Genomic DNA, 56,170 nt, shown 5'->3' on the forward strand with positions numbered 1-56,170 from the left:
TGATGCCGATGAGCATCGTGTTCACCTGCGTGAACGGGTCGGTCGTGGCGTCGAGCACGTAGATGACGCCGTCGACGTCTTCTCGGAGCCAGTGCATCGCCTCCGCGACCCCCTCGGTCGCTTCCCGCGACCGGCGGACCGCGTCCTCCTTGTCGATATCGTGCTCGAGGAACTCCTCGTAGTCGACCTTCGTCGCCACGCCCGGCGTGTCGACGATGTCGATGCTGACGGAGTTGCCATTGCGCTTGATCTCGACGTTCTCCTTGCGGCGCGCCCGACGGGTCTCGTGGGGCACGTGGCTCTCCGGTCCGACGGCGTCGCCGGTCCAGTCGCGGGCAATTCGGTTCGCGAGCGTCGTCTTGCCGGCGTTCGGCGGGCCGTAGATGCCGATCCGCTTCGGCTCCGACCCGGCGAACAGGCCGGATATGCTTGACCTGAGCTCTGTGAGTATTCCCATCCTTTCCTCCGTCGGCCCGTTTCGGGTGGAAGTCGAGCCGCTCTGACCGTATCACCCGCCCGTATCTACTTAACATTGTGTCAGACACATCTCCGACGACAGACAGGTCGTATGTCGTTCTCGGCGGGTCGCGTCGGTCGTCAAGGGAAGCGACGGGGAGCGAGTCGGCGGGCCGGCCCCGGCGGACGGCGGACCGGTTGGCCGAACCCCCACCCCTTCGTTTCAGGTGGAACCTTTGAGGAGGCGGACAGACGGACACAACCGGGGCGAGCGGTGGAACCGCCGAGACGCGCCGCGAGCAGAACGCTGTCGGACGTATGACCCATACACCGACGACGACAACCCCACGACAACCGTTTGTCTCTACTACGGGTTTAGTTGCACGTAATGTATAATAAAGATACCGCTATGCTAGAGGACCGTTGAGTCGTTCCGGCCCCTACCCCGCGTTCGACGCTCGTTCCACCCGAAACAAAGGGGTGGGGGTGTTCGGGGGTGGCGACGCCGCGGCTCGCGAGCCCATCGGCGCGCTTACCACAATTTTTAATACCCGTTGTCACCTGCAGTTCGTCTGCATCACTTGGAACCGCCGACCACACTGAAACCACCGACAACGACCGTCTCTGGCGGTCTCGCGGGGGTAGAGACCGGTGCGCTCCGGCGTTCCACTCGAAACAGAGGGGTTGACTACTAGCGCAATGACCGACGACGACACCGCCGACCGAGCCGAGGATGCCGCCGGCAGCGGCGGAGAGGCGGACGACCCGGCTGATGCCGAGGGGGTATCCTACCTCGACACCGACGGGACCGACCCGGCTCGGACGGCGGGTGCCGGCGCCCTCGACGACGGTGACATCGACCTCGACGACATCGTGCTCGACGAAGCGAGCGACCCGGACGAGGCCTCCCGGGGGCTGTTCGATGACCTCCTCGAGGGGAAGCCCATCTTCGAGGACAAGGAGGTGTTGCGTCCCTCCTACACGCCCCACAAGCTCCCCCACCGCGAGGAACAGATCAACAACATGGCGACCATCCTCGTCACCGCACTGCGCGGGGACACCCCCTCAAACATCCTCATCTACGGGAAGACGGGGACGGGGAAGACGGCCAGCGCGAAGTTCGTCTCCGAGGAACTGGAGACCACCTCCCAGAAGTACGAGGTCCCCTGCGAGGTGGAGTACATCAACTGCGAGGTGACTGACACCCAGTACCGGGTACTCGCGCAGCTGGCCAACAAGTTCATTGAGAAGAATGAGGCGGTCATCGACCGGAAGCTCTCGGCGCTGCGTACTCTCCACGAAACGGCGGCGGACTCGACAGACCCCGATACGGTGGTCGCGGACCCCGATATCGACACGGGGAGAGAGGGCTCCTTCGAGAGCGTCGCCGCTCTTGAGGAACGCATCGAGGAGCTGGAGGCAGACCGCGAGAGGTTCGAGCCGGCGCCCATGACCGGCTGGCCGACGGACCGCGTCTACCAGACGTTCTTCGACGCCGTCGACTACCACGAGCGGGTCGTCGTCATCATGCTCGACGAGATCGACAAGCTGGTCGAAAAAAGCGGCGACGACACCCTCTACAACCTCTCGCGGATGAACTCCGAACTCGAGAACTCGCGGGTGTCCATCATGGGCATCTCAAACGATCTGAAGTTCACCGACTTCCTCGATCCCCGCGTCAAGTCGAGTCTCGGCGAAGAAGAGATTGTCTTCCCGCCGTACGACGCCACCCAGCTGCGTGACATCCTCCAGCAGCGGTCGGAGGTGGCGTTCAAGCCCGATTCGCTCGATGATGATGTGATTCCGCTCTGTGCGGCCTTTGCTGCACAGGAACACGGGGACGCCCGCCGCGCTCTCGACCTGCTGCGCACTGCCGGCGAACTCGCCGAGCGAGACCAGACTGACGAGGTGAACGAGGAGCACGTCCGCAAGGCGCAGGAGAAGATTGAACTCGACCGGGTCGTTGAGGTGGTACGAACACTCCCAACTCAGTCGAAGCTGGTTCTATACGCGACTATCTTGCTGGAGAAGAACGGCGTCCACAATACCAACACTGGCGAGGTCTTCAATATCTATAAGCGGCTCTGCGAGGAGATTGGCGCTGACGTGCTTACTCAGCGCCGGGTAACAGACCTTATTTCCGAGCTCGATATGCTCGGCATTGTCAACGCTGTCGTTGTCTCCAAGGGCCGCTACGGCCGTACTAAGGAGATATCGCTGTCCGTACCCATCGAGGAGACGGAGGCTGTATTATTGTCTGACTCGCGTATCGGCGAGGTGGAGGACGCACAGCCGTTTGTCCAAGCGCGGTTCGACAACTGAGTTGACGCGTCGAAAGAGGACTGACACCCCTCTGTTTCACGTGGAGATTCCGTTGTCACGGTAAGCTTTAGTCGCCGGGTCCGGTCGTAGACGGCATGGATTATCGCGCGCTTGAGGGTGGCCGCGAGTTCGTCGCGCGACTCGAGCATGACCGCGACTGGCGTGGCCAGATAGAGTCGTTCGCTGCCGAGGAGAACATCGAGGCAGGCTTCTTTGTCGGCCTCGGCGCAGTGCAGGACGCCGAGTTCTACTTTTACGACCAGACGGACAAGGAGTACTACCCCGCGTCGTTCGACGAACCATTAGAGGTGGCCTCCTGTGTAGGGAACATCTCACTTCTTGACGACGAGCCGTTCGCTCATACCCACGCCGTTTGCTCGCGCGCGGATGGTACCTCTCTTGCGGGCCATCTCAATAGTGCGACGGTGTTCGCGGGTGAACTGTACGTTCGCGAGTTCGACGCGACGCTCCGGCGGGCTCATGATGAGACCACGGAGCTCGATTTGTGGCCGTTCTGAGATGGACGAGTACTTCCAGCGGCTTGAGTCGGAGCTTGACGACGCCTTCGCTGTCGCCGAGCAGGCCCGATCCCGTGGCGAAGATCCGACCCCCGAGGTGGAAATCCCGGTCGCCCAGGATATGGCTGACCGGGTGGAAAATATCCTCGGTATCGACGGCGTTGCCGAGCGGGTACGCGAGCTTGAAGGGGAGATGTCCCGCGAGGAAGCGGCGCTGGAACTCGTCACCGACTTCGTCGAGGGGACAGTCGGCGACTACGATTCCCGGGCGGGCAAGATAGAAGGGGCGGTCCGAACTGCGGTCGCCCTGCTCACGGAGGGGGTCGTCGCTGCGCCAATTGAGGGTATCGACCGCGTGGAATTACTAGAGAACGACGACGGCACGGAGTTCGTTAACGTCTACTACGCCGGACCGATTCGGTCGGCGGGCGGCACCGCACAGGCGCTGTCGGTGCTTGTGGCGGACTACGCCCGCGCGCTGCTCGACGTCGACGGGTACCGCGCCCGCGACGAGGAGGTGGAGCGGTACGCCGAGGAGGTGGCGTTGTACGACTCTGAGACAGGCCTCCAGTACACGCCGAAGGGCGACGAGACACGGTTCATCGCCCAGCACGTCCCCATCATGCTCGACGGCGAGGCGACCGGCGACGAGGAGGTGTCGGGATTCCGCGACCTCGAGCGGGTGGACACTAACGCCGCCCGCGGGGGGATGTGTCTCGTCCTCGCGGAGGGTATCGCGCTGAAGGCGCCGAAGATACAGCGGTACACCCGCGGGCTCGACGAGGTGGACTGGCCGTGGCTCCAGGACCTCATCGACGGCAGCTACGCCGACGAGCCCGGAGAGCCGGACGAGTCGGACGGCCAAGAGCCGGAGCCGGACGCAGAGGACGCGGACACGCCGGCGGAGGCCGGCCCCCCGCGGCCCGCCCCCTCGAAGAAGTACCTGCGTGACCTCATCGCCGGCCGGCCGGTGTTCGGCCACCCCTCGGAGGCGGGCGGCTTCCGGCTCCGCTACGGCCGCGCGCGCAACCACGGCTTCGCCACGGCGGGTGTCCACCCCGCGACGATGCACCTCGTCGACGACTTCCTCGCGGCGGGCACCCAAATAAAGACGGAGCGGCCGGGGAAGGCCGCGGGCGTCGTCCCCGTCGACTCCATCGAGGGGCCGACGGTGAAGCTCGCGAACGGCGACGTGCGCCGCATCGACGACCCCGCAGAGGCCCGCGAGGTGCGCAACGGCGTCGTCGAGGTGCTCGATTTGGGAGAGTATCTCGTCAACTACGGGGAGTTCGTCGAGAACAACCACCCGCTCGTCCCGGCCTCCTACGTGACGGAGTGGTGGGAGCAGGACCTCGCGGCCGCGGGCGCGGACGTGCAGGCGCTGCGTGACGACCCCGCGGTTGACCTCGCGGACCCGCCGGCCGACCGCGCGCTCGCGTGGGTCGACGAGTACGACGCCCCGCTCCACCCCGCATACACCTACCTGTGGCACGACCTCCCCGTCACGGGATTCGAGACGCTCGCGGACGCCGTCGAGTCGGCCGGCCGGTTCGCCGAGGCCGACGGCGCGGCGCTCGACTCTCCCCCGAGCGCGGGCGGCGACCGCACGCTCGTGCTCCCGCGGACGGAAGGGGTCGTCGACGCACTCGAGTCGCTCGTCGTCGAGCACAGCCAGGGCGAGGAGACGGTCACCGTCCCTGACGCCCTCCCGCTCGTCCGCTCGCTGGGGTTCACCGCCGACCTCAAGCGGACGTGGACGACGCTGTCCGACGCGGCCCGCGAGTACGACGACGGCCGGAGTAGCCACCGCGCGGTTAACGAGACGGCGCCGTTCCGGCTCCGCGAGCGGGCGCCGACGCGGGTCGGCAACCGGATGGGCCGCCCGGAAAAGTCCGAGGAACGGGAGTTGTCGCCGGCGGTCCACACGCTGTTCCCCATCGGCGACGCCGGCGGCAGCCAGCGGGACGTGAGCGCGGCCGCCCGCCAGCGGGACGTCTCGGCGACGCCCGGCGAGGTGGACGTGACCGTCGCCCGCCGGCAGTGTCCGGACTGTGCCGCCGAGACGTTCCGCGGCCGCTGTCGGGAGTGTGGCGCCTGGACCGAGCCGCTGTACCTGTGTCCCGACTGCGAGCGGGCCGTCGAGCCGGACGAGTCGGGCCGCGCGGAGTGTCCCCGGTGTGAGACGCTCGCGGACCCCACCGAGCGGCGCCGGCTCGACCTCGAGACCGAACTGCAGGACGCGCTCGCGGCCGTCGGCGAGCGGGACGGCTCCTTCGAGATTCTGAAGGGGGTGAAGGGGCTCACCTCGACGCACAAGATGCCCGAGCCGCTGGAGAAGGGTATCCTCCGCGCGAAGAACGGCGTGAGCGCGTTCAAGGACGGCACCGTCCGCTACGACATGACCGACCTCCCGGTGACGGCCGTGCGGGCGACCGAACTCGACGTCACGGTCGACCAACTCCGGGAGCTCGGCTACGAGACGGACGTCGACGACGAGCCGCTGCGCCACGACGACCAGCTGGTCGAGCTGAAGGTGCAGGACGTCGTCCTCTCGGACGGCGCCGCAGAGCATATGCTCCGCGCCGCGGACTTCGTCGACGACCTGCTGGAGCGGTACTACGACCTCGACGCCTACTACGACGTCGAGGACCGCGAGGAGCTGGTCGGCGAGCTCGTCTTCGGGATGGCGCCCCACACGTCGGCGGCCGTCGTCGGCCGCGTCGTCGGGTTCACGAGCGCCGCGGTCGGCTACGCGCACCCGTACTTCCACGCCGCGAAGCGCCGCAACTGCGACGGCGACGAGGACTGCGTGATGCTGCTGATGGACGGGCTGCTCAACTTCTCGAAGTCGTATCTCCCCGACCAGCGGGGCGGCCAGATGGACGCGCCGCTTGTCATGTCCTCCCGCATCGACCCCTCGGAGATCGACGACGAGGCCCACAACATGGATATCGTCGACCGGTACCCGCGGGCGTTCTACGAGGCGACCCGCGAGATGGCCGACCCCGAGTCCGTCGACGTGCGCATCGCCGAGGAGACGCTCGATACCGACGACGAGTACACCGGCTTCCGGCACACCCACGACACGACCGACATCGCGCTCGGGCCGGACCTGTCGGCCTACAAGACGCTCGGGAGCATGATGGACAAGATGGACGCCCAGCTCGAGCTGGCGCGGAAGCTCCGGGCCGTCGACGAGACGGACGTCGCCGAGCGGGTCATAGAGTACCACTTCCTGCCGGACCTCATCGGTAACCTCCGGGCGTTCTCCAGACAGGAGACGCGCTGTCTCGACTGCGGAGAAAAGTACCGCAGGATGCCGCTGACCGGCGACTGCCGGGAGTGCGGCGGCGGGGTGAACCTCACCGTCCACGAGGGCTCAGTGAACAAGTACATGGATGTTGCCACCCGCGTTGCCGAGGAGTTCGGCTGCCGCGAGTACACGGTACAGCGGCTGAAGATACTGAACAAGTCACTCGAATCGCTATTTGAGAACGATAAGAACAAGCAGGGAAGCATCACCGACTTCATGTAATTTTTATAGAAAACACGAGGCGAAAACCCACGGCTTTAGCCGTGGCATGAAGCCGACAACTGGGATTGACATCCTCCTCCGCCTGAACGCGGAGGAATCCCGAGGTTGGGATATTAGGGTTTGCAGTCTACCACCTGTGCCTGCGGTTGGAATCCGCTGGACAGGTCATACAGGTAGACTTCGGGCTGTGCCAACCAGCCGGTATTCCTATCCTCGCCCGAACTGGCCGAAGACTCGGAGTTACTTTCGTCGTCAATGTTGAGACGGATATTCTCCGCCCCGTTCACGTCAGCGTTGAACGCGTCGTCGTGTTCTTCACACACGTACAGGCCACGTTCGACACGCTGACCGTCGTCCTCCCGACCACAGATGCAACACGTCTTGCTCGTGTCGCGCTCGGACACTTCTACGACCTCGATAGCTTCTACTTTCGCCTTGTATTCGAGGATGTCGGTGAAACGATCGAACGCCCACCCGTGGAGGTCGAGGTTTCCGTGATTACCCCAATCTTTCGAGCCACCGTCTTCGTCCTCACGGACACCCTCCAAGTCTCCGACGTTGATACGACCAACCTGTTTCTCAATACACCGTTGAACGATATGCTTGGCGAGACTGTGGAAGAAGTGGGTTCGACGCTCCGACCACTTTGCGTGGAGTCGCGTCGCCTCGTCGCTCCCCGGGTCGTCGCATTTTGCGATTTCCTTCGGGAAGTAGTAGCCGTCCTGTTTCAGTCGATTACCGGGATACAGGTCGGCGTCTTCGGTGCTGTACGCAACGGTGGCGAAGTTACAGATGCCGAGGTCGATGCCCGCTGTCTCGTTGCCGGGGGCGGTCGGCGTCTCGATCTCGTCCTTGCAGACGAGATGCAGCTCCCACCGTTCTTTTGACTGGTCGTAGACGGCCCTGACCTGTTGCAGGTTCTCAACGTCTACACCGGGCCGGGTTTCGTACTCGACGAGGATGTACTCTCTCGCTCGGGGGTACTCCTTGTGATTTCGACCTTTTGAAAGGCGAACGCGGTTGTTCCTGGCGTCGTGTTTGATGGCCTTCTGCTTCCACGTCACAGTGCTCCGCGGGTGTTCTTCGTGGACGCGACGGCCCTGTTGGTCGTAGTAGTTCTCTTTGCGGTAGCCGGGTGGATTGTCCCTGTTGTCGTCGGAGCCGTACCACGAGTTGAAGGCTTCAGCGAGTTCCTCCAGAACCCGCTGACTGGACTGACTGTGCAGTCCTTTGTACTTGTTGTGGGTCTTCAACTCGTCTTTGAGGTCTCCGTGGTCGGGGATTTCACCCGTCTCCTCCCACACTTCGCGGGAGTGGTAGTTGGCGACGTTCCAGAGCTTGCTGGCACTCCACCCGTGCCTGTCGAGCGACTCGGCTACCTGACCGTGGTTGCGGATTTTCGCTCGGTGTGTTCGGTGGACTTCCAGCATTTGGAACGCTCTATAACAGGTTATAGGCGCGTTGGGAGTAAAAGTTCGGGTTGAGAGCGGTGGAATATCTAGCCTGCTATCGGCGGTGAAGTGTGGAATGGGGTGTCGGATTCATCCCGCGCCTGAAGGCGCGGGTATTCTCCTTGTATTTATAAAACCACGCTCCAGTAGCAGGGCGACTCCCCCGTGTTCAAGAATCATCCGTTCTACATATAAGATATGGAGGTGCGGCGTACTGTCTCCGTTGCGCTCGATGTATACAGCGACGACGCCGCACTCCTCGAAGACACCGTAGACACGTTCCTCTGGTGCGCTCAGTACGTCGTAGACCACGCTTTCCAAGGCGAGTACGTCACCACCAGCAAAACCACGCTGGACGACGAAACCTACGACGACGTGCGCGAGAAAACAGACGGCTTCAACGGTGGACTGGTGCAAGCCGCTCGGAACAAGGCCGCTGAAGCCTGCAAAAGCGTGGTTGAACGGTGGAAGAAAGGCAAGAAAGCGTCCAAACCCACGTTCACCAGTCCACACGTCGTCTACGACCACCGCACCGCCACATTCCACGACGACCACGTGAGCCTCGCTACCACAGACGGTCGCATCGAAGCCGATTACGTACTGCCCGACGAGGATAGCGACACGCCGCACTCGGAGTACCTGTTTTCAGACGAGTACGAAACCACGGGTGCGGAACTCCACTATCACGACGGCGATTGGGTGCTTCACGTCCACTGCAAGACGGAGGTGGAGTCTGACACGTCGGAACAGGCGACCACCGAGAACGGAACGGTTCTCGGGGTTGACCTCGGCGTGAACACCCTCGCAGTTACCTCGACGGGCACGTTCTGGACGGGCGACGAGTTCGACCACTGGCGGCGTGAGTACGAGAAACGCCGTGGGTCTCTCCATCAGTGCGGGACGCGCTGGGCACACCAGAACATCCAATCCGTTGGACGGAAAGAGGAAGGCCGATTCAAGCTGATGATGCACCGCATCAGCAACGAATTGGTCGCGGAGGCTCGTGAGAACGAGTGTTCAGTGATAGCGTTCGAGGATTTGACCGACATCCGCGAGCGGACTGGTGCGTCGTGGGGACACAAGTGGGCGTTTGATCGACTGTACGAGTACGTCGAGTACAAGGCTGAAGAATACGGCATCACGGTCGAACAGGTTGACCCTGAGAACACGAGTCGGCGTTGCTCGCACTGCGGGTTCACGCACCCAGACAACCGCGAGGACGAAGACTTCGAGTGTCTGAAATGCGGCTATGAGAATCACGCCGACTACAACGCCGCGAAGATCATCGGGTTACGGTATTTCCGTCGCACCCAAACTGGGGGCGACGGAGGCGCACCCTTGGGCGTGCGCTTGAACAGCGGGACGTTGAACGTGAACGGAGGCTATTCTCCTGCCTCATCCGAGGCCAGAACGGGAGTCCACGCTGAATCCCACGGCTTCAGCCGTGGGTAGCTCAAGTGTGTTCTGTCGGTGACTGTTCCATGGTCAACGAGGCCGACCTCGACTGGTGTGATAACGAGGGCGATGGGGAAACCCAATTCCGGCGAAAGAAACTCGCCGCAGCCGCGGGCGGCGAAGGAATCGGCACGTCGCTATACGAACTCGATCCCGGAGAGCAGTCGTGGCCGCTCCACTACCACACTGCCAATGAGGAGGCAATTTACATTCTTGCCGGGGAGGGACGGCTGGAGCGAGGCATGGCCGGTGCAGACGTTCCACTGGATCCTGGAGAGTACGTCGCCCTGCCAGCCGACGAGTCCGGCACGCATCGGATTGTCAACACTGCGAGCCAAGACAAGTCCGACGGTGATAGGGCGCTTCGTTACCTGATGATTTCGACGATGCACGAACCCGATGTGACCGTCTACCCAGAGCATGACGGAATAGGGGTGTTCGTGGGGTCGCCGCCTGGAAGCGACGACGAGCGGACCGTCTCGGGGTTTTGGGAAATCGACGACGCTGTCGAGTACTGGGACTGAGCGTGCGGTGGCGCGATGGCGTCGGAACAGTCTTTAATCGCGGCGGTGGGTGGCAAAAGTATGGAAAAGATACGCATTGACGACCTGGACTCTTGGCAGGGGCCTGCCTCGGTAAAACGCCCTCTCGGGCAGGCACTCGGACTGATGAACGCGGCGCTCAATTACTATGAACTCGCGCCCGGCGAGTCCTTCGCCTTCGGTTACCACCGGCACGAAGACCAGGAAGAGGTGTTCTACATTCTCGAAGGGACTGTCACATTCGAGACCGGCGACCCAGAGGACCCAACGACGGTTGCAGTCAAGGCGGGCGAACTCATCCGATTCGAACCCGGCGAGTGGCAGCAGGGCCGCAACGACGGCGACGAGCGGGTCCGCGCACTCGCGCTCGGTGCGCCTGCTGACTCCGGCGAGACCACCATTCTCCGGCCCTGCCCGGATTGCGGGGACCAGACGCCACAGTCTGTCGAGCGGGCCGACGACGCCGACGCGCTCGTGACCCGGTGTGTTGAGTGTCGCGCGGAGACAGGCCGGTTCGACTGAAAGAGGCAAGTTCGTCGCCGCCGTACCCTTCTGTATGACCGCAACCTTCGCGTACGACGACGAGTGCGGCTTCTGCACATGGTGTGCTGAACAACTCATCGAGCACTCCGAGCTCGACGTTATCGGCTTCTCGGACCTGACCGACGAGCAGCGCGCGCGACTCCCGGACGACTGGGAGGAGGGCGCGCATCTGTTCACCGACGAGCGAGTTTACTCACACGGGGAAGCAATCGAGCAGGCGTTCGCCCGAAGCGACGTCGCCCCACCCGGAACGGATGGTGCTGTCGGATTTCTCCGACAGTTTCGCGACTACAACCGACTCCGCGAGAAGCTTTACCGCGAGGCTGCCGACCGGCGTGACATCTGGGGGAAGTTAGTGCGGCGCGACGAGCCAGTCCGGCGGACGTGAACGTTGGCTCCGGAGTCCTATAGAGACACAACGCCACCGTTTCGGGTGGAGATGATCGGCAGCCATCCTCCGATGGCGGAGAGCCTGGCGACCTGAGGGTACTCCCGTTCTTGTCGTCGCACTACTCGAAGGCGGGGATCCCCGTCAGGTCGTGGCCAATGATGAGCGAGTGGATATCGTGGGTCCCTTCGTAGGTATATACCGTCTCAAGATTCGCCATATGCCGCATCGGCGAGTAGTCGGCGGTGATGCCGTTGCCACCGAGCATCTCGCGGGCCACACGCGACTGGTCTCGTGCCATCCGGACATTGTTGCGTTTGGCCATCGACACCTGCTCCGGACGGAGGTCGCCCCGCTCTTTCAGCTCCGTGAGCCGATAGATGAGTGTCTGTGCGGTCGTTATCTGGGTCGCCATCTCTGCGAGCTTTTCTTGCTGGAGTTGGTAGCTTCCAATGGGTTTGCCGAACTGCTCGCGGTCGGTAGCATACTCACGGGCCGTCTCGAAGCAGTCACGGGCCGCGCCGACTGCCCCCCATGCGATGCCGAACCGTGCCTGCGTAAGACACGACAGCGGCCCCTTCATGCCCTCGACATCCGGAAGGACATTCTCCTCAGGGACGTGGACATTCGACAACTCGATTTGGCCAGTGACGGAGGCACGGAGTGAGAGTTTCTCGGTCAGCTTCGGCGTCTCCACACCGTCGCGGTCCGTCTCCACGAGGAAGCCACGGACCGGTTCCTCGGGGTCGGAACGGTCGCGAGCCCACACCAGCGCGACGTCGGCTAATGGCGAGTTCGTAATCCACGTCTTCGTCCCGTTGAGCACGTAGCCGTCGGCATCCGCCTCTGCTTCCGTCTCCATCGCCGATGGGTTCGAGCCGTGGTTCGGCTCTGTCAACCCGAAGCAGCCGATTGTCTCGCCACGGCCCATCTCTTCCAAGAGTCGGTCTTTCTGCTCTTCGGAGCCGTACGCGTGAATGGGATACATGACGAGAGCACCCTGCACGGACGCCATCGACCGCAGCCCCGAGTCGCATGCCTCCAGCTCCTGCATCAGCAGGCCGTAGGCCGTCTCGCTCACGTCCGCCAGCCCGTAGCCGTCGAGATTGGGCGCATAGAAGCCGAGTTCGCCCATCTCCTCGATGAGTTCCGTCGGGAACGTCCCCTCGATCCAGTGGTCGCCGATGTCAGGTCTGACCTCTTCCTCGACGAACTCCCGGGCGGTGTCGCGGATGAGCTGCTCCTCCGCGTCGAGGTCCGCCTCTAGTCCCACGTAATCCAGCATATACCCGAGTGGGGATTCCACCGGTAAAAACACTCGCCCGGCGAGTTTCCAACGTAAAGTACCCGCGGCACCCGGACGCTGCCCCCGATTCGGCGACGTTCAGTCGTCGTCGCTTGGTCGGCTCTGGGACGCGGCCGCAGTTGGCTGGTACCCATCCACCTCGGCGAGGAAGTTGTCGAATAGCCGCTTCGTCTTGCAGGCTCGCGCATATGCTGTCTCGGTGATGCCATCGACTACTCGCTCGATGCGTTCTTCCGGGAGGTCTTTTCCGCGAGTGACCTGCTCTGCGGTGTCGGTGTCGTACTCTGGGTGGGCCTGTACGCCGACGACCCGGCCGTGCCGAAACCCATGTATTCCATAATCGTTCTCAAGGAGAAGCGTCGCGTCGTCCGGAAGTTCTGTCACTGCGTCCGAGTGAGTCGTGAAGACGAGGAATGTGTCATCAAGCCCAGCCAACAAGGGGTCGTCGGCCACGCGCTGGACTTCGCGGTAGCCGAGTTCGTACTCACCCATTGGCTCGACACGACCGCCGAGCACGTCTGCCAACAACTGATGGCCAAAGCAGATGCCCAGTCCAGGAAGCCCACGGTCGATGGCCTCACCACACCACTCCTTCGTGGCCTGAATCCACTCGTCGTCGTCGTACGCTGCGGAGCGTGACCCGGTGACGACGAACCCATCGAACGCGAAGCCAGCGGGCCGATCGCCATCCACCAGCCGGAACTCCGTTATATCCGCCTCAAGCTCCCGTCGGAAATTCCGGCTGGTGTTCTGTGTCGCATGCGAGACGTTGAGCAACGCGAGCCGCGGGCGTGTCATCACCAGTTACTGTGTCCACGGCGAGAAACCGGTTTCGCCCGCACATTCTGGTTACGCCTGCTTGAGAAAGCCGAGCAGCCGGTCGTTGACCGCACGGCTGTGCTCCAGATGCGCGAGGTGACGCCCCTCGACCTGCTCGTACTCGCCGCGCGGCAGCCCCTGCGCAAGCGTCTGGCAGGCCGGCTCCGGCACTACCGGCGAATCAAGCGGCCCCAGCACGAGCGCGGGCGTCGTTACCTCGTAGAGGGCGCCAGGGTCGAATGCGGTATAGGCCTCGAACAGCTGCTCGCGCGGCTCAGGGGCGGCGTCGTCAATATCACGCCAGCCTTCAATTTCGCCGCGTGGGGCGACGCCGACATACGCCTCCGAGAAGGCGATGGCAGGCCACTTGTCGGTAAATAGCTGCGCCAACGCGCCCGTGTCGATCACCTCGCCGGCGGCGGGCGTCGCAACGAGTGTGAGCGAGCGCGCGCGGTTGTGCCGGCGGGCGTACGCGAGCGCGACGGCGCCCCCGAGGCCGTGGCCAACGAGGTGGGCGCCAGCCACAGAAGCATCCCGCAACACTGCCTCGAGATCATCCGCGAGCGTCGAAACGTCGTACGTCTCGCCTGGGTCCGAGCGGCCCGTCCCCCGCGGGTCGACGACCAGCGACTCGTATGGACCGGCGACGGCATCGTGTTGCCACCCCCACGACCACGCGCCCAAGCCGGCCTCGGGCAGAAAGACAACACTCTCGCCGTCGCCGACCCGCTCGTAGTAGAGCCCGCAGCCGTCGTTGTGCGCCCGCGGCATACCTGAGCGTTCGCGCCAACGGACTAAACTCCGTCCACTCGCCCTGCGTGGATGGTGACAGTGTCGAACACGTAGCGGTGCGTCTCGACGCACGCGGCGTGATCAGCCAGCGCGCGCCGGCTGGCGGCCGTTCGTTCGTCGAGTTGCGCAAGTGCGCCATCGGCAGGAGCATCGAACAGCCGCGCATTCAGCCGCGTGAATGCCCATAGCGCCGCGTTGGCTGTCCGGTTCCCTCGTGGAGCGAACGTGGCGACGACCACCCGGTCGGCCAGCTCGCACCACCGCGACACGACGGCGTACGGATCGGTAAACAGCGTCGTGACGAAGGTGGCGAGCACAGCGTCGACATCCTCGACAGGCGGCCGGGTTGCGTCCGCGCACACCAGCGAGACGTTCTCCCAATCATGCCGCTCGACGAGCGTCTGTGCCCGCTCCAGCATCGGCCCAGTAATATCAATGCCGACAACGCGGCCCTCGGGCCCGACAGAGCGGCGAAGAGCCGGCACATTTACTCCCGGGCCACAGCCGAACTCGACGACGGTGTCACCGGGCTCAAGGTCGAGCGCAGCCACGCAGCCGGCTCGAACGCCGCCGATATCGGCTGTTGCCCGCGCAAACCAGTCGTAGACGGTCGCCCATGTCCCGTAGTCTCGCTGTATCCGGCGGGCGAGCTCGGGGTCAAACGCCCGCCGGTCGTCGGCGCTCACGGTTCGAGTTCGGCGGCTGTGGGCGGGGTTTTCGGCCACCATTGCTCGGGTCCGTCCCGCGCGACCGTCGAATAACACTGCTCCGCGTTTGGGCAGGCTCGCGGCCGCCGGTAGTCAATGCCCCGCTCGTTGAGGTAGGTGACGTACCCATCGTCCACGCGATCGAGCTTCTCGTGGCACACCCACCGCGTCCCGTAGCGGCCCGCCCCCACATCCCGGTACGGACAAGTGAAGGTCGTTCGTTCCGTCCCGCCAGCCGAGGCGGTATCGTCGATGCTAACGCCCACCGACCGGTACGCGAGCCGGAGCCGGCGGACGACCTGTTTGGGCGTCGATGCCCCAAGGAAGAGCACGTGCGCCAACGCGTAGCCGATTCCGTGGAGCAACCGCTCGAGCGGTGTCAGTTCGGCGGGATCATCGGTCACCAGCGCTCGGAGATCGCGGTACCACTCGGCGACGGCAGTCACTTCCTCGAGTATATTGGCCGCCTCGACGAGCCGCTCGTGTCTGTCGTGCAGCGGTGCGGCGCCGTCTGCGAGCCGAAAGGACGGTACCGACTCTACATGAACGACGAGCGCCTCGCGGAGGAGATTGCCGTCAGCGTAGCCCGCGGCCCGCTCGCGCAGTTCGGGGTACCACGAACGGACCATCGCGCCGTAGGCGCCGTCAAGCAACTCATCGACGCGCTCGAACCGCTCGTCGTCGGGTGGTGCTGGGAATGCATCGACGACCCGTCGCAGTTCAGTCGGGTCGGGACCTGCCATACCGGTACGGCGGGTGCCACGGTCTTTAAACGCCCGTCGCTACCGTTACGTCGCTACGGCTCTCATGCGAGGCATGGACCCAGGGACCCTCAGGGGGGACATCCCCGCGCTCGCGGACGGCACCGTCTATCTGAACACCGGCGCCAGTGGTCCGGCACCAGATCGAGTGCTCGCGGCCGGTCGCGCGGCCGAGCGAGCCCACGAGCGAGACCACCACCGCGGCAACCCATACCCCGAGGCATGGGACGCCTACGATGCCTCGCGGGCAGCCGTCGCTGACCTGCTCGGCACGGCCCCCGATACCGTCGCGCTCACCAACTCGACGGCCGATGGCATCTCGCGAGTCGCTAGCGCACTCCCATGGGAGCAGGGGGATGTCGTCGTTCACACCGATCTTGAACACCCGGCTGGGCGCCTCCCATTCCAGCGGCTCGCCCGCGACGGGGTTGAGGTACGGGAAGTCCCCACGACTGCTGGCCGGCTCGACAGGGAGGCGTACGCTGACGCCGTCGCGGACGCCCGGCTGGTTTGTCTCTCTTCGCTGTCGTGGCTCCATGGGACACGGCTCCCGGTGCGGGATGCAGTCGAAATCGCCCACGATGCCGGGACCCGGATACTCGTCGACGCCGTCCAGTCGGTCGGCCACCATCCGGTCGACGCGGAGGCGTGGGGTGCCGACGCTGTCGCCGCCGCCGGTCATAAGTGGCTGCTCGGGACGTGGGGCGCCGGGTTTCTCCGGATCGCTCCCAGTGCCGTAGACGCCTTCGAGCCACGCCATCTTGGCTACCGTGCGGTGCCAAAGGGGGCTGACAATCTCGACTACCACAACTCGGCCGCCCGGTTCGAGGTCGGCACACAGTCGCTCGCGCCACACGCCGCACTCCGCGAAGCCATTGCGATTCGGGAGGAACTCGGCCCGGACACGGTAACCGACCGTATCGGATACCTCGCCGAGCGGCTGGTCGACGGCCTCGGCGACCGGGTCGTCTCTCCTCGTCCTCCAGAGTCGGGGCTGGTCGCCTTTGAGGATCCCACCCCAGAGGCGACCGTTGAGCGCCTAAACCAAGCGGGCATCCACGTCCGCACAGTACCGGGCGACTGCGTGCGCGCGTCGGTCCACGTGTTCAACACGCCAGAGGATGTCGACGCTTTGCTCGCGGCGCTGTGACGGTTGCCCGATCAGCCGACATCGTGGACGTACTATTATTATAGACCCGCTCACAGGGAGGCCATGGGTGACAGTGACAAACCCAGCTACGACATGGAGCCGACAGGCGACGAGGCAAAAATCCCCAACTACGGGGATGGCGAGACGCTGTACGAGCGACTGGGAGGAATCTACGGTATCGCCGGCGCTGTCGACGTTCTGACTGAGCGGCTGTTTGAGAATGACACTGCCAATCAGAACCCCATCACCGCGGAGTTCCATGAGACGCACGATCCGGCCGGGTTCAAATATCTCGTGACAGCGTGAACGGTGACCTACTCTAGCGGGCCGAACGTCTACCCCGGCCGCGGGATGGAGGGCGCCCATGAGGAGCTGGAGGTGACAGAACTGGAGTTCGATGTCGTTCGCACTGAAATCAAAGCGACCCTCTATCACGTCGGCGTGCGAGAACGAGAGATACGCGAGCTGATGGAGATAATCGATATGTTCCGTGGCGAGGTGGTCGCCGACAAACACCGCGATGAGAGCTGGGTGGCGCCCTGACCTGAATCAGGCGTTGAGACGGGCGCGAAGCAGGTCTGGCGCGGCCGCGAGTGCGTCGTCGAGTGCCTCAACGTCTGGGCCGCCGCCCTGCGCGAAGTTCGGCGGGCCACCACCGCCACCGCCGACGCGCTGTGCGAGTTCGCCGACCACGTCGCCGGCGTCAAGCGACACCCCTTCGGGGACGCCGACGACGAACGTCGCGCCGTCGGCTCCGGAGCCGAGCACGGCCACCTGCCCTTCGTCAACGAGCGCATTCGCCGTCTTGCGGAGTTCATCGATGTCGGCATCCAGCCGACGGACAACCGCCGTCGTATCGCCGACCGACACCGTCTCGCCGGCATCGGCCCCGCCGGCCCGCGCCTCTGCGAGCTGTTCTTTCAGCTCATCGATGCGCTTGCCCCGCTGTTTCCACTCGGTAAAGAACCGCGCTGCGGTCTCGGGCACTGCATCGGGGTCAACGTCGAGCGTCTCGGCGGCTTGATAGAGGGCATCCTCCGTCTCCTGGGTCGCTTTGAGTGCCGGTTCACCGGCGGCAAAGGTGAGCCGCTCAACGCCGTCCTGCACTCGCTCGGTCGACAACAACTTGATCAGCCCGATGTCGCCCGTGCGGGTAACGTGTGTTCCCCCACACGCTTGGACATCCTCATCGACGTGGATGAGTCGTATTTCCTCTCCCGGAGGGATACCTCCCTGGAACAGGTCGAAGCCATGTTCGGCCTGTGCGTCGTTGCGGTGGACCCACTCGGCCTCGACGCAGACGTTCTCGCGGACGAGTTCGTTTGCGACCCGCTCTATCTCCTTCTGTGCCTCGCGGTCGACCCGGTTGTAGTGGGCGATGTCGAGACGGGCGGAATCGGCGCCTTTCTGTGCGCCTGCCTGTCGAACGTGCTCGCCGAGCACTTCGCGTGCGGCGTGGCCAATAATGTGGGTCGCAGTGTGGTGGGCCATCAGCCGGCGGCGTCGGGTCGCGTTCACATGGCCCCGGACGAACTCCCCCTTGCCAAGGTTACCCGTCGCGCGGTGAAGCACCACGCCGTCGACTTCTTGCACGTCGGTCACCTCAACGGTGGTATCGTCGGTAGCGAGTGTCCCCGTGTCGGCCGGCTGGCCGCCTCCTTCTGGGTAGAACATCGTCCCGTCGAGGACGACATCGTATCCCTCCTCGCGTTCGATGACATCGAGCACGACTGCCTCGAACTCCGTGCGCTCGTTGTCCTCGTAAAAGAGCTTGTCCGTCTCTGGGAGGTCGGCGACCCTATCGGCCTCTGGGTCCGTGTCCGTCTCCTCGAACGCCTCGCCACCACCGTGACGGGCGGCCACCAGCGAGTAGAAGTCGTCCGGCACCGACACCTCTGCCTCCTCTTCCTCGGCGATCTCCTCGACGGTATCTGGCTGGATGCCATGGGAGTCGTATAGCTCGATGACTTCCTCAAGCGGGATTGGCTCGCCTGTTTCGGCGTACTCTTCAGCGAGCCGGCGCACCTGCCGGCCGCCCCGCTCGAGCGTCTCGCGGTACTTTTCAGCCTCTGTGCGGACGATATCGCGGACGGTGTCGCGGTTCTCATAGCCGAGCCGTTCGGCCTGCATGTCGACGAGTTCGTCCAGCGGTGCGTCGACACCCACCTCGTCGACGAGTCGCTTCGTCCGCCGGAGCACCATCCGCGCAAGATAGCCTGTCCCGGCGTTCGACGGCACGATGCCGTCACCGAACATATACGCAAGCGTGCGGCAGTGGTCGGCAATGGCGTAGATGGTTTCCAGCGGCTCCATCAGCGCCGCCAGCTCGGCACGGTCGACGCCCAGCTCGGCGGCGATGGTGCCGCGGGCTGTCTCCATATCCTCGGCCTCGTCGATATCCATCGCGCCCGCGAGTGTCGCGGCCCGTTGGACGAGTTCTCGCTCCTCATCAGTCAGCGTGATGCCGGCGTTCTCCTTCAGGAAGTCGATAGTCTCGGGGTAGACGGCTTCGTAGACGGTCGGAGTCCCTTGGCTCATCCAGGTCCACCGCTCCAGTCCGTATCCGGTATCGACGACGTATGTGTCCATCTCCGAGTAGGTGTTCCCGTCCTTCAGTTCGTACTCGCCATCGGGGTCCTGCTCGAGGGACATGAAGACGAGCGTCGCAAGCTCCAATCCTTTGTACACCACCTCGATAGCGGGGCCGGCGTTGCCGCCACCGACCCACGGGTCTTCGATGTAGGTGACCGCCTCAGGGTCGGCGCCCATCTCTGTCAACAGTTCGTCACAATAGGCAACCGTCTCGTCTTTCCAGTACACTTCCCCCGAGTAGGCGTACTCGTCGCCAACCTCTTCGCGGGCGTTGAACGCGTGGTGGGCCATCATCTCGAAGGCCATCGTGTGCCGGCCGGTCTTGCCCACATTATCGATGTCTTGCATCCGGATACACGGCTGAGAGATGGTGAGCGGGTTGGCCGGCGGCGGCGTTTTGCCCGAGGTAACAAGCGGCTGGAAATCGTAGATGGATGCCTGCGTCAGCAGGACATCGTCGCGCCAGCGGTTCGCTGCCACGGGGTACGGCTCGATGCGCTCGTGGCCCCGCTCCTCAAAGAAGGAGAGGAACGCCTCGCGCATCTCTCCGAGCGCGTACTCTTCGTCGAATCCGGGGTCGCCAATAAAGTCGTACGTCTCGCAGGGCGGCTCGCCGCAGGTGTCACGCTCCGTACGGCTCCAGAAGTGGACGCCACACGAGACACACTCAGAGCGGGTGAACCCGTTCTCGTGGAAGTAATCGAGTTGGTACTCCGCGGCGAGGTCACTCATTACCCGTGTGGAGCAGAGCGCAGTGCAAAAGATTTCCGAAGCCCTCGCTGCCCGATTTCACGCGCCTAACGCGCCAAGCCGACCGTCCAGCTACGTGTCGGACGTATCGTCGCTCACCTCTCGTCCTCGTCTTCAAGCGCGAGGGAGGCGAGCAGTGCCTCAAGTTGTACCTGCTCGTTGGCGCCGGCGGTGATGCGGTAGTCGGCCTCGCCGACCCGGTCCATCAGCCGGACGGCCGCGTGGTCTGGAATGTCGAACTCCCAGACCGAACGATGAAGCTGATCGATGATGTCGCCCCCGGCGATACCTACCTCGGTGAGCAGGTGATCGAGTCGCGCGCGGGCCTGCGCGAAGTCCCCTTCAAGCGCGAGATCGACCATCTCGCGGATTTCCTCGGGGCGTGCCGTCGAAGTGATAGCGAACACCGTCTCCTCATCGACTGTCTCGCCCATCACCGCAGCGGCCTGCAGCCCATTGATTGCCTTGCGCATGTCGCCGTCGGCGGCGTACACGAGTGCCTCAACCCCGTCGTCGGTCACCTCGATACCTTCCGCGGCGGCAATCTCCCGCACCTGCGCGGCAACGGCCTTGTCGGATAGCGGGGAGAAGCGGAACACCGCACACCGTGACTGGATAGGGTCGATGATTTGGCTGGAGTAATTACACGAGAGGATGAACCGCGTATTCGAGGAGAACTGCTCCATCGTTCGCCGGAGCGCGCCCTGCGCATCGGAGGTGAGTGCGTCTGCCTCATCGAGGAAGATGACTCGGTAGTCGTAGCCGCCGAATGACGAGCGGGCGAAGCTCTTGATGCGGTCACGCACTACGTCGATACCTCGCTCGTCGCTGGCGTTCAATTCGAGGAAGTTCTCCCGCCAGTCTTCGCCGTACAGCTCCTTCGCGACCGCAACCGCCGAGGTCGTCTTGCCGACGCCTGCCGGACCGGCGAACATTAGATGTGGGAGGTCGTCGCGCTCGACGTAGCTCGCCAGCCGCTCGGTGATGTCTTCGTGGCCCTTCACATCCGCAAGCGAGTCGGGGCGGTACTTTTCAATCCAGACCTCGCGCCCACGGGCGGCCCCCGCGTCGGCGTCCTCGGCGGCCTCGCTCATACCCGGACGGTCGCGCGCGCCGCGGATAAACCCCCCGAGACCGCAGCGGTCGACATGCTGATTGGTCCGCTCACAGTAGACACGGTGTGCGCGTGATCTGCGAGGTGGTCGGCGGTCAGACGGAGACAATCCACCTGCCGGCCGATGCCGACTACGCCGCGCTGCTCAGCCGACTCGGCTTCTCCCGGCATGAGGCGACGGTGCTCGTTGATGGTTCGCCCGTTCCCGCCGACGCCGCCGTTGACGCTGACCGCGTTCGCGTCCTCCGGCTGGTGAAGGGGGGCGCCCCGAAAGACGGCAAAACCGCTTGACGAACGCGGGGGTTATGAGTGCTCCCGAACGTATCGGACGTATGAACATCCGTGAGGCCCGGCAGGACGAGCGCCTCACGGTCCGGTCTATCTTCGACGTAGCGATGCTCCGGGTGCCTGACTTCCCCAAACAGACGCTCGTCGTCGCTGCCGAGGACGACAATGTGCTCGGCGCCATGGCAGTCGAGACAGAGGGGTTCGCCGAACCTGGCGAGATTCATGCCATCGCGGTGCGCCCGCGCCGGCGTGGCCAGGGAATCGGGAGTCGGCTGGTTGAGGAGGCAAGCCGCCGCTGGGACCCCGTTGTCGCCGAATTCGACGAGCGGGTGCGCCCATTCTACGAGGCACATGGCTTCGACATCCAGCCGGTCGGTGGCGGCCGATTTCGGGGCGTAAAGCCCGGTGACCCGACCTAAACGAGCGGCGCCACTAACGACTCCCCCTCGGCCAGCAATGCCTTCGTTCGCTTCTCAGAGTTAGCCTCCGCGTACACGCGCAGTTTCGGTTCCGTCCCGCTCGGGCGGACGAGTAGCCAGGAGCCGTCCGCAAGCAGTAATTTGAATCCATCGACCGTGACGACCTGATCGACTGCGACGCCGGCTACCGTCTCGGGTATCCTGTCGTCCAGCGCATTGACGACAGCTACTTTCCGGTCATCCGGGCAGTCGACACTCACGCGGTCTTGCACGACATCGCCGTGCTCGGCGAGCACCCGGTCGACCCGGGCGTCGAACGACTCGCGCGCCTCGGCGGCGGCCGTCACGAGCGCGAATGCCACGCCATCCTTGTTAGGAAGATGGTCGGCCAGCCCAAAGCCGCCCGACTCCTCGCCGCCCACGAGTGCGCCATGCTCCTGCATCGCTTCAGCAACCCACTTGAAACCGACCGCCGTCTCGTGGGCTCGCTGGCCGTGTGCCTCAGCTACCCGGTCAATCAAGAACGTTGTTGACACTGTCCGGATGGCGTCGCCCGTCTCGTCTCTTCCTTCCGTATGGACGGTCAAGAGGTGGTCGTAGATGGCTGCAAAGTAGCGATTCGGATCGAGGTAGCCTCGCCCGGGCGTCACGACGCCCAACCGGTCGGCGTCGCCGTCGTTGGCTACCCCGATGTCCGCCTCGCCCGTCTTTACCAGTCGGACGAGTTCGCCCAGCCGTTCGCCCGTCGGCTCCGGCGGTGTCCCGCCGAATGTCGAATCCCGCTCGGTCCGAAGTCGCCGGATATTCGCACCCGATTGCTCGAGTAGCCGGTCGGTGACGCCACGCCCGGAGCCGTGCATCGCGTCGTAGGCGACAGTGAGGCCCGAAAGGTCGGTCTCGACCAGCGTGCGAGCATGCTCGAGATACGGATCGACGAGCGATGCCTCCGTGGTCGTTCCAGAGTTGTTGGCCGCGCTGGCCGGCCGTAGGTTTGCCTCTAACCGGTCAGTCACCGCAGGCAGTGCGGGTGCGCCTGTCTCAGGAATGAACTTCACACCGTTGTACTCCGGCGGATTGTGGCTCGCCGTCACCATCAGTCCACCTGCGAGCCCACGATCGCGGACCGTCCACGCGAGGACCGGCGTCGGCACGTCCCGCTCGGGGAGCAGACAGTCGATGTCGTTGGCGGTCAACACGTCGCATAGCGATTCGGCGAAACCACGGGAAGTGTCGCGAGCGTCGTACCCGACCGCGACCGTTCCAGCCGTCTCGGAGGTATGCAGGTAATCGGCGACTGCCTGGCCGACAGCCCGCACCCGCTCGTCGGTGAAAACGTCGAGCGTCGCGCGCCACCCGTCGGTACCAAACGAGATGTCGTCCATACTTTGACTCTCCGGCGTGCGGACAAAAAGCCACGTCTACGTTTTGTCTGTCAGTCGATCTGGACGGTCCGTGTCTCGGCGACGGGATGGAGCGGCAAGTCAGGGAACGCTACCGTGACTCGGAAGCGAAGCTCGTCAGGATCGCCACCGAAGACGCCGACTGGCAGCGTCGCCTCGCCCAAGTAGCGCGACTCGGCGCTCATCTCCACGCCATTTACGGTGACGCGAACGCCGGCGCGGGCCCCGCCGCCGGCGTTGCGAATTGTGACCTCGTGCATCTCGCTTCTCCCTCGCTCGATTCGCTCGGGGAACGAGCCCCAGTCCACCACGACGGCCGGAAGGTCACGCGCCCGCTCAAGAACCCGCTCGGCGAGCGACTCGCCGAGCCCAGCCTCGATGAGTCCACCGGTGCCAGCTGCGAGTACGTCGGCTGGAGTCGTCATTCCGGCAGCGGCGAGCTTCGAGGCGCGACCCTTCCCGACGCCGTCGATTGCTGTGAGCCCAACTGCCTCTGCGGAGATGCCGTTCTCGACACGGGCCTCGACCCGGCTGGCGATGTTGGCCGCGTATGGGTCGGCGAACCGCTTGAGAAACTCTTGAAGCGCGGCGAGCAGGCGGAGCGCGTTCTGTCTGATAACCCAGGCATCCGACTGGAGTTCTCCTGGCGTCGTGCCATCCATTGATGCCCGGAGGATGGCGAGTACCTTCCGGTTACCCGGGTCGAGTCCCTCACTGTCTGTGCCCTCGTTCTGCCCGAGCACTGCCCGGACCGCGTCCCGTTCGTCGCGACGTGCGCTCACGCTGTCGAACTCCGCCGCGGATGCGACCGCCCGTAGGATGGCCGCTGGCCCGAGTTCGTCGACATCACGGGCGGCCTCGTCTGCCAGCCGCTTGAAGGCCTCGGCTGTCTCCAAGCGGAGATAGAACTTCGAGGCGAGACGGCCCAGCGGCGTCCCCTCGACGCCCAACTCGGCGTCAGTCTCGACGAAACCTCCGTCGACGAGCGCTCCCAGCGTCTCACGGACCCGCTCGCGAAGCTTCCCGCCGAACTGATACCGGTCCGGCGCCGATTGCGCTCGGACGTAATAGAACGTTGTCTCAATCCAGTCCATCACATCGTCCAAATCGCGGATGGTACCGAGCGCAATCTCAGCGTTGAGGTGGGCATCGAGCTCGTCCGCGAGCCGCGATTCGATCTCCTTGCCTTCGCGCAGCAGGTCGCGGTACATGCCCGCATCACCGCTCTCGCAGATGACGTGAGCGTAGCCGGTGTCGTCGTAACCGGGCCGACCGGCTCGTCCGAGCATCTGGAGCACGTCTAACGGACTCATATCCACCTCCCCCTCAAGCGGGTCGTGGAGCTTCGTATCCCGGATGACAACACACCGCGCGGGGAGGTTCACTCCCCATGCCAGCGTCGATGTCGAGAAGAGTAACTGCACCTGCCCCTGCTTGAACCACTCCTCGACAGCCGCCTTGTCCTCCCGCGAGAGCCCCGCGTGATGGAACGCGACACCGTCGACGACTGACTGTCGGAGGGTGTCGTTGCGAAGGTCTTCTGCGGCAGTATGGAGGTCGTAGTCGCCGCGGGCACCCACATCGATATCCCGTTCGGCCAGCACGTCACGGGCCTTCTTGGCCGCTTGGACGGTGTCCTGTCGCGAGGAGACGAACACAAGTGCCTGGCCGTCCTCCTCAACGTGGGGCTGAGCTAGGTCGAGCGCCCGATAGAGCCGACGATATTTGTCTTCGAAGGCGTTGTCGCCAGAGGCGTACGTCTCGACACTGGCGTGCAGCGGGACTGGTCGGTAGTCGTCGCCAAATTGGAATGTGCAGGCGTCGGGTGCATCGAGCCATGCAGCCACGTCCTCAACGTTCGGCATCGTCGCCGACAGCGCAACCACTCGCGGCGCACAGAGCCGGCGGAGTCGCGCGACGGTCACCTCAAGGACTGCGCCCCGCTCGTCAGAGTCAAGCAGATGGACCTCGTCGATGACACAGCAGTCGACGTCCGTAACGAACGCGTACCGATCTGTGGTGTGCTTTCTAGTTGCTGAGTCGGCTTTTTCCGGCGTCATTACGAGGATGTCCGCCCGCTCAGCGCGCCGTGGATTGAGATCTCGCTCGCCGGTGACGACGTACACTGAGTAGCCCATCTCCTCGAACCGATCCCATTCGCTCTCTTTTTCATTGGTGAGCGCGCGAAGTGGCGCGAGAAACAGCGCCGTTCCGCCCGCAGCGAGTGTTTTACAGATAGCCAATTCGGCGAGTGCCGTCTTGCCGCTGGCGGTCGGTGCGCTCACGACGATGTTGTCGTCGCGCTCGAGTATCGCTGGCAGGGCCGCCGACTGCATCCGATTGAATTCGTCGAAGCCGAACGCGTCAGCGAACTCCGGCACCGCATCCTCGACCGCGTACGTCGATGCCACTATCGGTAGCCGGGACTGGCTCGACAAAGGGGTTGTCGTTCCGCCGGCGTCACTCCTCGATGTGAATACCTGGGCGGCCGGGCTCAGCGTTGCTCGCGTCCGCGGCCTCCTCAGCCCGTAAGACGCGCACGTCGGCGCCGAATTCCCGCTCAACGAGCCACGCTGCCCGACGGAGCGCTTCGTACTCGCGATCGGGCGCTATCCCGCAGGTCAGCGCCTCCCGCTCTGTCTGTAGTTGCTGCGCGTAGCCGGCGGCCGCGTCGCCCTGCTCACGAATCGACGGCTCTTCCATCACTGCCGAGATGAGGTTCTCGGCATCCGATTCAATCGCCACCTCCAGCGCCCGATGCTTCCACTCCGGGGAGACGACGATATCGATGCGCTTGGGATCGGTGATGTCGGCCACATCGACGATGTCGCGGATGTCCTCGCGGGTATTTTCGACCAGCCGACGGCGGGCGGCAGCCTCGTCGGTGTCGACGGCCGAGTCGGGCCAGTCAGCGTCGACAACGAGTCCCTCCCTCCCGAGCTCGTTGTACAGTTCCTCGGTCAAGTGGGGGGCGACAGGCGCGAGCAGCCGCACCACGGCGTCGAGCCCACGCTCGACGGTGGCAGCGTGAGGGCGGTCGGCGTAGTCGACGTAGCCGCGCACGGTCCGCGCCAGCTCCTGTGCCTCGCGGGCAGCAACATTGAACGTCAGATCGCTGTATTCATCGGCAGCGATGGCGACGGCGGCGTCAATCTCGTCAGCGACGTACTCGGCCGTCGCGTCCCGTTCATCGGTTGTCTCGTACGCGCCCGAGGTGAACGCCGTCACGTCGCGGTGGAGCCGGTCGAGAAATCTCCGGGTCGACTGGACGCCCTCCTCGGTCCAGTCGAAGTCGCGGTCTGGCTGGGCTGCCTGCATCATGAACAACCGGGCCGTGTCGGCGCCGTACTCGTCAACGATGCGCTGAGGTGAGACGACGTTCCCCTTCGACTTAGACATCTTCGATCCCTCAAGCTGGACCATCCCTTGGGCCAGCAGATTCTCGAACGGCTCGCGGTGTGCCAGTCCCGCCTCGTCGGCTAGCACCTTCGTGAAGAACCGCGAGTAAAGGAGATGCATCACCGCGTGCTCGATGCCGCCGACATACTGGTCGACCGGCATCCAGTCGTTCGCGCGCTCAACGTCGAACGGCGCCTCCGTAAGATTCGGCGAGACGTACCGTAGAAAGTACCACGAGGAGTCGACGAAGGTGTCCATCGTGTCTGTCTCCCGGACTGCGCGCGCGCCACAATCAGGACATGTCGTCTGCTTCCACTCCTCGGCGGCGTCCAGCGGGTTGCCCGTCGTGTTGATGAACTCTGGCAACTCAACGGGAAGCTCCGACTCAGGGACTAACACTGGCCCGCAGTCGTCACAGTGGACGACCGGAATAGGCGTTCCCCAGTAGCGCTGGCGGGAGATGCCCCAGTCGCGCAGCCGATACTGGGTGTGGAACTCAGCACCGTTGGTGTCCTCCGTAATGTGCTCGCGGGCCTCTGCTGAGGTGAGTCCGCTGTACTTGCCGCTGTTCACGAGGATGGCGTCCTCGGTGTAAGCTGCCTCGTCTACGTCGGGCACGTCGTCGGTGTCTGGAGCGACAACCGGCTCGATGTCAATGTCGAGCTTCGAGGCGAACGCGTGGTCACGCTCGTCGTGGCCGGGCACGCCCATCAGCGCGCCCGTCCCCACATCCGAGAGCACGAAGTCGGCGACGTACACCGGCAGTTCCTCGCCGGTGACGGGGTTACGCGCTGTCAGGTCTGTTCGAACGCCGTTCGGCTCGTCGCCGTCCGGGTCTGCTTCGTGGTGGATGAACTCGTGGACGCGCTCGTCACGTTCTGCCACCTGTTGGCTGATGTCGTGGCCTGGCGCTAAGGCGAAGAACGTCGCGCCGTAGACGGTGTCCGCCCGGGTGGTGAATGCCTCGACGGTGCCGTGTCCGTCGCTTATCTCGAACGGGAGCCGGGTACCCTCCTGTCGGCCGATCCAGTTACGCTGCATCTCGCGTACGGAGTCTGGCCATCCCTCCAGCTCGTCGATGTCATCGAGCAGCTCGTCGGCGTACTCCGTAATCTTCAGGAACCACTGCGCGAGTTCGCGCTGCTCGACGGGGGTATCACACCGCCAGCAAAGCTCCTCGTCACCCTCTACCTGCTCGTCCGCCAGGACAGTCTCACACGAGGGACACCAGTTCACGTCCGCGTCCCGCCGCTCCACGAGGTCCGCGTCGTGGAATTCGCGGAACAGCCACTGGTTCCACCGGTAATACTCGGGGACGCAGGTCGTGACTTCCCGGTCCCAGTCGTAGCCAAACCCCATCGCCTCCATCTGGTTTTTCATCGTTTCGATACAATCGAAAGTCCACTCGGCAGGGTCGGAGTCTCGCTCCTTGGCAGCGTTCTCGGCGGGGAGCCCGAACGCGTCCCATCCCATTGGGTGGAGTACGTCATCCCCACACATCCGTCGAAATCGGGCGTACGCGTCCGTTATTGTGTAGTTGCGCACATGCCCCATGTGGAGTTCTCCCGACGGGTATGGGTACATTCCCAGCACGTACGTCGGATCTTCGACTTCGTCGGAAGTCCGGTAGGCGTCGACCGCATCCCACCGCTCCTGCCAGCGTCGTTCGACCGCCGTGTGGTCGTAGCCGTCGGAGTCGCTCATAGAACTCTGGTTGTCGAACCAACTCGGCGTTCAGTCCTTAAGGTTTCTATCCCCAACCCGCTACAGCTTCGTCCCAACGAGCTCGAAGTCGGTGCCGACATCCTCATCGCGAGCCCGCTCGTAGACGACGTGGGCCGCGGCCACGTCCTGGATGGCAAGCCCCGTCGAGTCGAAAACAGTGACCCCCTCCGGCCCGCCCGGCTCACCACGCCCCGCGAGTTCGTCGGTCACGACGGCGCCAAGCTCTCCGTAGATGTCTTCGTCCGTCAACAGCCCCTGAGACCACGGGACGTTTATTTCGCCGGAATGGGTGCACTGCTCATAGTCGTCGATAACAATCGTGGCCGACTCAAGCAGCTTGTCGTCGAGCTCGTGCTTACCGGGGGCGTCGGCGCCCATCGCGTTGATGTGTGTGTGCTCGCGGACGGCTCCTGCGGGGACGATGGGGTGCTCGACGGGTGTTACCGTCGAGAGTATATCGCAGTCGGCGGCGTCGGCCGGATCGCCAGCCCGGACATCGAACTCCTCGTTGAACCGCTCGATGAACCGCTCGACGGCCGCCTCGCGCACATCACTCACCACTACTGTCTCGATGTCGCGCACTTCGCTGATGGCCTCCAGTTGCGTGTACGACTGGACGCCCGCACCGATGATGCCTAGCGAGTGGGCGTCAGCAACGGCGAGGTGGTCGGTGGCGACGGCAGCGGCCGCGCCAGTCCGGCGGCGAGTAAGTGTCGTCCCGTCCATGATAGACAGTGGGAAGGCGTTTGCCGGGTCTGAGTAGATGACCGTCCCGATGACTGCCGGTAGCCCATGCTCATCAGGGTTGTTGCGGTGGGAGTTGACCCACTTGACTGCGGCGGCGTCCCAGTTGTCCGCCTGCATGTACGCGGGCATCGAGCGGAAGTCCCCTGCGTACTGCGGCAGGTCGATGTACGACTTGGCGGGCATCTGAACGTCCCCGCGCTGGTAGGCAGCAAACGCCTCCTCGACGGCGACGATGACCTCTGGTGTGTGTGCGCTCGCCGCAACGTCCGAGGGGTCCAGCAGGAGCGTCTCCATGCACGCAAAATTTGCGCGCCGTCCGTTTAGTTCCATCCAATCGGCGCAGCCGCTACGAGATGCGCGTCGAAGAAATCGAGTATAAGACGGGAGTGGTTGCGTGGCCGGGCTTACATCGCGCCGCCCATGCCACCCATACCGCCCATACCGCCCATGCCGCCCATGCCGCCGCCGGGGCCGCCCTCGTCTTCGTCGCCTTCGGTCGAGAGGTCGCCCGCGGCGATGATGTCGTCAATCTTGAGCACGAGGTTGGCCGCCTCTGTCGCGGAGGAAAGCGCCTGTTCTTTCGCGTGGGCTGGCTCGACGACGCCGGCGTCGTAGGTGTCGACGACATCGCCGGTGAAGACGTTCAGCCCAGCGTGGGCGTCGCCGTCGGCGTGGGCCGCACGGAGATCAACCAGCGTATCGATGGAGTCGAGCCCGGAGTTCTCCGCGAGGACGCGGGGGACGAGTTCCAGCGAGTCGGCGAACGATTCGACGGCCAGCTGCTCACGCCCCTCAACGCCGTCAGCAAACTCACGGAGCCGGCGGGCCAGCTCCACCTCGACAGCACCGCCACCTGCCAGCACACGGCCGTCGGAGACGGTCGTTGCCACGACATCCAGCGCGTCACCCACGCCCCGCTCAAGCTCGTCCACAACGTGCTCAGTCGAGCCGCGCAGCAGGAGGGTGACGCCGTGATTGCCGCCCCCCTCGACGTAGAACAGCTCGTCGTCAGCGTCGCGCGAGATGTCAGCGGTACCGAGTGCGTCGGGGTCGATGTCGCTCAGGTCGGAGACCACATCGCCACCGGTCACTTCTCGGAGGAACTTGATATCGGACTTCTTGACGCGGCGCACCGCGAGGATGCCCTGTTTCGCGAAGTAGTGCTGGGCCATGTCATCGATGGCCTTCTGGCAGAAGACGACATCTGCGCCCGCCTCGGCGATGCGGTCGACTGTCTCGCGAAGCTGCTGTTCCTCACTGTCGATGAACTGCTGGAGCTGGTCGGGCGAGTCGAGCTGGAGCTCTGCGTCGATGTCCGTCTCGTCAATCTCGATGGGGTCGTCTGTCAGGAGCACCTTCGCGTCAGACAGCTCCGTTGGCATGTCGGGGTGGACGGGATCCTTGTCGATAACGGCCCCCTCCAGCAGCTCCGACTCGCCGGCCGAGCGACCGGTCTGCGTCTCGATGTTGACGTACTCGAGGTCGGCGACGTACGAGCCGTCGTCCGCCTCGACGGTGACGGCCTTCACGGCCTGCACGATGAGGTCGGCCAGCAGCTCCTTGTTCAGGTCCGCGCCCTTGCCGGTCATCGAGGTCTCGGCGACCTTGCCGAGCAGCTCCTCGTCGTCCGGGTCGACGACCGTCGCGAGGTCGTCAATCTCCGCGCGGGCCTGCTCGCTCGCGAGATTGTACCCCTTGATGATGGCCGTCGGGTGGATGTCCTGCTCAAGGAGGTCCTCAGCGTTCTTCAGAAGCTCGCCCGCGACAGCGACTGCCGTCGTGGTGCCGTCACCGGCCTCGTCCTCCTGCGTCTCCGCGACCTCGACAATCATCGAAGCCGTCGGATTGTCGATGTCCATCTCCTGGAGGATGGTGACGCCGTCGTTCGTGACGGTGACGTCGCCCATCGAGGAGACGAGCATCTTATCCATCCCCTTCGGGCCGAGCGTCGATCGTACGGACTCGGCGACCGCCCGCGCCGCCGAGATGTTGTGGCCCTGCGCGTCCTCGTCTTTCATCCGCTGGGAGTCCTCGCCCAGTACAATCATGGGCTGACCCTGCATTCGCTGTTGGCTCATAGTCTACTGAATGATTGCCCACGGTTCTATATAAAAACGTCGAAACGGTCGGTGGACTCGCTCGCGACTGTTTGCCGCCGGCAACGCAGAAACCGCACGACAGAGCGGAGAAACAGTCGGTCGAACTCTGGCAGGTGTGGGAGATGCTACCGTGGGTTCGGACGGTTCGAAATCGAGATTTATATGGGTGCCGTCCAGGTGACAACGACGCTCCCGACGACGAACGCATCTCGGGTCTCGTCATCGCGCCGGAACCGGAGCGTGTTCTCGCCCTCGTTTAATTCCGTCCCAGTGACGGCGTCAACCCAGCACTGCCAGCCGTCGTTCGGCGGTAGATCGAAGCCCGACAACTGTTCACCGTTCACCACCACATCGTGGCCGAACGAATCCACATCGTACGCCTGAATCTGGAGGTACGCGTCCTCGGCGTCAGTCGTCCCGACGGTGAACGACCGCTCGCCTGTCCGGTCGCCGGCAAACTCTGCCCAGGGAACATCCAGCGCGTCTTCGTGTGGCCCGAGCAGCTCGCCGAAGTCGACGAGCGCGTGTGTCGTGCGTCTGCTCATACCCATCCCTCGGCCTCGATGACTTGAAACGTGTCGGAACGAAGCCGAGTGGTCGCACCGCTCCGGCTTCTTTTGTGCAAAACGCCGGGACGGGGATTTGAACCCCGGATCCCAGAGGGAACACGCTTTCCAGGCGTGCGCCTTACCACTCGGCCATCCCGGCCCGACTGTAGCTACCTCGTTCGGCCTGTAAAGCGTTTCGAGATGCCCGTCACGCAAGCCGTGCCAGCACCGCGTACGAGAGTCCCGCGGTCGCCACGGCGACGAACGCCGCGCCTACGAGAGCGACGCCGGCGCCGATACTTGCCCCCGTTGCCAGTCGGTAACCAAACACGAGCACGACGAACAACAGGCCGCCGACCGCTCCCCACAACAGGCTGGCGCGCCTCAGCGGCTTTGGGTCGTCCGCTCGGTCGCTCACGCCGGCCTCTCGCGGTGGCCGGGCTTAACTCCGGTGGGCTGCTATCGCCGGCGTGACCAGCAGGAGACGGCTCGCGGCGCTTGCGGGCGGGATAGCTGCGGCCAGCGCCGTCGGCTTATCATGGTGGAGTGCCCGCGGTGTGCCACTGTCGCCGCTCCACGGCGACGCCCGAATCGGCCCGGAGTGGCCCGACCGTCACAACCTGCGTGGGGCTGCCGTTGACGGTGAGATGGAGTCGCTTGATGCGTACGCGCGGCCCGGCTTCGACCCCAACGGGGTAGACCCGGTCGTGCGCGCGCTCTACGAGCAGACGGCCGACTTCGAGATGACCCTCGACGCGACGTGGCACCGCCCGTTTCGGCTTGGGGCTCGCCTCGCCGCCCGCGTCACGGCCCGTATCGAACAGCTCGCGCTCCCGGCACCCGGCGACACCCCCAAAGAGGTCGAGAGCGACCTCGCGGCGCTCGCTGGCCATGCGGCTGCGGCGGATCCTCGTGACGGTCCCCGGCTGTGGGTGCGGACAGACCGCGCGAGCGGGAGTGGCGTGTTCGTCGCAGTCTATGGAAGCCATCTCCGTGACGGCGAGCGGCTGGTGAACGTTGCCGTTCCGCTGCCCGGCTGTAGCCTGGCGACGGTACTCCGGGTCGAACACGCTGGCGACGGGCTGGCGCTAACCACCGACTGTCCTGACGGTGGGTTGTATCTCCACACGAAACATGGGGGGTTCCGGTTGCCAGCGGGTCAACGGTTCCGGGTCGCGCCCGCCAGCGATCCCACAGCGCCGGCCCCGCCGGACAGCGTTGACCCGCAGACGGTCGACGTTCTAGCCGTCCAGCGGATACGACTCTGTGGCCTCCCGCTTGTGACCGTCCGATACGCCGCGACGCAGGGCTGACGGCGCCATCGCTGACGGCGGGATTTTTGCCGACCGGGCGATTGACCTCGCGTGATGGAACTGGAATCGGTGCCCGGGGTCGGCGCTAAGACAGCCGAACGACTCCGCGAACTTGACGACCCTGAGGCGGCTCTCGAGCGTGGCGATGTCGCCACCATTGCCCGGGCGCCGGGCATCTCCGAGGGACGTGCGGCCCGCATCGCTCGCGGAGCCATCCGTGCCCGTCACGGCGATGACGGCGACTTTCTCGCGACAGACCGGGCCCGTGAACTCTATCAAGATGCGCTCAGCTTGGTGCAGGAGCGTGCGGTCACTGATTACGCAGAGAAGCGGCTGGAGACACTCTACCCGTCAGCCAGCCGCTCGCGAATTGAGGAAGTCCGGTCGTTTACCGCCCGCGCGCTTGACCGGGAACCAAATCCGGACGTGCTGGCGGCACTTGAGGACGTCGAGCCGCTGGCATCCCCCGAAGATGTCCGTGTGCGCGACCGGTGTCTCGCGACGACGGATGCCGAAACGTTCGCCGCCGCACAGGAGGCATTCCCGGAACTGTCGGTCGAACTTGTCGAGGACGCCCGCGGGCTCGCTGAGCTGGCCCGCAGCTACGCCACCGTTACAGCCCTCGACGAGGCGTTTGCCGGCGTCGATGTCGAAGGAGACGTGCGCGTGGAGCCAGACGCCTTCGACGACCCTGTTGCCGTCGTCCCCGAGCGCGCGCTGGCTTTCTTCGCACGCAACCGCGACCGAATCCGCGCGGCCGCCCGCGTCCACGAGGCGGCAGGGCTCGACGCGCCGCTCGACACCGCTGCCATTGACCGCCACCTCTCCCGGCTCGCAGATGACGGTACCGTCGCAGACGACGAGGAGCTCGACCGGCTCTCAACGGCCGTCGACGACCTTGATGCCGCGGTGTCGGTCGCCGAGAGCGTCGCCAATGACCACCTTCGAGCGGCTATCGAGGAGCGAGACGTCACCATCGAGGGGGCAGACCTACTGTCGCTCGTTGAGCGGGGCGCCGGTGTCGCGGACTTGCTCGACCGCGAGCTCGCCGACGAGTACGCCGACGCTGTCGACGCCGCCCGCGATCACCTCATCGACGCGCTCGGACTAACGGACCACGCCGCTCGCGCTCGGACGGCGTTCCCGGATGAGCCGACGTTTCCCGTTGAGGCCGACGACCGGGTCGTCTCCAAGCTGCGGGAGGAGCTGACGGCCGCCCGCGACCGTCGAAGCGCCCGGCTGAAACGTGAACTCGCGGCCGAATTGGCCGACCTGCGCGAGCCGGCGGCTGATCTTGTGGACGCTGCTCTCGAACTCGACGTGGAACTCGCAGTGGCGCGGTTCGCTCGCGCGTTTGACTGCACGACAGCGACATTTGGCGGCAATGGCTTCACCGTCGAGGGAGGGCGCTCACCGCTGCTTGACGTCCCGTTCGAAGATGTGGAGCCGGTCGATTACGCCGTCGACGGCGTTGCTGTCCTGTCGGGGGTCAACTCCGGTGGCAAGACATCAATGCTCGACCTCGTCGGACTCGTCGTTGTGCTCGCTCAGATGGGGCTGCCAGTGCCGGCCGACCGCGTTGAACTTGAGCGGTTCGAGGCGCTCCACTACCAAGCAAAGTCGCAGGGGACCCTCGACGCAGGCGCCTTTGAGTCGACCCTGCGGGAATTTGGCAGCCTCGTGCGCGGCGATGACTGCCGGCTCGTCCTCGTGGACGAACTTGAGTCCATCACCGAACCCGGCGCGAGCGCACTCATTATTGCGGGCATCCTTGAGGCACTCCACGAGTCGGACGCGACGGCGGTGTTCGTCTCCCACCTCGCGGCGGAGATACGCGACGCCTGTGCGTTCGACGTGCAGGTCGACGGCATTGAGGCGACCGGGCTAGTGGACGGCGCCCTCCGGGTTGATCGCTCACCGGTGAAGGGAAAACTCGCTCGCTCGACGCCGGAGCTCATCGTCGAGAAGCTGGCCACAGAGTCGGGAGAACGTGACACGGACGACTCCTTCTACGCCGCCTTGCTAGAGAAGTTCGACTGACGCCCACACGCTTATGTGGTCCGCGTAGCGAGGTGAAAGTGAAATGGGCGGGGATATGCTCGGCTGGGACGAGTCAGTATTCCGTGACGAGGGCGTCCTCGACTTCGAGTACGTCCCCGAGACGTTCCGCCACCGCGACGATCAGATGGAGACACTAAAGTACGCGCTCCGGCCTGCGGTCCGGGGCTCGCGTCCGGTAAACGTGATGGCCCGCGGGCCGCCGGGGACCGGCAAGACCACCGCGGTCCAGAAGCTGTTCGGTGAGCTGTCGAGTGTCGCAGACGTGCGGAGCGTCCGGGTCAACTGCCAGGTCGACTCGACGCGCTACTCCGTTTTCTCCCGACTATTCGAGGGGCTGTTCGACTATGAGCCTCCCACCTCGGGCATCTCGTTCAAGAAGCTGTTCGGCCAGATAACCGACCGGCTCGTTGACGAAGAAGAGGTGCTCGTCGTCGCGCTCGACGACGTGAACTATCTCTTTTACGAAAACGAGGCGTCCGACACGCTTTACTCGCTGTTGCGTGCCCACGAAGCCCACTCCGGCGCGAAGATTGGTGTCGTCGTCGTCTCCTCGGATCTCGAATTGGACGTTATCGCGTCGCTTGACGGCCGCGTCCAGTCAGTGTTCCGCCCCGAGGAGGTGTACTTCGACGAGTACGGCGAGCGCGAGATTGTCGATATCCTACAGGAGCGAGTGAAGCGCGGCTTTCGTGAGGGAGCCCTCGGAACGCGTGCGCTTGACCGAGTGGCCGCGCTCACGGCCGACGCTGGCGGCGACCTCCGGGTTGGCATCGACTTGTTGCGGCGTGCAGGGCTCAACGCCGAGATGCGTGGCTCCACGGAGGTGACCATTGAGGATGTTGAGTCGGCCTACGAGAAGGCCAAGCACGTCCACCTGTCGCGACACCTCCGCGGGCTCTCGGAGTCTGAGCAGGCACTTGTCCGCACGCTCGCAGAACACGATGGCGGCCGCGCTGGCGATGTCTACGAAGCATTCAACGAGGAGACTGGCCTCGGCTACACCCGCTATTCCGAGATAATCAATAAACTTGACCAGCTCGGGCTCGTCGACGCCGAGTACGCCGACGTTGAGGGGCGAGGCCGCTCACGGGAACTGTCTCTGTCCTACGACGCTGAGGCGGTGCTCGACCGCCTCGACTGACACGCGGAGTAACCCTATGGGGATTGCGTCTGTCCATCACCTACATCTCCCAGTGTGAGGGCCCAGTATGTTCTAATCGCATTTGACCGAGGCCGGAAGTATACGGTCTCGCCTGTCTGAGCTGTTGGCGTGAGTCACGGACTATTCCCCGAGCGCATCGAGACGGAGCGGCTCGCGCTGTCACAACTGACGACGGCCGATACAACGGCACTGTACGACCTCTCACGGACTGACGGCTGGCAGACGGCCACGGCGGAGAACATGCCATGGTTCGACTTCGACCACGCCGGTGCAGTCCGCGAGTTCCTCGCAGCCTGTGAGTCAGACTGGGCTGATGCCGAGACAGCGGCGTACGGCATCCGGCCACTGGCAGGCGAACCTGCCGCCGGCGACCTGATTGGTCTCACTCGATTCAATCCGGAATGGGACCGCGACCGGGCGGGTGCGGGTGTCGTCATCACCGAGCCACAGCAGGGCCGCGGCTACGGCACCGAGCGGGCTGAGGCGCTGCTTGAACTTGCCTTTGACCGGCTCGGCCTTGGCGCATGGGTGAGCACGCACGCCGCCGGTAACGACGCCTCCCGACAGATGGTGGAGTCGTACGTTGTCGCTAATGGCGGCCAGTGCGACGGGCTGCTACGTCACGAGAATCCCCGGCCGGACGGTCGGATGACCGACCAGTACCGCTACTCGTTGCTGCGCGAGGAGTGGGCTGATCCGGAGGAGTGACCTCACAGGGAGTTCAGAACTCCTCGACGTAGGGTCGCAGGTCGAGTTCAAGCGTCCACGCCGAACGGTCCTGCTCGACGAGATGCCAGTAGCTGTCGGCGACGGCGTCGGGGTCGAGGTATGCCTCGGGATCGGTGATCTCGCGGTTCGGCGGCAGGATCCCCCCGTCAACGACGACGTGTGCGACGTGAATCCCCTCGGACCCGAGCTCTCGCGCCATCGACTCGGCCATGCCGCGAGCGCCGAATTTTGCCGCGGAGAACCCTATCGCCCCCTCTCGACCCCGGACCGAGGTGGTTGCGCCGGTAAAGATAACTGTTCCCTCGCCGGCCTCGCGCATGTCCGGCACTGCCTCTTGAACACAGTAGAGCGCGCCACGGACGTTCGTGTCGAGTGCGCGATCAAACTCGTCGGGATCGACGTCGAGTGCTCCCTTCCATGGCGCGCTACTGGCGTTGAACACCAGCACATCAACGGGCCCGAGCGCCTCTCGGACCGTTTGGAATCCTGCCTCAATATCGGCTGGGTCGCTGACGTCAACCGTGGCCGCGACGGCCTCTGATAACTCCTCGGCTAGATCCTCGATGAACGCGTGCGAGCGGGCGAACAGCCCAACAGCACAGCCCTCGCTGTCGAAGCGGCGGGCAAGCGACGCTCCCAGCCCGGGGCCGACCCCGGCAATTACTACCGTTCGTGACATGTCTAGATGTATGTGCTGACCACACAAAGCGGTCTGGTCGGTAAACCGGTGATTAATGCCGGTGTGTTATCGGTAACCACAGTATCATTATTATGAGTGATGACGTGTCATAGGGTATGCCGGAATGCCAGAACTGCGGTTCGTTCGTAACTGCAGCGTACGCGCGTGTCTTCACACCGAACGGCATCGACGAACCCCGCGTCTGTCCACAGTGTGAGGATAAGATTCGCGACGGCGCAGATGTGCGTGAGGCCCGGTCCACCCGACGTACCTGATTACTCCCGAACGAGTTGGCGTGCGGTATCGAACAGCTCCTCAGCGCGTCGCTCGCTGCGTGCCTCTGCGGTAATTCGCGCTAACGGTTGAGTACCGCTTGCCCGCACCAGAAACCAGCCGTCTTCGGTCTCAACACGGACACCGTCGAGCGTCGACACATCCGTCTCGTCGTACGTCTCGGCGACCCGCTCGCGGATCCGGGTGATGACAGCCGACTTGTCCTCGACAGCCACCGAGTCGCGGCGGATTGGATAGGCGGGAACGGCTGCGACGCGCTCGGTCAGTGGTTGCTCGGCCGCAAGCGCGACCAGCTGGCAGGCTGCGTATGCGCCGTCAGGACAAAGCGTCTCGTCGGGCCATATCCAGGTGCCCGACGGCTCCCCGCCGAAAACGACCGCCGGATCGGTTGCCGCGGCGGCCACGTGGACATCGCCCACACGTGTCCGCTCGACGGTTACTCCCCGCTCAGCGAGGTAATCTTCGACCGCCAGGCTTGTATCGACGGGCACTGCGACCCGTGGCTCGTCAACGGTCGCTTGCTCTGCTGCCTCGGCCGCGAACAGCGCCAGCATCGCGTCTCCCGACAAGAAGGTGCCGTCGGCAGCCACGGCGCGTAGCCGGTCGGCGTCGCCGTCGTGTGCTACCCCGATGTCGGCCGGTGAGTTTCCCACCAGTGCTGAGAGCGACGCGCAGTTATCTGCCGTCGGCTCCGAGGGTCGGCCGGGAAAGGATCCGTCCGGCTGGGCGTTCAATGTCTCCACCTCGCAACCAAGCTCCGTCAGCGCTGTCGCTGTCACCGTGCCTGCCCCGTTGCCGATATCCACGACGACGCTGAGGTCGCCCACGTCGGGCGTCCGATCGACCAGCCGGGTCACGTGGTTATCGGCCACCGACGCGTCGGTCCGCTCGCCGAGGCCATCCCACGACTCAAGCGCGTAGTCGTTCGCCTCAACGCGCTGCTCGACGGCTGCACGGCGGTCGGCGTCGAACGCCTGGCCGCTCGGTTGCCAGAGTTTGATACCGTTGTCCGGTGCCGGATTATGACTCGCGGTCACGACGGCGCCGGCACCGGCCGACTCCCACCTGACGGCGCGGGCGACCGTCGGCGTGCTCGCCACGCCGGCGTCGTGTACGTCCGCGCCCGTCTCGCGCAGACCGGCCGCGAGCGCATCAACCAGCAGTTCACCCGACTCACGGGTGTCCCGGCCGACGACAACCCGGCGTGGGTCGTCCCGCGCCCGCAGTTCTGTCCCGACGGCCCGTCCGACGGCCAGCGCGAGCGCCGCGGTCACCTTCTCGCCGACCGGCCCGCGGACGCCGCTTGTTCCGAACATGCCGACCTCTCCGGCGGCGCAGGCAAAACTCTGTGCGTCGACTTTCTCACTCCGGTGGGTCGATTCGGATCAGTCCAGGCGGGTCGTCTGACTCCGCGAGGGTGAGATATCGGTTGGCGACGGTATCGACGCCGATAGCGCCTGGAAAGTTGCTGTCTGGCGGACGGAGCGCCGCGGCTATCTCGATATACGTCGCATTGAGGTCACCGGCTGCCAGCGTCTCGGCGAACCCGCGCGTCGCCGCTGCGCCGCTAGCCCACTCGACCTGCTCAACAGCCGGCTCTGAAGCGTACGTTGTCCCTGAGAACAGCACTGTCCCGTTGGCCTGCAAATCCTCAAGACACGCCCGCACAAGCAGGAACGAACCAAGCGCCCGGATTCGCCACACTCGTTCGAACGACGCCGGAGTCGCCTCACCAACTGGGGCGCCGCCGCCCGCGCTGGCGTTGCAGACGAGACAGTCGACGCTGCCGAACATCGCCCGCGTCTCTGCGACAATCCGGTCGATATCGTCGGCGTCGGTCACATCGCCGCGTAGTGCCACTGCACGGTCGAGATCGGACGCTAGCGGGTCGACGATGTCGCCGGAGCGGGCGACGAGCGCGACCGACCAGCCGGCCTCGTGGAAGCGGCGCGCGACGGCCGTGCCGAGGCGTTCACCTGTGCCTGCGAGCAGGAGTGTTCCTGCCCCCGGTGGTCGTGTCTGCGTCACAGCGCGTTCTTAGGCGGGAGTCCACTCGCAGCAGGCACCGGTCGCTAAGTCCTCACGGTCGATGTACTGCTTGAGACATGCCCAGTTACAGAACGGATAGTGGTCGTCGTCATGCTCGGCGTATACCGGGTCGTGCGCTTCCACCTCGCTGTCGCAGAACAGACACTCGGTCATATGTCCTGATAGCGGCTCGCGGTTCAAGTACCTCCGGTCGCCGGGCGAGGGATTTTCCTCGCCGGCCCCTCACCCCCGGGTATGAAACGAACCGGCGGCTCTGATGCGGCGAAGCGACGGGCAGGTGAGGCCGCCGCCGACCGCGTCACGGACGGGCAAGTGGTCGGCCTCGGGACGGGGAGTACAGCCGCACATGCGATTCGCGCACTCGGGCGGGCGGTCGACGCCGGTCTTGATATCGCGGGAATTCCCACATCGGCCGCGGCTCGAGAGGTGGCCCGCGAGGCGGGCGTGCCGCTCACCTCGCTGGCGGATGCTCGGCCGGACGTTGCTATCGATGGTGCCGACGAGGTGGCTGCTTCCGAGCGAGGGTTCGACCTACTGAAGGGGGGCGGAGCCGCACACGCTCGCGAGAAGTACGTCGATGCGGCCGCCGCGAAATTGCTGGTGGTCGCTGACCCGACGAAACTCACGGAAACGCTAACAGGGCCGGTGACGCTTGCAGTGTTACCTGAGGCACGGCCAGTCGTCGCCGACAGGGTGCGCGCGCTTGACGGCAAGCCGACCTTGCGGGCTGCAGAGCGGAAGGACGGCCCCGTCGTCACCGACGACGGCAATCTCGTGCTCGACTGCTCGTTCGGCCCGCTGGCGGATCCTGCTAGCCTTGAGGCGGAGCTTTCGGCAATTCCCGGCATCGTTGAGCACGGCCTGTTTGTTGGTCTTGCAGACACCGTTTTCGTTGGCCACGAGGACGGTGTGGAGGTGCGGGACGGCGAGACGTGAGAGCATGAGGAAACACGCGTGGCTCACAGGTCGATGGTTGACACACGAAGAAACGAAGGGTCGTCGTCCGCGTTACAGGTCGCGCGGCTGGACCGTCTTCCGGTCGTTCGCGTCGGCGCGTCGTGCCGCGTCCTCGAGGAGTTCGTCGACCTCCTCGTCGAGCGCGTCGTAAAAGTCCGACGCGACGTTCATATCATCGAGCGCTTCCTTCACTGCGGCCTTGACGATCAGGTCTGCCATACGAGACGACGTATTCCGAGGTGGCTTATATACTTTCCCGTTTCGCCGGCGGTAGGGCGCCTCTCGCGGTCGTTTTCTCTGTGAGAACCGGGCACGATTGCCGGCTCTCGTGCGCACCGCGTACACGACCGGTTCGACCCGATAGACCCTCGGCGCCCGAGTCTGACAACCGGGTATGCGCGATTTACTCCAGCGGGTCGCGGACGGTGACATCTCGCCCGCCGCGGCTGAGACGCAACTCCGCGGCTACGTCACGGGCGAAGCCGGCCGATTCGACGCCGCCCGCGTCGCCAGGACTGGTATTCCGGAGGGTATCATTACGGACGGGAAAACAACCGCCGAGGTGGCGGCGCTCGCGCTTGATGCTGTCGCGGCCACTGGCCGCGCACTCGTCACACGCGCCGACGATGCGACGACGACGGCTGTTACCGAGGCGGTCGCCGACGAGTTCCCTGCCGCGACAATCGACACCAACCCGCGGGCAGGTACCGTTGTCGTCCACGCCTCCGACTTCGAGCGGCCTGACCTCGATGCATCTGTGGGCGTCGTGACTGCGGGGACTTCCGACGCAGGACCGGCTGGCGAGGCAGCCGTCGTCGCTCGCGAGATGGGGTTGGTTGTTGACCGTATAGACGATGTCGGCGTAGCCGGCATCCACCGGCTATTCGACGCGCTCGAGCGGCTCCGCGAGCCGGACGTACTCGTGGTCGCGGCCGGCCGCGAGGGGGCGTTACCAACCGTCGTCGCGGGACTGGTCGACGCACCCGTGGTCGGGCTTCCAGTGTCGAACGGCTACGGCCACGCCGGCGCGGGCGAGGCGGCCCTCGACGGGATGCTCCAGTCGTGCACGCCGTTATCGGTGGTCAACATTGACGCGGGGTTCGTAGCGGGTGCGCAGGCGGGGCTCGTCGCTCGCGCTGTCGCCGCTGGACGCAGCGAGGAGTGAGGGACGGCGAGAGGTATATGTGTGTCAAGTTCTCATATATCACTACCGATGCGGCACCGCCGTGTCGGTCATCCATGCCCACGTGTGACCACTGTGACGCGCACGTCTCTGACCGGTTCGCTCGCGTCTTCGCCGATGAGCGCGGCGAACTCCGGGCCTGTCCCAACTGCTCGGCGAACGCCGGAATCGCCGAAGTATCACGGGAGCGTGCGTACGAGTCACGCCTCTGACCGCGGAGCATTGCCCCTTAACCACAGGGGTGCCCTCTCTACGTGCCGATGAGCGAAAGGCACTACGTGTATGTCCTGCGGTGTGCCGACGACACCTACTACACCGGGTACACTACCGATCCTGAGCGGCGTGTCGCAGAACACAACGCTGGCGACGGCGCAAAGTACACTCGTGGGCGCACGCCGGCCGAACTCGTCTATACTGAGTCCTTCGCCGAGAAGGGTGCGGCACTCTCGCGTGAACACGAGGTGAAGTCGCTCTCGCGAGCCGAGAAGGAGCGGCTCGTAGACGAAGATTGAATTATGGAGTTGCGCCTATACGGCGCGCGACAGCACGCGCAGCCCGCCCGGCAACTACACTACCACATTGAAGCGGGCGTCTCCGACGAGAAGCGCGTTGTGTTGTCTGCCTCCAGAGGCCGAACGGCACAGTATCAGTAACGTTTCTGGTTACCGGCCGGCCACATGGCTCACCCGCCTCACCACCCCGACAGTAACCGACGATTTACCCCTACCGCCTGTCGACGGCCACTGTCTCCCCCGCGTGCTCATCTCCGTAGGTTTTTGCCGGTCGCTCCCTCGGACCCGGACATGCAAGCACACGTTGAGGGTGACCGCGTTCGTCTCGGAGAGCGGGGCCGCGAGCGGTTCTACGACGCCCGCGGCTACGGCCACCCTGTCAACGGCGGCCTCCATCTCTCCCGCGTCGAGGCGGCCCACCTCCTCTATCGCGGTGACCTCGACACCGTCGACGGGATGGGATTTCGCGCGTTTCTTGAGAACGCGGACGGGCTTGCCTCACGGTTCCTCGTCTACAAAGACCTCCGTGACCGAGGATTCTACCTCACGCCCGCCCGCGAGGGTTGGGTGGATTCGCCAGCGGGCGTCGACTTCATCGTCTACCCGCGAGGTGACGGGCCATGGGACGACGCCGTCGCCTACCGGGTGCGGGTCGTCGCAGAGCAGGAACCTATCGCTGCGAGCGCGCTGGGCGATGTCGTGCTGGCTGTCGTTGATGAAGAGTCCGAGTTGACGTATCTTGAGACGGTCCGGCCGGAGGTATCTGGGACGGCGCCGACGTCGACTGACCACGAGGCCGAGGCGGTGCTGCTGGAGGACCGCGTACTCGTCTGGGAGCCGCCGGCGGCGCTTCACGACGAGGGATTTTATGGCCAGCCCATGGGCGAGAACTGCGACGCGCTCCAGTTGTCGCTCGTTGAGGCAGCGTATCTCGCCGACTGTGACGCGCTGTTAATGCCGGCGGGCCGTGAAGCCATCCTCACGCGGGGCCGTGAAGCAGAAGGTGAGCGGTTCGACCGTCGGCTCGCCGTCTACGCCAGCCTGCGAGCCCGTGGGGTCGTTCCCAAGACGGGGTTCAAGTTCGGCGCCGACTTCCGGACGTACGCCGCCGTCTCGTCGGTCGACGACGTGGGCCATTCCGAGCGGCTGGTGCGCGTGCTCTCGCCTGACCACACGTTTCAGCCGCGGGAACTATCGCTGGATGTCCGGCTCGCTCACGGTGTCCGCAAAGAGATGGCTTTCGCGTTGACCGAGGGCCGGGTCGCCGACCTCGGGACCGGCCCAGACGTCGACTGGCTAGTGGCCCGCCGGCTTACGCCGTGAGCTGTCCCGGGGCAAGCGAACCCTTTTTGCGCGAACCCGCCCGACCGGGCGTACATGTCCGAGGACGGCCACGAGGCGGGTGAGACACCCTCCAGCGACTCGATGACCGACGGGGGGACAGCTGGGGCCGACGACGTTACCCTTGACCCGTGGGGCTCCGCGACCGTCTCCGATTACCGGAAACTGTTCGAGCAGTTCGGCATCGAAAAATTCGACGCCGTCCTCCCAGAGATACCCAACCCCCACTACCTGATGCGTCGGGGAGTCATATTCGGCCATCGCGACTACGAGCCGGTCGCTCGCGCGATGCGCGAGGGTGACCCGTTTGCTGTCCTCTCCGGCTGGATGCCCACTGGTGACCCACACATCGGTCACAAGCTGATGATAGACGAGATTGTCTATCATCAAGAGCAGGGCGGCGATGCCCACGCACTAGTGGCTGATCTTGAGGCAAACGCCGCCCGCGGGCTCTCGTGGCGGGAAATCGACGAGCATACTCGCGAGTACCTGCTATCGCTTCTCGCGCTTGGCTTCGACCCTGACGAGGGGGAGATATACCGCCAGTCGGGTAACCGCCGGCTCCAAGACCTCGCGTTTGAGCTCGGCGCGGAGGCGAACTTCTCGGAACTGCAGGCGCTGTATGGATTCGACGGCGAGACGAATGTCTCGCATATGCAAAGCGTCCTCACCCAGATGGCCGATATCCTCTACCCGCAGCTTGACCAGCCGAAGCCGACAGTCATTCCGGTCGGCCCCGACCAAGATCCCCACGTCCGATTCGCGCGTGATTTGGCCGCTCGGACTCGCTACTTCGGCGTGACGGAGGCGTACGCTAGCTTCGAGGCCGATCCTGAGGAGCGTGTACTCGCTCGCGAGGCATACGAGGCACTCGGCGGCGACGACGCCGACGTCCGCTGTGGCGAAGCCGCCGACTACCTCCGGGAGCATCACGCCGGCGAGGCCGGAAGCTCCGTCGTTGACAAGCTCGACAACGCCGGCAAGGAGCCGCTCCGTCCCAGGGTACGATTCCTCGACCGCAATGCGACCGAAGAGGCGTTCGAAGCGCTCATTGAGGCCGTCGATGGCGAAAAGCGTGTCTTCGAAGGCCACGTCGACGCCTTCGACCTCGACCGGGCGGCCGCCGAGGAGCTGGCCCGCGAGGTAGAGCTCGACCACGGCGGCTACGGGTTCCGGCCGCCCTCCTCTATCTACCACCGGTTCATGACCGGGCTGACGGGCGGGAAAATGTCCTCGTCGGTACCGGCCAGCCATATCTCGCTGCTCGATGACCCTGAGGACGGGTACCAGAAGGTGCAAGCGGCGACCACAGGTGGCCGCGAAACGGCCGAGAAGCAGCGCGAGCTTGGGGGGAAGGCCGATGAGTGTCCTGTCTACGAGCTGTACACCTACCTGCTGGCCGGCGAGGACGACGAGCTCGCCGCTGAAGTGTACGAGGAGTGCGTCGGCGGCGGGCGGCTCTGTGGCAGCTGCAAGGAGCAGGCTGCCGAGCTGATGCGGGAGTTTCTCGCCAATCATCAAGAGAAGCGCGAGGAGGTCCGCCCGATGCTTGAACAGCTGGACATCGACATCGAAAGTCCGCGTCGGCGGGACTAATCGGCTGCCCGAACCCTCTTTGCTCCCCGTCCCCCGGGTCGCGTATGCGCGCCGTCGTATGTGGGGGCGGAATCGTCGGACTGGCGGCCGCCCATGCGCTCGCCGAGCGAGACGCCGAGGTGGTCGTCTGCGAGGCCGGCCGGCTGGGCGCCGGCAATACGGAGCGGTCTGTCGGCGGCATCCGCACGCAGTTCTCGACGCGGGTCAACGTCGAACTGTCGCTGGCGTCTCTCGAGGTGTGGGAATCCTTCGAGTCGCGCTTCGGGATCGACATCGCCCACCGCCAGCCGGGGTATCTCTTCCTCGCGCGCGACCCGGAGACGGCCGACTCGCTGCGCGAGGCCATCTCCATCCAGCGGTCGGCCGGCGCGGAAAGCCAGCTGCTCGACCCTGTGACGGCCCGCGAGCACTGTCCGGAACTGTGTGTCGACCGCTACACTGCGGCGTCGTATGCCCCGACCGATGGATTCGCCGACCCGCACCTCGCCCTGCAGGGGTACGCGACGGCCGCCCGCAAGGCGGGCGTCGACGTCCGGACCGGGACGCCCATCACCGACATAGCCGTCGAGGCCGGCGGCGACGGACCGTGCGCAGATGTAACCGTCCGAACGCCCGACGGGCGGCTGTCAGCGGACGTTCTCGTCAACGCAGCCGGCGCGTGGGCCCGCCGAGTCGGCCGGCTCGCAGACATCGAGTTGCCCATCGCCCCGAAGCGTCGGCAAGTCGCCGTCGTGGAGCCGTCGACGTCTGTCCCTGAGTCGGTGCCGCTAACGGTCGACCTCGACTCCGGGTCGTATTTCCGGCCGGAGCGGGACGGCAACGCGCTTGTCGGCGGGAAGTTCTCGGCGACGGACCCCGACGTTGACCCCGACGCCGTCGACACTGGGCTCGATCTCGAGTGGGCGGCGACGGCCGTCGAACGGGCCGGTGAGACGGCCGGCTACTTCGGCCCGGACAGCCGGGTGCGGCGCGGCTGGGCCGGCTGTTACGCTGTCACTCCCGACGACCACCCTATCGTCGAGGTATCGCGGCCGGGCGTCGTCACGGCCGCCGGCTTCTCGGGCCACGGCTTCCAGCACGCGCCCGCAACGGGCCGCATCGTCGCCCAACTGTGTCTCGATGGCGCGGTGTCGCTCGTAGACATTTCCGCCCTCGACCGCGGCCGGTTCGAGCGCGGAGAGCCGCTCGCGGAGCGTCACGTCGCCTGACCGGCCAAACGTTTTTGCGCGCGCCGGGCCAGCGACCGGGTATGGCATCCGAATCCCGTGCCGGACGCGCCGCGCGTCGAGCGACCGCCACCCCGGGGTTCGGCTTCTTTTTTGACGCTTGACGGCCAGCGGACGCGGGCACCGTGCTCGCAGAAACCGGCCGACTCGGAGTCGGAACCGCTAACTGACGGACGCACCCACCCAGACGCAATGAAGCTACCCGCAACGCAGGTCGCGCTGCTCGAGGCGGCGAGCGCGACCGACACGAGGACGCTCGCATCGCTCGCCGAGGAGACTGGTGAAAAGCCCGAGTCGCTCACGCGGGCGGCGTTCGAACTCGCCGACGAGGGGCTGGTTGCCCTTGAGGAGCGCACTAACGAGCGGCTCTCGCTCACCGATGAGGGGCGCCGCTACCGGGAGGTCGGACTCCCGGAGCTCCGGCTCTACCGGGCGGCCCGCGACGCCGATGCTACAGATGAGCCGGTCGAACTCGGCCGGCTGCTCGGCTCGCTTGAGCTGGAGTCGGTCGATATCGCTCTGTCGAACTTCGCGCGCAAGGGACTCGGCGATATCGGCGACGGAAAACTGTCGGTCGACCCCGATGCCGACCCCAACGCCGACCCCGAGGCGGCTGCGCTGGCGGCGGTCGCGGCCGGCGAGGACGCCGATGCCGACGCCATCGACCGGCTCGTCGAGCGGGGACTTGTCGACCGGACTGAGCAGACGGAGCGGGCGGTCACCCTTACCGACGACGGTGTGACGGCGTTGATGGAGGGTATCGAGCGGGCCGAGACGGTGGGTCAGCTCACCCCCGAGCTGCTCACCTCCGGTGAGTGGGCCGACGTGGAGTTCGCCGACTACAACGTTGAGGCCGACGCCGACCCCGTGACCGGCGGCCGGACACACATCCTCCGGCAGACCGCCGAGGCAGTGAAGGATACCCTCGTCGGGATGGGATTCAAGGAGATGGAGGGTCCCCACGCCGACGCCGACTTCTGGATCAATGACGCGCTGTTCATGCCGCAGGACCACCCGGCGCGCACCCACTGGGACCGGTTCACGCTCGACACGGAGCCGATGGCCGACCTACCCGAGGAACTCGTGGCCCGCGTCGAGGATGCCCACCGCAACGGTGTCGGCGCCGACGGTGACGGCTACCACTCGCCGTGGTCGGAGTCGTTCGCCCGGGAGGTGGCGCTGCGCGGCCACACCACATCGCTGTCGATGCGGTATCTCTCTGGAGAGGCTATCGGCGAACTGGAGCCGCCACAGCGGTACTTCTCGGTCGAGAAGGTGTACCGGAACGACACGCTCGATCCGACCCACCTGCTGGAGTTCTTCCAAATCGAGGGATGGGTGATGGCCGAGGAGCTGTCGGTCCGTGACCTGATGGGCACCTTCGAGGAGTTCTACAGCCAGTTCGGCATCACTGACATCGAGTTCAAGCCCCACTACAATCCGTACACGGAGCCCAGCTTCGAGCTGTTCGGCACCCACCCGGAAACGGGCGAAACCGTCGAGATCGGCAACTCCGGCATCTTCCGCGAGGAGGTACTCCGGCCGCTGGGCGTCGAGGCAGACGTGATGGCGTGGGGGCTCGCCCTCGAGCGGCTGCTGATGCTGATGTACGGCTTCGAAGACATCCGGGACGTCCACGGGACGCTGTGTGACCTCGACCTGCTGCGGAACGTGGAGGTGCTTGCCTGATGCCAGTCGTTGAGGTTGACCCCGACGAGCTGCGCGAGCTGACCGGCCACGACGAGAAGAACGATGACGAGCTGCGTGAGGATCTGTTCGGGCTCGGGCTGGAGTTCGAGGGCCGCACGGAGGCGGGCGCCTTCGAGCTGGAATTCGCGCCTGACCGGCTCGACCGGCTAAGTGTCGAGGGCATCGCGCGGTCGCTGCGCTACCAGTACGGCGACGACCGCGGCGTCTACGTCCCGTCGACAAACGACGCCGAGTGGACCGTCGAGGTGACCGATGTCCCCGAGTCGCGCCCGTGCGTTACCGCCGCCGTTGTCCGGGGCGTCGACATGACCGAAGGGAAGCTGGAGTCGCTCATCCAGCTTCAAGAGAAGCTTCACGCGACGATGGGCCGCAAGCGGGCGAAGGGAGCTATCGGCGTCCACGACCTCGCGATGCTGAAGGGGCGGTCAGCGGGCGCCGACGGCGACGCCGGCAAGACCATCACCTATACCGGCATCGATCCAGACGGCGACCGATTCGTCCCGCTGGACGCCGACACCGACATGACGCCCGCGGAGGTGCTGGCTGACCACCCCATCGGCGACACCTACGCCGACCTCGTGTCGGGCTACGACCGCTACCCCGCCATCTACGACGATGTCGGCCTGTTCTCGTTCCCGCCGGTCATCAACGGTCGGCGGACGGAGGTCGACGAGGGCTCCCGCGACCTGTTGGTAGAGATGACAGGCACCGACCAGTGGACCATCGACCGGATGCTCGCCATCGTCTGTTACGCGCTGGACGCCCGCGGCGGCCGGGTCGAGGCCGTCGATATCGAATATCCCGACCGGACGCTTGTTCGGCCTGACCTCGAGACACGCACGAAGACAGTGAGCCACGAGCGCATCGAGACAACGCTGGGCGTCGACCTGTCCCATGAGGAGGTACTCGACCTCTTCGAGCGGTCTGGGCTCGACGCTGACGCGGATACCGACACCTACGAGGTGACGGTACCGCCCTACCGGGTTGACGTACTCCACCCCGTTGACCTCGTTGACGATGTCGGTCGCGCCTACGGGTTCAACGAACTGGCGCCCCGCTACCCAGATGTGTCGACGGTCGGCGGCCGTCACGACCGCTCGCGGCTGGAGCGGGCGATTCGAAACACGCTCGTCGGGCTTGGTTTCGAGGACCTGCTCAATTTCCACATGATCTCCGAGCCCGACAACTACGAGCGGATGGATCTTGAGTCGGGAACGGACGCATTCGGCGGTGGCGACCCGGTTAGTATCGAGGAGCCGTACAGCGACGAGTACACGATGCTGCGGACGTGGGCGCTCCCGTCGCTCGCGATGGTGCTGGAGAACAATACCCACCGCCGTTACCCGCAGGACCTCGCGGAGGTGGGGTTCGCGGCCGAGCGCGACCCCGACGAGCCATCCGGCGTCGCCGAGCGGCGCACTGTCGCGGCTGCGCTCGCCCGCCCGGACGCCTCCTACGAGGACGCAAAGGCCCGGCTCACGTCGGTCGCGTCGGCGTTCGGCGCCGACCTTGAGACGCCACCGACCGACCACCCGTCGTTCATCGACGGTCGAGTTGCAACAGTACGGCTTGACGGCGAGGCTGCCGGCGTCGTTGGCGAACTCCATCCGCGCGTGCTCGTAGAACACGATCTTGAGGTACCCGTCGCCGCATTTGAGTTCGACCTCGCGGCTCTCGACCGACAGTGACGACCCTCGTCGCACTCAGACACGGGCGGACGGCATGGAACCACGAGGGCCGGATGCAGGGTTGGGCACCGGTACCACTTGACGAGCGGGGCCGCGAGCAGGCGGACGCCGCCGGCGCGTGGCTCGCCGACGAGTACCGGTTCGACGCCGTCTACACCTCCGACCTGTTTCGCACCCGCGAGACGACGGAGCGTGTGCTTGCACACCTTCCCAACGAGACGGCCACCGAACGGGCGGCGTTCCGCGAGCGCGATGTCGGGATGTACCAGGGACTCACCTACGAGGAGATGTTCGAGCGGTTCCCCGAGTTCGGGCTGGGCGAGGCGGGCGCGGCTGCCGCCGAGCGCACCCCTGAGTCAGGCGAGAGTCTTACAGCCGTCTCCGAGCGGGTTGTTGACGGCTTCGAGCAACTCTGTGCGACCCACCCCGACGGCACCCTCCTGCTGGTCACCCATGGTGGTCCCATCTATATGTTAGTCGGCCACGCCCGCGGGCTAAGCGTGACGGACGCGGTACTAGCGGGGTCACAGGACAACTGCGGTGCGACGGTTATCGATGACGACGGCGGCACGACTGTCCGCGCGGAGAATCGGACTGGCTGGCGCTAAGGGTACTCCGTGGAGAGCAGCTCTGACTCCGAGACGCTCTCGTTGTCGTTCTCGGCCCTGTCTTCGCCCTCAGGGGAGACGGAGCCGGTCGTGTATCCCTCCAGATCGAGGGTGACGTGCTCGAAGCCACAGTCAAGCAGGTGTTCGCGGGCTGCACGCACGAAGTCGGCATCGAGCGCTCGCTCGAGTTCCCCCTCTCCCACCTCAATGCGCGCCAGCCCGTCGTGGTCGCGCACGCGGAACTGCTCGAACCCCCACGTCCGCAGCAGCGTCTCTGCCTGCTCGACACGCGTGAGCCGCTCCTCGGTGACATCAAGCCCTGTTGGGATGCGCGAGGAGAGGCACGCCATCGAGGGTTTGTCAGCCACCGACAGTCCATAGTCGTCGGCGACGGCCCGCACCTCTGCCTTCGTCAGCCCGTGTTCCAGCAGCGGCGAGTAGGCATCCAGCTCTTCGACCGCGCGGAGTCCGGGCCGGTGGCCCTCGCCGGGGTCGTCGGCATTTGTCCCGTCACAGACTACCCCGATACCTAGCTCGCGAGCGACGTCGAACATCTCGGCGAGCCGCATCGACCGGCAGTGGTAGCAGCGGTCGCCGTCGTTCTCGACGAACGCCGGGTCGTCAAGTTCAGAGAAGGAGGTGATTTCGTGGCGAATTCCGATTTCCTCAGCGACGCGGGTCGCGTCCTTCAGCTCCGCGGTGGGCAGCGTCTCCGACTTGGCAGTGCAGGCGACGGCGTCGTCCCCAAGCGCGTCGTGTGCCAGCGCGGCGACGACGGCACTGTCGACACCTCCGGAGAAGGCAACGAGGACCGGTCCGCGGTCGGCCAGATCGCGGCGCGCAGCCTCGGCCTTAGCGGCAACGGCGTCCTCAAGTGTCATGGCCGCCCTGGGGCGTCGAGCCTCAAAAACCCGCCGGAGCGACGACGAACGGTGGCTACAAACGACGTGACGACGTAGCGCAGGTATGGACGCAGACGAGTTCGTTGACGCCGTGCAGGACCGAAACAAGACTGAGCTGTCGCGGCTCGGCTCATCGAAGTCGCTGTATGCCGACACCGACGGTGAGATGGAACCGGAGGCCGTGCTACGGGCGGCCGCTGACGCCGAGCACGCTGCCGCTGAGACCTTCGCTGCGTGGGCCGAGGCGGCTGCCGCGGCCGGTGACGAGGCCGCCGCCGAGGCGTTTGAGGCGTGTGCCGCCGAGGAGCGGGACCACTACGAACAAGTGGCCGCGGAGTTGGATGACCACGAGCCCGGGACGGCGGTGCCGGCGATTCAGGCACACCTGCGAGATGTTGAGGGAACGACCGAGCGGCTGGGTGCACTCGTTGGTCGGACCCTCGTCGCCGAGAAGTCCAAAGAACAGACGACTGGCTTCTTCGTCGGCCAAGCGAAGCCGGGGCTCGCGAGTCTGTTTCGCGGGCTGGGCGGCGACCTTGATGAGCAACTCTCGCGGGCGACGGCGCTGCTCGCTGACCGCTGTGAGTCCGAGGAGGCGTGGGAGCGTGCACTCGCGGCCGCCGACGCGGCGGTCGGCGTCGCCTATGAAGAGTACACCGAGCGGCTGGAGTCGATGGGCGTCAACCCGAAACCGGTCTGTTGACGTCAGCCGCCTTGGTCCAAGTCTGCGGACCGGTTGTCGCCAAGTAGAGCGGACACGGACCGCTTCCGGAGGCACACAACTTCACGTAACCCAGCCCAGGGATACCGAACTCCGCGGTGCCGACAATCCAAGACGGTTTAACCGGCTCCGATAGCCCGGTCACCTGGTCGTACTCGCCGTTTGTCGCTGGGTTGTCCCCCTTCGTGACGAAGCCGGCGTGGGGTGCCGGACAGTTGCGGAGTTCCGCGCAGCTGTCCGCGTTGCCGATGTGTGCGGGCTCGGCCTTGTCGTACCAGTTTTCCCCCTCGGCAACCCAGAATCGCGCCCGGTGGATAACAGGGGTACCAGAGCGGTTGTCGGGGCGGTAAATAATAACATCTCCGTACGAGGAGAACTTCCGGTAGCCAGCTTCCCGGCCGGCTTGGTAGGTAACGACGCCGGTGTTGGCGTGCGCGGCGTCGGGCTTCAGCCGCTGTTCGTCCATCACAAAGACGAGCTCGCCGACTCCCATGTTTGGCTCCATACTGCCCGACTCGACGGCGACCATCGGCGGCCAGACCCCACTGACAGCGAACAGGAGCAGGCCGACTGCCAGCACTGCTGCGACGCTCGTAGTCACCTCGCGGACGTAAACGACGGCCGGGTGTTCGGTCGTCCAGAGCCAGCGGAGCCACTCCAGTATCCCCTTCGGCCCCGACTCGTCGCTCATTACGTCTCGTACCCCTGCGAGTTGTTTGAACGTTCTGGCTTCGGTGCCTTCCGTCGGTCCGGCACGCTTTTGCTCACCCATCTCCTGCCCCGTAGCGTGCCGCTCGAGTCGCCCGCCCGGATCGCCAAAACCCTCGCGAATCATGGATTCAACGCCTCTCGCGAGGCGGTTACCTTGCTCGCGGGCGCAGCTGACACCGAGGAGGCGCTGGCGCTGGCCGTAGAGGCCGCTCCCGACGACGCGCTTGTCCTCACAGCCGACCACGTCCAGCGGGTTCTCAACGAGCAGGCCGACGACCCCCCTGTTTCAACTGGAGCAGCCCATCCGAACCCACCTGACAGCGAGGAGGATGCTCCAGTTGAAACGAAGGGGTCTCCGGGTGGAGACGCATCGTTCGCGCGGAGTTCAGACCCCGAACGCCGCTCAATCTCCGTTGCGGGCGACATCACGGGCCAGTCGACGGGTACCGGCGAGTACGAAGACTTCGTCGCGGTGTTCCGTGACCGCTACGAGAAGCTTGCCGGCCAGCTTCGCGGCCGGGTAAACCACCGCCCCACCGACTCGCTGCAGGCGTCGGGTGGTGGCACCGACGCCGGCCTCGTCGGGATGGTCAACGACATCCGGTCGACCGCTGGCGGCCACTGGCTGGTCGAACTGGAGGATACCCACGGCGTCTTCCCGTGTCTCGTGATGAAGGACAAAGGTATCGCCGAATTGGTAGACGAATTGTTGCTCGACGAGGTTATCGCCGTTGAGGGGACGCTCAGCGACGACGCGGACATTCTGTTTGTCGACTCACTTCACTTCCCCGAGGTGCCCCGCACCTATCGGCCTAATACGGCTGACCGACACGTGCAGGCGGCGCTCGTCTCCGACATCCACGTCGGCTCGCAGGAGTTTCTCGCAGACGCCTGGCACCGCTTTGCGGACTGGCTCCACACTGAAGAGGCCCGCCACGTCGAGTACCTACTCGTCGCGGGCGATATGGTCGAGGGCGTCGGTGTCTATCCCGATCAAGACGAAGAGCTCGATATCGTCGACATCTACGAGCAATACGAGGCATTCTCGGAGCATCTGAAAGCGGTGCCCGGCGACATGGAGATACTGCTGATTCCGGGCAATCACGACGCTGTCCGGCTCGCGGAGCCACAACCCGGCTTCGACGAGGAGCTGCGCAACATCATGTCTGCCCACGACGCCCGCATTCACGGTAATCCCGCGCTGGTCGACGTAGAAGGCGTACAGATACTCATGTACCACGGGGTCTCGCTGGACGAGGTTATCGCCGAACTTCCCGATGAGAAAGCCAGCTACGACCAGCCGCACAAGGCGATGTACCAGCTGCTGAAGAAGCGCCACGTCGCCCCGCAGTACGGCGGCCACACTCGGCTAGCGCCTGAGGAAAAAGACTACCTCGTGATGGAGGAGGTGCCCGACGTGTTCCACACCGGTCACGTCCACAAACTAGGGTGGGGGAAGTACCGTCGCGTCGTCGCTGTCAACTCTGGCTGCTGGCAGGCACAGACGGATTTTCAGCAATCGGTCAATATCGACCCCGATGCCGGCTTCGCACCAATCCTCGATTTGGACACGCTAGAGATGACTGTCCGAGACTTCAGTTGAGCAATCCGAACGCTCGGCGGGACGGTTGACACCGCCACTCTCGGGCACGATGCCGCGGTCAGACAATGCGCAAACGCCTTCAGCAATCCCGCGACGGCTGCTTACTCGCCTCAGAAGCTCTATTACCGGATTCGCGGACAAGATTACGAACTCTCCGTCGTTACGATCTTCAGGCAACGCCTGGGCGCGACCCCTCTGATTGCCCCCGTCGTACGGCTGAAGCCATCGGATTTCTCAATCGGTGGTATAGGGTTGAGCGCTTTTTCCTCTCCTGTTGCTCGACGTATTCTCCGTGGTGAGTTTTCGCCTCGCTACTGCTGCAACCACCGCTCGACCGCGTCCGCGAGCGGACCGCGACGGTGGACTGTTCCGGCCGCGACATCGACAACCGTCGAGCCGCGGCCGCCCGCTGTCTCGCCGGCGTCAACGATAGTCTGTGCGGCCCCGCGTATCTCGGCGTCGAGCGTGTCGACAGTCTGTGCGCTCTCCCGGCCAGACACGTTCGCACTCGTAGCAGTCAGCGGCGGTGTTCGCTCTAACAGAGCAAGCGCCACCTCGTGGTCGGGCACCCGCACGCCGACCCGGTCGCTGCCCGCAGTAAGGATGTCTGGCACCGCCGGCCCCCGCTCTACGACGACTGTAACCGGGCCGGGCAGGAACTCACGCATGAATGCCTGCTCGCGGTCAGTCGGTTTGGTGACGTTGGCGGCGGCCGAAACGGAGGGGACAGCAAGCGAGACGGGCTTCGAACGGTCGCGATTTTTTGCGTCGAACACCCGCTTGACGGCTGCGGCGTTGAGCGCATCCGCGCCCAGCCCGTACACAGTTTCCGTCGGGTAGACGACGAGGTCGCCTTCTCGGACTGCTGCGGCCGCCCGGTCGAGCAGGGCCTCAGAGACGGACACGTCTACAGCTCCGCCAATTCCGCTTCGATGGCGTCATACGGCGGGAAGTCCGGCCACGTCTCTGCAACCCACGCCCATTCGACAGTCATCTCCTCGTCAATGAGGAACACCGCCGGCTTTGGCTCCGCGATGCCAGCCATCCCATCGAGGTCGTGGACGATGCCATACTCTTCGGCAACGCTGTTGGCCGGATCCGAAAAGAACTGGAACTCGTCGAAGCCGTTCCACTCTCGAATGAATTCCTTGTGCTCGTACGGCGTCGAGATTGACAGTCCGACGAGCTGCGCGTCGTACTCCAGCCAGTCGCGGTCGCGCACCTCCTGCCAGATGTATGTTGCAGGGAAGTCACCATCCATTGGGTGGAAGACGAGCAGCACGGGATTCTCTGCGGCAA

53 protein-coding genes and 1 tRNA gene (1 of these 54 cut by a window edge) are annotated in these 56,170 nt (G+C 65.0%); 28 read left to right on the forward strand and 26 right to left on the reverse strand.

Annotation, left to right across the window (positions count from 1 at the left end; translation table 11 throughout):
- Positions 1-457 (reverse strand): GTPase (locus tag ABEJ63_RS02525; protein WP_375794774.1); only part of this gene is annotated, 457 nt, incomplete at its 3' end.
- A gap of 698 nt (positions 458-1,155) precedes the next feature.
- Here ABEJ63_RS02525 and ABEJ63_RS02530 point away from each other — a divergent pair.
- The 3 genes from ABEJ63_RS02530 (at position 1,156) to ABEJ63_RS02540 (ending at position 6,831) form a co-directional block, all read left to right on the forward strand.
- Positions 1,156-2,778 carry a Cdc6/Cdc18 family protein gene (locus ABEJ63_RS02530; RefSeq protein WP_375794775.1) on the forward strand — a complete coding sequence of 541 codons (1,623 nt, stop codon included), beginning with the start codon at positions 1,156-1,158 and terminating at the stop codon, positions 2,776-2,778.
- A 95-nt stretch (positions 2,779-2,873) separates the two neighbouring features.
- A complete protein-coding gene (locus ABEJ63_RS02535) occupies positions 2,874-3,296 on the forward strand; it encodes a PPC domain-containing DNA-binding protein (RefSeq protein WP_375794776.1) in 423 nt (140 codons plus the stop codon).
- 1 nt (position 3,297) lies between these two features.
- On the forward strand, positions 3,298-6,831 hold the full coding sequence (locus ABEJ63_RS02540) for a DNA polymerase II large subunit (protein ID WP_375794777.1): 3,534 nt from the start codon (positions 3,298-3,300) through the stop codon (positions 6,829-6,831).
- Positions 6,832-6,944: 113 nt separating this feature from the next.
- On the opposite strand, the gene ABEJ63_RS02545 is transcribed toward ABEJ63_RS02540, so the two are convergent.
- A complete protein-coding gene (locus ABEJ63_RS02545; protein ID WP_375794778.1) occupies positions 6,945-8,261 on the reverse strand; it encodes an RNA-guided endonuclease InsQ/TnpB family protein in 1,317 nt (438 codons plus the stop codon).
- Between the two features lie 219 nt (positions 8,262-8,480).
- Between ABEJ63_RS02545 and ABEJ63_RS02550 the strand changes: the two genes are divergently transcribed.
- Genes ABEJ63_RS02550 through ABEJ63_RS02565 form a run of 4 tightly spaced genes read left to right on the forward strand, consistent with a single transcriptional unit; the run spans position 8,481 to position 11,210 of the window.
- Positions 8,481-9,734, forward strand: a complete 1,254-nt coding sequence (locus tag ABEJ63_RS02550; protein WP_375794779.1) for an RNA-guided endonuclease InsQ/TnpB family protein — start codon at positions 8,481-8,483, stop codon at positions 9,732-9,734.
- Between the two features lie 29 nt (positions 9,735-9,763).
- A complete protein-coding gene (locus tag ABEJ63_RS02555) occupies positions 9,764-10,261 on the forward strand; it encodes a cupin domain-containing protein (RefSeq protein ID WP_375794780.1) in 498 nt (165 codons plus the stop codon).
- A 60-nt stretch (positions 10,262-10,321) separates the two neighbouring features.
- Complete coding sequence (locus ABEJ63_RS02560; protein WP_375794781.1) at positions 10,322-10,801, forward strand: cupin domain-containing protein; 480 nt, start codon at positions 10,322-10,324, stop codon at positions 10,799-10,801.
- Between the two features lie 34 nt (positions 10,802-10,835).
- Positions 10,836-11,210, forward strand: coding sequence for a DCC1-like thiol-disulfide oxidoreductase family protein (locus ABEJ63_RS02565; protein ID WP_375794782.1), 375 nt, complete (start codon positions 10,836-10,838; stop codon positions 11,208-11,210).
- A 121-nt stretch (positions 11,211-11,331) separates the two neighbouring features.
- On the opposite strand, the gene ABEJ63_RS02570 is transcribed toward ABEJ63_RS02565, so the two are convergent.
- The 5 genes from ABEJ63_RS02570 to ABEJ63_RS02590 form a co-directional block, all read right to left on the reverse strand.
- A complete protein-coding gene (locus ABEJ63_RS02570; protein WP_375794783.1) occupies positions 11,332-12,495 on the reverse strand; it encodes an acyl-CoA dehydrogenase family protein in 1,164 nt (387 codons plus the stop codon).
- 99 nt (positions 12,496-12,594) lie between these two features.
- Positions 12,595-13,314, reverse strand: coding sequence for a type 1 glutamine amidotransferase (locus tag ABEJ63_RS02575; protein ID WP_375794784.1), 720 nt, complete (start codon positions 13,312-13,314; stop codon positions 12,595-12,597).
- A 51-nt stretch (positions 13,315-13,365) separates the two neighbouring features.
- Positions 13,366-14,106 carry an alpha/beta fold hydrolase gene (locus ABEJ63_RS02580; RefSeq protein WP_375794785.1) on the reverse strand — a complete coding sequence of 247 codons (741 nt, stop codon included), beginning with the start codon at positions 14,104-14,106 and terminating at the stop codon, positions 13,366-13,368.
- 23 nt (positions 14,107-14,129) lie between these two features.
- Positions 14,130-14,855, reverse strand: a complete 726-nt coding sequence (locus ABEJ63_RS02585; RefSeq protein WP_375794786.1) for a class I SAM-dependent methyltransferase — start codon at positions 14,853-14,855, stop codon at positions 14,130-14,132.
- Positions 14,810-15,577: a hypothetical protein gene (locus ABEJ63_RS02590; protein WP_375794787.1), complete on the reverse strand. Its 768-nt coding sequence runs from the start codon at positions 15,575-15,577 to the stop codon at positions 14,810-14,812. The genes ABEJ63_RS02585 and ABEJ63_RS02590 overlap by 46 nt, the downstream gene beginning before the upstream one ends.
- A gap of 73 nt (positions 15,578-15,650) precedes the next feature.
- On the opposite strand from ABEJ63_RS02590, the gene ABEJ63_RS02595 reads away from it, so the two are divergent.
- From ABEJ63_RS02595 to ABEJ63_RS02605, 3 genes are all read left to right on the forward strand, one after another.
- Positions 15,651-16,745 (forward strand): aminotransferase class V-fold PLP-dependent enzyme, encoded by a 1,095-nt coding sequence (locus ABEJ63_RS02595; protein WP_375794788.1) that lies wholly within the window; start codon positions 15,651-15,653, stop codon positions 16,743-16,745.
- Positions 16,746-16,808: 63 nt separating this feature from the next.
- Positions 16,809-17,051, forward strand: coding sequence for a hypothetical protein (locus tag ABEJ63_RS02600; protein WP_375794789.1), 243 nt, complete (start codon positions 16,809-16,811; stop codon positions 17,049-17,051).
- A gap of 3 nt (positions 17,052-17,054) precedes the next feature.
- On the forward strand, positions 17,055-17,288 hold the full coding sequence (locus tag ABEJ63_RS02605; RefSeq protein WP_375794790.1) for a hypothetical protein: 234 nt from the start codon (positions 17,055-17,057) through the stop codon (positions 17,286-17,288).
- A 6-nt stretch (positions 17,289-17,294) separates the two neighbouring features.
- On the opposite strand, the gene alaS is transcribed toward ABEJ63_RS02605, so the two are convergent.
- Together alaS and ABEJ63_RS02615 are read right to left on the reverse strand one after the other, a co-directional pair.
- Positions 17,295-20,069 carry an alanine--tRNA ligase gene (alaS, locus tag ABEJ63_RS02610; protein ID WP_375794791.1) on the reverse strand — a complete coding sequence of 925 codons (2,775 nt, stop codon included), beginning with the start codon at positions 20,067-20,069 and terminating at the stop codon, positions 17,295-17,297.
- A 113-nt stretch (positions 20,070-20,182) separates the two neighbouring features.
- The gene (locus tag ABEJ63_RS02615; RefSeq protein ID WP_375794792.1) at positions 20,183-21,181 is read right to left on the reverse strand and encodes a replication factor C small subunit; all 999 of its coding nucleotides are present in this window, start codon (positions 21,179-21,181) and stop codon (positions 20,183-20,185) included.
- Between the two features lie 86 nt (positions 21,182-21,267).
- Between ABEJ63_RS02615 and ABEJ63_RS02620 the strand changes: the two genes are divergently transcribed.
- Together ABEJ63_RS02620 and ABEJ63_RS02625 are read left to right on the forward strand one after the other, a co-directional pair.
- Entirely contained in the window at positions 21,268-21,492 is a 225-nt protein-coding gene (locus tag ABEJ63_RS02620; protein WP_375794793.1) for a ubiquitin-like small modifier protein SAMP2, read from the forward strand.
- A 41-nt stretch (positions 21,493-21,533) separates the two neighbouring features.
- Complete coding sequence (locus tag ABEJ63_RS02625; RefSeq protein ID WP_375794794.1) at positions 21,534-21,908, forward strand: GNAT family N-acetyltransferase; 375 nt, start codon at positions 21,534-21,536, stop codon at positions 21,906-21,908.
- Here ABEJ63_RS02625 and ABEJ63_RS02630 read toward each other — a convergent pair.
- The 8 genes from ABEJ63_RS02630 to ABEJ63_RS02665 all read right to left on the reverse strand — a co-directional run bounded on the left by ABEJ63_RS02630 (position 21,905) and on the right by ABEJ63_RS02665 (position 32,244).
- Positions 21,905-23,290, reverse strand: coding sequence for a phosphoglucomutase/phosphomannomutase family protein (locus ABEJ63_RS02630; RefSeq protein ID WP_375794795.1), 1,386 nt, complete (start codon positions 23,288-23,290; stop codon positions 21,905-21,907). The two genes, ABEJ63_RS02625 and ABEJ63_RS02630, sit on opposite strands and share 4 nt — an antisense overlap.
- 50 nt (positions 23,291-23,340) lie before the next feature.
- Positions 23,341-25,644 (reverse strand): DEAD/DEAH box helicase, encoded by a 2,304-nt coding sequence (locus tag ABEJ63_RS02635; RefSeq protein ID WP_375794918.1) that lies wholly within the window; start codon positions 25,642-25,644, stop codon positions 23,341-23,343.
- A gap of 124 nt (positions 25,645-25,768) precedes the next feature.
- Positions 25,769-28,411: a leucine--tRNA ligase gene (leuS, locus tag ABEJ63_RS02640; protein ID WP_375794796.1), complete on the reverse strand. Its 2,643-nt coding sequence runs from the start codon at positions 28,409-28,411 to the stop codon at positions 25,769-25,771.
- Positions 28,412-28,471: 60 nt separating this feature from the next.
- Positions 28,472-29,473, reverse strand: coding sequence for an ornithine cyclodeaminase family protein (locus ABEJ63_RS02645; RefSeq protein ID WP_375794797.1), 1,002 nt, complete (start codon positions 29,471-29,473; stop codon positions 28,472-28,474).
- Between the two features lie 110 nt (positions 29,474-29,583).
- A complete protein-coding gene (gene thsB / locus ABEJ63_RS02650) occupies positions 29,584-31,257 on the reverse strand; it encodes a thermosome subunit beta (RefSeq protein WP_375794798.1) in 1,674 nt (557 codons plus the stop codon).
- 179 nt (positions 31,258-31,436) lie between these two features.
- The gene (locus tag ABEJ63_RS02655) at positions 31,437-31,823 is read right to left on the reverse strand and encodes a hypothetical protein (protein WP_375794799.1); all 387 of its coding nucleotides are present in this window, start codon (positions 31,821-31,823) and stop codon (positions 31,437-31,439) included.
- 82 nt (positions 31,824-31,905) lie between these two features.
- Positions 31,906-31,986, reverse strand: a tRNA-Ser gene (locus ABEJ63_RS02660).
- A gap of 48 nt (positions 31,987-32,034) precedes the next feature.
- A complete protein-coding gene (locus tag ABEJ63_RS02665; RefSeq protein ID WP_375794800.1) occupies positions 32,035-32,244 on the reverse strand; it encodes a hypothetical protein in 210 nt (69 codons plus the stop codon).
- Positions 32,245-32,296: 52 nt separating this feature from the next.
- Between ABEJ63_RS02665 and ABEJ63_RS02670 the strand changes: the two genes are divergently transcribed.
- From ABEJ63_RS02670 to ABEJ63_RS02685, 4 genes are all read left to right on the forward strand, one after another.
- Positions 32,297-33,139, forward strand: a complete 843-nt coding sequence (locus tag ABEJ63_RS02670) for a hypothetical protein (RefSeq protein WP_375794801.1) — start codon at positions 32,297-32,299, stop codon at positions 33,137-33,139.
- Between the two features lie 54 nt (positions 33,140-33,193).
- Positions 33,194-35,179, forward strand: coding sequence for a helix-hairpin-helix domain-containing protein (locus ABEJ63_RS02675; protein WP_375794802.1), 1,986 nt, complete (start codon positions 33,194-33,196; stop codon positions 35,177-35,179).
- A 43-nt stretch (positions 35,180-35,222) separates the two neighbouring features.
- Complete coding sequence (locus tag ABEJ63_RS02680; RefSeq protein WP_375794803.1) at positions 35,223-36,341, forward strand: ORC1-type DNA replication protein; 1,119 nt, start codon at positions 35,223-35,225, stop codon at positions 36,339-36,341.
- Between the two features lie 129 nt (positions 36,342-36,470).
- Entirely contained in the window at positions 36,471-37,070 is a 600-nt protein-coding gene (locus ABEJ63_RS02685; protein ID WP_375794804.1) for a GNAT family N-acetyltransferase, read from the forward strand.
- 13 nt (positions 37,071-37,083) lie between these two features.
- Here the strand turns inward: ABEJ63_RS02685 and ABEJ63_RS02690 are convergent, their stop codons facing one another.
- The 4 genes from ABEJ63_RS02690 to ABEJ63_RS02705 form a co-directional block, all read right to left on the reverse strand.
- A complete protein-coding gene (locus ABEJ63_RS02690) occupies positions 37,084-37,770 on the reverse strand; it encodes an SDR family NAD(P)-dependent oxidoreductase (protein ID WP_375794805.1) in 687 nt (228 codons plus the stop codon).
- Between the two features lie 275 nt (positions 37,771-38,045).
- The gene (glmM, locus tag ABEJ63_RS02695) at positions 38,046-39,380 is read right to left on the reverse strand and encodes a phosphoglucosamine mutase (protein ID WP_375794806.1); all 1,335 of its coding nucleotides are present in this window, start codon (positions 39,378-39,380) and stop codon (positions 38,046-38,048) included.
- A 46-nt stretch (positions 39,381-39,426) separates the two neighbouring features.
- Positions 39,427-40,092, reverse strand: a complete 666-nt coding sequence (locus ABEJ63_RS02700) for an SDR family oxidoreductase (RefSeq protein WP_375794807.1) — start codon at positions 40,090-40,092, stop codon at positions 39,427-39,429.
- Positions 40,093-40,101: 9 nt separating this feature from the next.
- Positions 40,102-40,266, reverse strand: a complete 165-nt coding sequence (locus ABEJ63_RS02705; protein WP_375794808.1) for a hypothetical protein — start codon at positions 40,264-40,266, stop codon at positions 40,102-40,104.
- An 81-nt stretch (positions 40,267-40,347) separates the two neighbouring features.
- Between ABEJ63_RS02705 and rpiA the strand changes: the two genes are divergently transcribed.
- Positions 40,348-41,049, forward strand: a complete 702-nt coding sequence (rpiA, locus tag ABEJ63_RS02710; RefSeq protein WP_375794809.1) for a ribose-5-phosphate isomerase RpiA — start codon at positions 40,348-40,350, stop codon at positions 41,047-41,049.
- 72 nt (positions 41,050-41,121) lie between these two features.
- On the opposite strand, the gene ABEJ63_RS02715 is transcribed toward rpiA, so the two are convergent.
- Positions 41,122-41,289, reverse strand: coding sequence for a DUF1931 domain-containing protein (locus tag ABEJ63_RS02715; protein WP_375794810.1), 168 nt, complete (start codon positions 41,287-41,289; stop codon positions 41,122-41,124).
- Between the two features lie 175 nt (positions 41,290-41,464).
- On the opposite strand from ABEJ63_RS02715, the gene larB reads away from it, so the two are divergent.
- The 9 genes from larB to ABEJ63_RS02760 all read left to right on the forward strand — a co-directional run bounded on the left by larB (position 41,465) and on the right by ABEJ63_RS02760 (position 50,934).
- Entirely contained in the window at positions 41,465-42,235 is a 771-nt protein-coding gene (larB, locus tag ABEJ63_RS02720; protein ID WP_375794811.1) for a nickel pincer cofactor biosynthesis protein LarB, read from the forward strand.
- 74 nt (positions 42,236-42,309) lie between these two features.
- Positions 42,310-42,465 (forward strand): hypothetical protein, encoded by a 156-nt coding sequence (locus ABEJ63_RS02725; RefSeq protein WP_375794812.1) that lies wholly within the window; start codon positions 42,310-42,312, stop codon positions 42,463-42,465.
- Positions 42,466-42,513: 48 nt separating this feature from the next.
- Complete coding sequence (locus ABEJ63_RS02730; protein ID WP_375794813.1) at positions 42,514-42,765, forward strand: GIY-YIG nuclease family protein; 252 nt, start codon at positions 42,514-42,516, stop codon at positions 42,763-42,765.
- Between the two features lie 291 nt (positions 42,766-43,056).
- Positions 43,057-44,088, forward strand: coding sequence for a tRNA-intron lyase (gene endA / locus ABEJ63_RS02735; RefSeq protein ID WP_375794814.1), 1,032 nt, complete (start codon positions 43,057-43,059; stop codon positions 44,086-44,088).
- Positions 44,089-44,142: 54 nt separating this feature from the next.
- Entirely contained in the window at positions 44,143-45,702 is a 1,560-nt protein-coding gene (locus ABEJ63_RS02740; protein ID WP_375794815.1) for a tryptophan--tRNA ligase, read from the forward strand.
- A gap of 44 nt (positions 45,703-45,746) precedes the next feature.
- A complete protein-coding gene (locus tag ABEJ63_RS02745) occupies positions 45,747-46,910 on the forward strand; it encodes an NAD(P)/FAD-dependent oxidoreductase (RefSeq protein WP_375794816.1) in 1,164 nt (387 codons plus the stop codon).
- A gap of 210 nt (positions 46,911-47,120) precedes the next feature.
- The gene (locus ABEJ63_RS02750; protein WP_375794817.1) at positions 47,121-48,617 is read left to right on the forward strand and encodes a phenylalanine--tRNA ligase subunit alpha; all 1,497 of its coding nucleotides are present in this window, start codon (positions 47,121-47,123) and stop codon (positions 48,615-48,617) included.
- Positions 48,617-50,326, forward strand: a complete 1,710-nt coding sequence (pheT, locus tag ABEJ63_RS02755; protein WP_375794818.1) for a phenylalanine--tRNA ligase subunit beta — start codon at positions 48,617-48,619, stop codon at positions 50,324-50,326. The genes ABEJ63_RS02750 and pheT overlap by 1 nt, the downstream gene beginning before the upstream one ends.
- Positions 50,323-50,934, forward strand: coding sequence for a histidine phosphatase family protein (locus ABEJ63_RS02760; protein ID WP_375794819.1), 612 nt, complete (start codon positions 50,323-50,325; stop codon positions 50,932-50,934). The genes pheT and ABEJ63_RS02760 overlap by 4 nt, the downstream gene beginning before the upstream one ends.
- Here the strand turns inward: ABEJ63_RS02760 and larE are convergent.
- Positions 50,931-51,815, reverse strand: a complete 885-nt coding sequence (larE, locus tag ABEJ63_RS02765; RefSeq protein WP_375794820.1) for an ATP-dependent sacrificial sulfur transferase LarE — start codon at positions 51,813-51,815, stop codon at positions 50,931-50,933. The two genes, ABEJ63_RS02760 and larE, sit on opposite strands and share 4 nt — an antisense overlap.
- Before the next feature lie 85 nt (positions 51,816-51,900).
- Between larE and ABEJ63_RS02770 the strand changes: the two genes are divergently transcribed.
- Complete coding sequence (locus ABEJ63_RS02770) at positions 51,901-52,539, forward strand: rubrerythrin family protein (RefSeq protein ID WP_375794821.1); 639 nt, start codon at positions 51,901-51,903, stop codon at positions 52,537-52,539.
- On the opposite strand, the gene ABEJ63_RS02775 is transcribed toward ABEJ63_RS02770, so the two are convergent.
- A complete protein-coding gene (locus ABEJ63_RS02775) occupies positions 52,517-53,248 on the reverse strand; it encodes a S26 family signal peptidase (protein WP_375794822.1) in 732 nt (243 codons plus the stop codon). The two genes, ABEJ63_RS02770 and ABEJ63_RS02775, sit on opposite strands and share 23 nt — an antisense overlap.
- A 96-nt stretch (positions 53,249-53,344) precedes the next feature.
- Here ABEJ63_RS02775 and ABEJ63_RS02780 point away from each other — a divergent pair, with 96 nt between their 5' ends.
- Positions 53,345-54,871, forward strand: coding sequence for a DNA-directed DNA polymerase II small subunit (locus ABEJ63_RS02780; protein ID WP_375794823.1), 1,527 nt, complete (start codon positions 53,345-53,347; stop codon positions 54,869-54,871).
- A gap of 311 nt (positions 54,872-55,182) precedes the next feature.
- On the opposite strand, the gene ABEJ63_RS02785 is transcribed toward ABEJ63_RS02780, so the two are convergent.
- Together ABEJ63_RS02785 and ABEJ63_RS02790 are read right to left on the reverse strand one after the other, a co-directional pair.
- Entirely contained in the window at positions 55,183-55,776 is a 594-nt protein-coding gene (locus ABEJ63_RS02785; protein ID WP_375794824.1) for an L-threonylcarbamoyladenylate synthase, read from the reverse strand.
- A 2-nt stretch (positions 55,777-55,778) separates the two neighbouring features.
- A protein-coding gene (locus ABEJ63_RS02790) for a redoxin domain-containing protein (RefSeq protein WP_375794825.1) crosses the window boundary here: on the reverse strand, positions 55,779-56,170 show its 3' portion. It continues 127 nt past the right edge of the window; the window shows 392 of its 519 coding nt (coding positions 128-519); its start codon lies off the right edge, out of view; it ends in the stop codon at positions 55,779-55,781.

The organism is Halosegnis sp., assembly GCF_042216475.1.
Lineage (GTDB): Archaea > Halobacteriota > Halobacteria > Halobacteriales > Haloarculaceae > Halosegnis.

What these genes read in the sequence shown, in the direction of transcription:
- ABEJ63_RS02530 (WP_375794775.1), top strand. Translation starts at nt 1,156, where the DNA reads ATGACCGACGACGACACCGCCGACCGAGCCGAGGATGCCGCCGGCAGC.
- ABEJ63_RS02535 (WP_375794776.1), top strand. Translation starts at nt 2,874, where the DNA reads ATGGATTATCGCGCGCTTGAGGGTGGCCGCGAGTTCGTCGCGCGACTC.
- ABEJ63_RS02540 (WP_375794777.1), top strand. Translation starts at nt 3,298, where the DNA reads ATGGACGAGTACTTCCAGCGGCTTGAGTCGGAGCTTGACGACGCCTTC.
- ABEJ63_RS02545 (WP_375794778.1), bottom strand. Translation starts at nt 8,261, where the DNA reads ATGCTGGAAGTCCACCGAACACACCGAGCGAAAATCCGCAACCACGGT.
- ABEJ63_RS02550 (WP_375794779.1), top strand. Translation starts at nt 8,481, where the DNA reads ATGGAGGTGCGGCGTACTGTCTCCGTTGCGCTCGATGTATACAGCGAC.
- ABEJ63_RS02555 (WP_375794780.1), top strand. Translation starts at nt 9,764, where the DNA reads ATGGTCAACGAGGCCGACCTCGACTGGTGTGATAACGAGGGCGATGGG.
- ABEJ63_RS02560 (WP_375794781.1), top strand. Translation starts at nt 10,322, where the DNA reads ATGGAAAAGATACGCATTGACGACCTGGACTCTTGGCAGGGGCCTGCC.
- ABEJ63_RS02565 (WP_375794782.1), top strand. Translation starts at nt 10,836, where the DNA reads ATGACCGCAACCTTCGCGTACGACGACGAGTGCGGCTTCTGCACATGG.
- ABEJ63_RS02570 (WP_375794783.1), bottom strand. Translation starts at nt 12,495, where the DNA reads ATGCTGGATTACGTGGGACTAGAGGCGGACCTCGACGCGGAGGAGCAG.
- ABEJ63_RS02575 (WP_375794784.1), bottom strand. Translation starts at nt 13,314, where the DNA reads ATGACACGCCCGCGGCTCGCGTTGCTCAACGTCTCGCATGCGACACAG.
- ABEJ63_RS02580 (WP_375794785.1), bottom strand. Translation starts at nt 14,106, where the DNA reads ATGCCGCGGGCGCACAACGACGGCTGCGGGCTCTACTACGAGCGGGTC.
- ABEJ63_RS02585 (WP_375794786.1), bottom strand. Translation starts at nt 14,855, where the DNA reads ATGGTGGCCGAAAACCCCGCCCACAGCCGCCGAACTCGAACCGTGAGC.
- ABEJ63_RS02590 (WP_375794787.1), bottom strand. Translation starts at nt 15,577, where the DNA reads ATGGCAGGTCCCGACCCGACTGAACTGCGACGGGTCGTCGATGCATTC.
- ABEJ63_RS02595 (WP_375794788.1), top strand. Translation starts at nt 15,651, where the DNA reads ATGGACCCAGGGACCCTCAGGGGGGACATCCCCGCGCTCGCGGACGGC.
- ABEJ63_RS02600 (WP_375794789.1), top strand. Translation starts at nt 16,809, where the DNA reads ATGGGTGACAGTGACAAACCCAGCTACGACATGGAGCCGACAGGCGAC.
- alaS (WP_375794791.1), bottom strand. Translation starts at nt 20,069, where the DNA reads ATGAGTGACCTCGCCGCGGAGTACCAACTCGATTACTTCCACGAGAAC.
- ABEJ63_RS02615 (WP_375794792.1), bottom strand. Translation starts at nt 21,181, where the DNA reads ATGAGCGAGGCCGCCGAGGACGCCGACGCGGGGGCCGCCCGTGGGCGC.
- ABEJ63_RS02625 (WP_375794794.1), top strand. Translation starts at nt 21,534, where the DNA reads ATGAACATCCGTGAGGCCCGGCAGGACGAGCGCCTCACGGTCCGGTCT.
- ABEJ63_RS02630 (WP_375794795.1), bottom strand. Translation starts at nt 23,290, where the DNA reads ATGGACGACATCTCGTTTGGTACCGACGGGTGGCGCGCGACGCTCGAC.
- ABEJ63_RS02635 (WP_375794918.1), bottom strand. Translation starts at nt 25,644, where the DNA reads ATGCAGTCGGCGGCCCTGCCAGCGATACTCGAGCGCGACGACAACATC.
- leuS (WP_375794796.1), bottom strand. Translation starts at nt 28,411, where the DNA reads ATGAGCGACTCCGACGGCTACGACCACACGGCGGTCGAACGACGCTGG.
- ABEJ63_RS02645 (WP_375794797.1), bottom strand. Translation starts at nt 29,473, where the DNA reads ATGGAGACGCTCCTGCTGGACCCCTCGGACGTTGCGGCGAGCGCACAC.
- thsB (WP_375794798.1), bottom strand. Translation starts at nt 31,257, where the DNA reads ATGAGCCAACAGCGAATGCAGGGTCAGCCCATGATTGTACTGGGCGAG.
- ABEJ63_RS02655 (WP_375794799.1), bottom strand. Translation starts at nt 31,823, where the DNA reads ATGAGCAGACGCACGACACACGCGCTCGTCGACTTCGGCGAGCTGCTC.
- ABEJ63_RS02675 (WP_375794802.1), top strand. Translation starts at nt 33,194, where the DNA reads ATGGAACTGGAATCGGTGCCCGGGGTCGGCGCTAAGACAGCCGAACGA.
- ABEJ63_RS02680 (WP_375794803.1), top strand. Translation starts at nt 35,223, where the DNA reads ATGGGCGGGGATATGCTCGGCTGGGACGAGTCAGTATTCCGTGACGAG.
- ABEJ63_RS02690 (WP_375794805.1), bottom strand. Translation starts at nt 37,770, where the DNA reads ATGTCACGAACGGTAGTAATTGCCGGGGTCGGCCCCGGGCTGGGAGCG.
- glmM (WP_375794806.1), bottom strand. Translation starts at nt 39,380, where the DNA reads ATGTTCGGAACAAGCGGCGTCCGCGGGCCGGTCGGCGAGAAGGTGACC.
- ABEJ63_RS02705 (WP_375794808.1), bottom strand. Translation starts at nt 40,266, where the DNA reads ATGACCGAGTGTCTGTTCTGCGACAGCGAGGTGGAAGCGCACGACCCG.
- rpiA (WP_375794809.1), top strand. Translation starts at nt 40,348, where the DNA reads ATGAAACGAACCGGCGGCTCTGATGCGGCGAAGCGACGGGCAGGTGAG.
- ABEJ63_RS02715 (WP_375794810.1), bottom strand. Translation starts at nt 41,289, where the DNA reads ATGGCAGACCTGATCGTCAAGGCCGCAGTGAAGGAAGCGCTCGATGAT.
- larB (WP_375794811.1), top strand. Translation starts at nt 41,465, where the DNA reads ATGCGCGATTTACTCCAGCGGGTCGCGGACGGTGACATCTCGCCCGCC.
- ABEJ63_RS02725 (WP_375794812.1), top strand. Translation starts at nt 42,310, where the DNA reads ATGCCCACGTGTGACCACTGTGACGCGCACGTCTCTGACCGGTTCGCT.
- ABEJ63_RS02730 (WP_375794813.1), top strand. Translation starts at nt 42,514, where the DNA reads ATGAGCGAAAGGCACTACGTGTATGTCCTGCGGTGTGCCGACGACACC.
- endA (WP_375794814.1), top strand. Translation starts at nt 43,057, where the DNA reads ATGCAAGCACACGTTGAGGGTGACCGCGTTCGTCTCGGAGAGCGGGGC.
- ABEJ63_RS02740 (WP_375794815.1), top strand. Translation starts at nt 44,143, where the DNA reads ATGTCCGAGGACGGCCACGAGGCGGGTGAGACACCCTCCAGCGACTCG.
- ABEJ63_RS02745 (WP_375794816.1), top strand. Translation starts at nt 45,747, where the DNA reads ATGCGCGCCGTCGTATGTGGGGGCGGAATCGTCGGACTGGCGGCCGCC.
- ABEJ63_RS02750 (WP_375794817.1), top strand. Translation starts at nt 47,121, where the DNA reads ATGAAGCTACCCGCAACGCAGGTCGCGCTGCTCGAGGCGGCGAGCGCG.
- pheT (WP_375794818.1), top strand. Translation starts at nt 48,617, where the DNA reads ATGCCAGTCGTTGAGGTTGACCCCGACGAGCTGCGCGAGCTGACCGGC.
- larE (WP_375794820.1), bottom strand. Translation starts at nt 51,815, where the DNA reads ATGACACTTGAGGACGCCGTTGCCGCTAAGGCCGAGGCTGCGCGCCGC.
- ABEJ63_RS02770 (WP_375794821.1), top strand. Translation starts at nt 51,901, where the DNA reads ATGGACGCAGACGAGTTCGTTGACGCCGTGCAGGACCGAAACAAGACT.
- ABEJ63_RS02775 (WP_375794822.1), bottom strand. Translation starts at nt 53,248, where the DNA reads ATGAGCGACGAGTCGGGGCCGAAGGGGATACTGGAGTGGCTCCGCTGG.